Origin of the sequence: Streptomyces sp. NPDC086554, assembly GCF_040686095.1 — a bacterium.
Classification (GTDB): Bacteria; Actinomycetota; Actinomycetes; order Streptomycetales; family Streptomycetaceae; genus Streptomyces.
The window spans coordinates 169,549-222,117 of record NZ_JBFBJK010000018.1 but is presented as its reverse complement, the minus strand read 5'-3'; the positions used below and the strand labels follow the sequence as shown (position 1 = coordinate 222,117).

The following is a 52,569-nucleotide window of genomic DNA, read 5'->3' as shown; positions in this document are numbered from 1 at the left end:
GCACCCGCTCGACCGTGCCGTCCGCGAAGTCCTGCCAGCGGACGGGGAACACGGTGGTCTCGACGCGGGCGGGGCCGTCGGCGGTGTCGACGCAGGGATCCTCGGATCGGCGTCTGCCAGATGTGCGCCGTTGCCGACCGCGGATCGTGGTCCGTCCTCGCGCAGTTCCCCGCGCCCCTTCGGGGCGCTCTTCGGGCGCTCTTGGGGTTCTTACCGCCCCACGGCGTACCCCTGCATCCCCCGCGCGTTGGCCGCCGCCGAGAGTATCCCGGTCCTCGGATCCCGTGCCACCGCGCACAGCCGCCCTTCCGACCAGGGCTCGCCGACCGTCACGTCGTGCCCGCGCCGCCGCAGCTCCTCGATGACCGCGTCGTCCATGCGGGACTCGACCGTGACGCTTCCCGGGCGCATGCCGCGCGGGTAGAAGGAGCCGGGGAAGCTGTCGTTGTGCCAGTTGGGGGCGTCGATGGCGCCCTGCAGGTCGAGGCCGCCGCGTACGGCGTCGCGCAGCGCCACCGCCAGGAAGAAGTGCACCTGCCACTGGTCCTGCTGGTCGCCGCCCGGCGTGCCGAAGGCCATCACCGGTACGCCGTCCTTGAGTGCGAGGGACGGGGTGAGAGTGGTGCGCGGACGGCGGCCCGGCGTGAGGGAGTTGGGGAGGTCCTCCTCCAGCCACGCCATCTGGAGGCGGGTGCCGAGCGGGAAGCCCAGTTCGGGGACGACCGGGTTGGACTGCAGCCAGCCGCCGCTCGGCGTGGCCGCGACCATGTTGCCCCAGCGGTCGACGATGTCCAGGTGGCAGGTGTCGCCGCGGGTGGCGCCGTCCGCCGAGACGTCCGGTTCACCTTGCAGGGGCGAGGCGACGGTCGGCTCACCGGCGCCCGCTCCGGAAAGGCCGAGCGCGTCGAATCCCGGCTCCCCCGCGGCCACGGCGCGCGCGTGGGCGGAGATCTTCGCGGTGCGCCCGCCGGGGCTTCCGGGGCGCAGTTCGTGCGATGCCTTGTCGCCGATGAGCGTCCGCCGCTCCTCGTTGTACGCGGCGGACAGCAGATCGGCGACCGGGACCGTGTCGGGGCCGTCCGCGTCGCCGTACCAGGCCTCGCGGTCGGCCATGGCGAGCTTGCAGCCTTCGATCAGCAGATGCACGTAATCGGCCGAGCCGTACGCGGGCAGGTCCGCCGGCTCGGAGGGGAGCAGGGCCAACTGCTGGAGGAAGGCCGGGCCTTGGCTCCAGCCGCCCGCCTTGCACAGCGTCCAGCCGTTCCAGTCGTACGTCGCCGGGGCCTCGTACGTCGCTTCCCAGCCGGCGAGGTCGGCGGCCGTCAGCGTTCCGGTGTGCCGGGATCCGCTGGTGTCCATCGTGGGGCGGGCCGCCTGGCGGATCAGCGCCCGGCCGATGAACCCTTCGCTCCAGATCTTCCGCGCGGCCTCGATCTGCTCGGTGCGCGAGCCGTCGCCCGCCTCCTCGATCAGGCGGCGCCACGTCGCGGCGAGCGCGGGGTTGCGCAGGAGTTCGCCGGGGCGGGGGGCCTGGCCGCCGGGCAGGTAGACCTCGGCGGACGAGGTCCACTCGGTCTCGAAGAGTTCGCGCACCGTCTCGACGGTCTCGCCGACGCGCTCCACGGGTGCGTGCCCGTCATCGGCGTACCCGATCGCGTACTTGAGGACATCGGCGAGGGACTTGGTGCCGTGGTCGCGCAGGAGCACCATCCACGCGTCGAAGGCACCCGGCACTGCGGCCGCGAGCGGACCGGTGCCCGGCACGAGTTCGAGGCCGAGGGATCGGTAGTGGGCGACGGTCGCTCCTGCGGGTGCGACGCCCTGCCCGCACAGCACCCGCACCTCTCCCCCGGCGGGCGCCAGGATGATCGGCACCTCGCCCGCCGGGCCGTTGAGGTGCGGTTCGACGACGTGCAGGACGAAGCCCGCGGCGACCGCGGCGTCGTAGGCGTTGCCGCCGTCCTCCAGGACGGCCATCGCGGACTGGGAGGCGAGCCAGTGGGTGGAGGACACCATGCCGAAGGTGCCTTGGAGGGTCGGCCGGGTGGTGAACAAGGGGGCTGCTCCTAGCGTGCGGTGCGGGTACTGGGGATCGTACGGAGGGTCTGGGCGGCGGCCGCGTCCGGAGCCGTGCCGTCGTCGGCGACGAGATGGCAGGAAACCTGGCGCGGGCCACCGCCGGGGAGTTCGCGCAGTTCGGGCGCCTCGACACGGCAGCGGTCGACGGCGAGCGGGCAGCGCGTGTGGAAGCGGCAGCCCGGTGGTGGGGTGAGCGGGCTCGGCAGTTCACCGCTGAGGACGATGCGCTCGCGGGTTCGCTGCACGGCCGGGTCGGGGACGGGCGCGGCGGAGAGCAGCGCCTGCGTGTAGGGGTGCTTGGGGTCGGCGAACAGTTCGACGGTCGGCGCCTGTTCGACGATCTGGCCGAGATACATGACCGCGATGCGGTCGGCGAGGAACTCCACGGCGGCCAGGTCGTGCGTGATGAACAGGCACCCGAAGCCGCGGTCCCGCTGGAGATCGGCGAGGAGGTTGAGGACGGAGGCCTGGACGGAGACGTCGAGGGCGGAGGTGGGTTCGTCGGCCACCAGGAGGTCGGGGCCGACGGAGAGCGCGCGGGCGATGGAGATGCGTTGCCGCTGCCCGCCGGAGAGTTCGTGCGGATGCCGGTCCGCGTGCTCGGGGCGCAGGCCGACCTGGCCGAGGAGTTCGGCGACCCGCGCGCGTGCCGCGTCTCCCTTGGCGATGCCGTGCAGGCGCAGGGGTTCGGCGATGATCTGGCCGACGGTCATGCGGGGGTCGAGCGAGGAGGAGGGGTCCTGGAAGACGAGGTGGAAGTCCTTGCGCAGGGGCCGCAGGGCGCGGCGCGAGAGGCGGGTCACGTCGGTGCCGTTGATGCGGACGGTTCCGCCGGTGGGTTCGTCGAGGCGTACGGCACACCGGCCCACCGTCGACTTTCCACTGCCCGACTCCCCTACGAGTCCTACGACTTCGCCCTTGCCGACGGTGAGCGTGACGCCGTCGGCGGCGCGCACGACTCCGCCCGGTCCCGCGAAGTGCCGCTCCAGGCCAAGCAGTTCGAGCACCGGCGCCGCGTCACTCTCGCGCTTCTGGGTGGGGATCACTGGCCGGCCTCCTGGGTGGTGGGCGTGAGCGCGGGGGCGTCCTGCGGGTGCCAGCACGCCGCCCGGTGCGCGGCATCGGCTCCGGCGTGCAGGGAGACCGCCTTGAAGGCGGGCCTGCCCGTCGTGCACTGGTCGTCGGCGTGCGCACAGCGCGGGGCGAAGGTGCAGGCGTCGGGCTGTGCGTCGAGGCTCGGCACCAGGCCGGGTATCTCGGGCAGGCGCCGCTTGCCCTCACCGCCCGGGCGAAGGACCGCGCCAAGGAGGCCGCGCGTGTACGGGTGGCGCGGTTCGGCGAACAGCTCGTCCACCGGGGCCTGTTCGACGGGGCGGCCCGCGTACATGACCAGGACCCGGTCGGCGGTGTCGGCCACCACGCCCAGGTCGTGGGTGATGAGCACGATCGCGGTGCCGAGCCGTTCCCGCAGGGACCGCAGGACTTCGAGGATGCCCGCCTGGACAGTGACGTCGAGGGCGGTGGTCGGCTCGTCGGCGATCAGGACGGACGGATCGCAGGCGACCGCGATGGCGATCATGACGCGTTGCCGCATGCCGCCGCTGAGCTGGTGCGGGTATTCGTCGACGCGCTGGGCGGGGGCCGGGATGCCCACCAGGTCGAGGAGTTCGACGACGCGCGGGCGTGCCTCCTTCTTCGACAGGCCCTGGTGGCGCCGGAGCACCTCGCCGATCTGCCGGCCGATGGTCAGGACCGGGTTCAGGGAGGTCATCGGTTCCTGGAAGATCATCGCGATGTCCTTGCCGCGGACCCGCCCGAGCTCCTTCTCGCTCGCTCCCGCGATCTCTGCGCCGCCGAGCCGGATCGAGCCTTCGATGTACGCGGTGGGCGGCAGGAGTCCCATCACGGCCATCGCGGTGACGGACTTGCCACACCCCGACTCGCCGACCACCGCGAGTACTTCGCCCGGTGCGACGTCGTACGAGAGATGGTCGACGGCATGCACGGTGCGCGTGTCGGAGCGGAAGGAGACCGACAGGTCGCGCACGCTCAGTACAGGCTTGCTCATCGGGTGGCTCCTCGGGGGTCGAGGACGTCCCGCAGGCCGTCGCCGAGCAGGTTGAACGCCAACGTGGCCGCGACGACGGCGAGTCCGGGAAAGACCGCCATCCACGGCGCGGGCGCGAGGAAGGACTGGGCGCCGGAGAGCATCACACCGAGCGAGGCGTCCGGTGGCTGCACGCCGAGGCCCAGGAAGCTGAGCAGCGCCTCGCCGGTGATCGCGGCGGGGATGCCGACGGTCGCCTGGACGGTCAGCGCGGAGGTGGCGCCCGGCAGGATGTGCCGGAGGAGCACGGTGGCGTCGCCGCCTCCGTTGGCCACGGCGGCCGCCACGTAGTCGACGTGGCGCAGCCGCAGCGTCTCGGCGCGGGTGATGCGGATGACGGCCGGGATCTGCGAGATGCCGATCGCGATGGTCGCGTTGGTGAGCGAGGGGCCGAGCACCGCGGCGAGCCCGACGGCGAGCACCAGGAAGGGGAAGGCCAGCATCGTGTCGGTGAGCCGCGAGACCACGCTGTCGGTGAACGTGCCGTAGTAGCCCGCGAGCAGCCCCAGCGGCACGCCGACGACGAACGCGAGCGCCACCGCCAACACGCCCACCTGCATCGACGCCCGCGCCCCGTACACGACGCGGGAGAGCTGGTCGCGGCCGAGGTCGTCGGTGCCGAGCCAGTGCGACCAGCCGGGCGCTGCAAGGGCGCCCGCGAAGTCGGGGCGCGCGGGATCGTACGGCGCGACCAGCGGCGCGAAGAGCGCCGCGAGAACGAACACGGCGGCGATGACGCCACCGGTCATGGCGAGCCGGTTCTTGCGCAGGGCGCGCAGTTTGCCGCTGCGCGCGCTCGCGGAACGTATCCGCCCGAGCGTGGTGAGTACCGCTGTCGTCACCGGGCACCTCCGAGCCGGATGCGCGGGTCGATGACCGAATACGCCACGTCGACCAGCAGGTTGATGAGGATGTACGCGGCGGATGTGCAGAGCACCACGCCTTGCAGGGTCGCGTAGTCGCGGGTGAAGACAGCGTCGATGGTGAGCTTGCCGAAGCCGGGCAGGACGAAGATCTGCTCGGTGACGACGGCGCCCGAGATGAGATGGCCGAGCTGGAGACCGAGCACGGTCACCACGGTGACCAGGGAGTTCCGCAACGCGTGCCCGCCGATGACCTCGCGCCGGGACAGGCCCTTGGCCCGTGCGGTGCGTACGTAGTCGGCGGAGAGCGAGTCGAGCATCGCCGCCCGCGTCTGGCGCATCACGACCGCCGCAAGGCCGGAGCCGAGGACGATCGCGGGCAGCACCATGCGGCGCAGGTTGTCGAGCGGATCGGTGCCGAACGGCACGTATCCGGAGGCGGAGAAGACCGGCAGGGCGATGGCGAATCCGAGGACGAGGACGATGCCGAGCCAGAAGGTGGGGACGGAGAGCCCAAGCAGGGCAAGGGCGTTGGCGAGCCACTCCTCGGGCCTGCCGCGCCGCACGGCGGCGACGATGCCCGCCCCGATGCCGAGCGTGACCGCCAACAGCAGGGAGAGCGCGGCCAGTTCGAGGGTGATGGGCAGCGCCGCGGTGATCGCGTCGGCGACGGGCAGGCCGGTGCGCGATGAGGTCCCGAGGTCGCCGGTGACGGCGTGTCCGATGAACCGCCCGTACTGGACGACGATGTTGTCGTCGAGGCCGTAGCTCTCCCGGATCGCGGCGAGCGCCTTGGGGCTGCGCTCCTCACCGGCGAGCGCGAGCGCGGGGTCGCCGGGCAGCGCTCGGATGCCGGCGAAGACGACCATGCTGACCAGGACGAGTGTGATGAGGGACTGGCGGATCCGGGTGACCAGATAGGCCGTCATGGGGCTCAGGCGCACCGGCCTCGGGCGGGCGGTTCCCGGGCGCAGGGGGATCAGGCTCATCGGGTGTACCCCGCAGTCGTGACGCGGACCAGGCCGTCTCCGTAGACGCGGACGCCCGCGACGTCCTTGCGGGTGACGACGTAGTTCTTCTGCCGGTAGAGGTAGATGAGCCCGCGCCGCTCATTGGCGAGCTCGGTCAACTCCGCGTATATCCGGGCGCGTTCGACCGGGTCGGGTTCGGCGCGGCCGCGTTCGACCAGCCGGTCGATGGCCGGGTCGGAGAGCCCGTAGGCGTTCATCGCGCCGCGTGTCTGCAGGAAGCCGGCGATGTTGCCGTCCGGGTCGAGCCGTCCCGACCAGCCGCTGGTGAAGGCGTCGTAGTCCCCGGAGTCGGTCTCTTCCAGCATCGTGGCGTACTCGGTGGGGCGCAGCGTGACCGCGAAACCCGCTTCCTTGGTCATGGCCTGCAAGACCTGTCCGAGGCGGCTGTGCTCGGGCGTCGTGGACACCTTCAACTCGATGCGGACCGGGGTCTTCACCCCGGCCTCGTCCAGAAGCCGCTTGGCCTTGGCGACGTCACGCTCGGGGCAGGCGGACGCCTTGACGCCGGGCGCGATGGCGGACTCGGGCGAGACGGGGCCGCAGGCGGGTTCGTACATGCCCTGGAAGACGACCTTGTTGAGCAGCTCGCGGTCGATGGCGAGCTCGAACGCCTCACGGACAGAGGCCGATGCCCTGGTAGCCGAGCGAGGGCGAGTTGAAGAGCTGGAGGCCGGGCTCGGTCAGCGCGCTGCGTACGTCGACGGGTGTCATCTGGTCGCCGACCTGGATGTCGCCGGACCGCAGATTGGCCAGGCGGACATTGCCGTCGGGTATCGGCTTGTAGATCACCTTGTCGAGGTGGACCCGGTCGGCCGCGTAGTAGTTCGGGTCCTTGGCGAGCACGATGCGGTCACCGCCGACGCGCTCGACGTACTTGAACGGGCCGACGCAGGAAGGGTGGTTGGTGAAGTTCTTGCCGTACTTCTTGACTGCGGTGGGCGACATCACCATGCCGGAACGGTCCGCGAGGACGGCCGCGAGGGGGACGTAGGCCTGCTTGAGCGTGAGCTTCACCGCGTACGTCCCGGTCGCCTCCGCCTGTGCCAGCGGGGCGAGTTCGGTGGCGCGCGCCGAGCCCGCGAGGTCGCGGTGCCGCAACAGTGAGGTGACGGCGGCGGCCGCGTCGAGGCGCGTGCCGTCGCTGAACTTCAGGCCCTTGCGCAGGGCGAAGGTGACGGTGCGGCCGTCCTTCGACGTCTTGGGCAGGGCGGTTGCGAGCTGGGGGATCACGGTCCCGTGCTCGTCGATGTCGTAGAGCTTCTCGCACATTCCGGCGAAGACGGTGCGGCCCACGAGGGTCTGCGCGAGGGTCGGATCGAGCTTGTCCGGGTCGGCGTTGAGGGCGACGGTGAGGGTGCCGCCGTCCCGCACAGGACGGTCGTCGGTCATGCGCTCGCCGCCGACCTCGGTGGCCGAGGACTGCAAGGAGCCGCAGCCCGCCGTCAGGGACATCACCAGGGCAACTGCCGCAAGGGCAACCGCTTTTCGGCGCACGGTGGGTACCTCCGCCAGGGTGGTTCCGGGCTGATCGCGGACGATCAAGGAATACCGCAGAACGTATTTCGCATACAGTCCGCACACAAGAGGCCCGGTTGAATGACGGACCAGATTTGTCCCGACGGGCCGTTGTCAGTGCGCCGCGCTACTCTCCGCGCAACTGACCGTTCACCCGTTCTGGGAGGTTTTCATGGTCTCGCGCCTCAACCCGTACATCAGCTTCGACGGCGATGCCCGGCAGGCGATGGAGTTCTACAAGGAGGTCTTCGGCGGCGAGCTCGCCCTCAACACCTTCGGCGAGTCAGGCCAGCAGGGCACCCCGCACGCCGACAAGATCATGCACGCGCTGCTCGAGGCACCCAATGGCTTCACTCTGATGGCCTCCGACACCCCGCCCGGCATGCAGCACTCCACGGGCACCAACTTCTCGGTGAGCCTCAGCGGCGACGACGAAGCCGAGCTGCGCGGCTACTGGGAGAAGCTGTCCGCCGGCGGCACGGTGGCCGTGCCGATGGAGAAGCAGATGTGGGGCGACGTGTTCGGCATGTGTACGGACCGGTTCGGCATCCCCTGGATGGTCAACATCAGCGAGCCGAAGAGCTGAGAGAAACAGCCGAAGAGCTGAGGGGAACAGCGGCTGCGGCGGCCGGGCAGGCCCGGCCACCACAGCCGTCCGCCCAGGTCGCGGGCCCGCACCAGCACGCCTACCGTGTGACGCACGCCTACCGTGTGACGGAGGTGTCTTGTGTGACGGGGGCGTCTGGAGGCCACCGATGGACCGCTCGCCCATGCCGGAACCCTTCGACGGATACGGCGCGCACGTCCTTCCGCCGCTGCTCGTCGCCGGTCTCGGCCTCGGCCTCGGCCTGGTCTTCGCCCCTGCGATGAGCATGGCCACCGCCGGCGTCGCGGCACACGACGCGGGTGTCGCATCGGCGATGGTCAACACCAGCCAGCAGGTGGGCGGTTCGACCCAACGCCTCAAGTGCAGGCCCAGTCGGCGATGGAGAGCTACTCGACCGCGTACTGGTGGTCGGCTCTCTTCTTCGCCGTCGGCCTCGTCGTTACGGTCGTGCTCTGCCGCCGCGGAGCTCCCGTCCACGCGGAGACGAGCAGCGGCGCGGTGCACATGTAGGAGGAGGGCGAGGCGATGGCGTCCACATCGGAGGCTTCGGCGACAGATAGTGCCGACGGCGGTGTCGCACTGGCGTCGCCGCGGGGCCGCTGGGTGCTCGCCTGCGCCGTACTCGCATCGGGCATGGCGATGCTCGACGGCACGGTGGTCAATGTCGCCCTGCCCACCCTCGGCCGCGACCTCGACACCTCGATCGCCTCGCTGCAGTGGGTCGTCAACGCCTACATGCTCACTCTCTCCTCGCTGCTGCTCCTGGGCGGCGCGCTCGGCGACCGCATCGGCCGGCGGCGCACCCTGGTCATCGGCATCGTGTGGTTCGCCCTCGCATCCGCGCTGTGCGGGCTGGCGCAGAACGCCGGGATGCTCATCGCCGCCCGCGCGCTCCAGGGCATCGGCGGAGCACTGCTCACTCCGGGCTCGCTGGCACTGGTGCGTACGTCGTTCCGCCCGCAGGACCAGGCACGCGCGGTGGGCGCGTGGTCGGGGCTCGGCGGCGTCGCGGGGGCCATCGGGCCGTTCCTGGGCGGCTGGCTGATCGACGGTCCTGGCTGGCGCTGGATCTTCCTGATCAATGTGCCGCTGGCCGCGCTCGTGCTCATCGCGGCACGCCATGTCCCCGAGAGCCGCGCCGAGGGCGCCGCGGACAAGCCGTTCGACGTGACGGGGGCGTGCCTGGCCGCGCTGTTCCTCGCGGGCATCAGCTTCTCGCTGATCGGGGCGTCGGGAGACTCCTCGGCGGCGGCCGTCCTGCCGGGCCTGCTCGGCCTGGTGGCGGGTGTCGTCTTCGTCCTGGTCGAGCACCGCCGCAAGGACCCCATGCTGCCGCTCTCGCTGTTCCGCTCCCGCCTGTTCAGCGCGGCGAACGTCATGACGCTCTGTCTGTACGCGGCCATCGGCGGGCTCCTGTTCATGCTGCCGGTGCAGTTGCAGACGACGCTCGGCTACGACGCCCTGGAGGCGGGCACGGCGACACTGCCCATCACCGTCCTGATGCTGCTGCTCTCGGCGGCCGCCGGTGATCTCTCGCGACGGGTCGGCCCCACGCTGCCGCTGGTCGCGGGCCCGCTCATCGCGGCCGCCGGGGCGCTGCTGATGCTGAGGATCGAGCCGGGCGCCTCGTACGTCACCTCCGTCCTGCCCGCCGTCGTCGTCCTCGGCCTGGGAATGAGCGTCTTCGTCGCCCCGCTCACCGCGACCGTCCTCGCCTCGGTGGACGCCGGGCGCGCGGGCCTGGCCAGCGGCGTGAACAACACCGCGGCACGGGTCGCGCAGATGCTCGTCGTGGCCGCGCTGCCGCTCGCGGTCGGCCTGTCCGGCACGGCGTACGCGGATCCCGACGCGCTCGACACCGCGTTCGGCAAGTCGGCCGTGGGCTGCGCGGGCCTGTTCGTCCTCGCGGCGGCGGCAGCGGCGGTCTTCATCCGCCCGAGCCCCGCCGCCTGGCACGAGGAACCGGGGAACACACCGCGGTGCAAGTCCCATCTCGGGGTCGGCGCACCGCCGTTGGAGCCGGGGAAGGACTGCGCGGGGTGAGGGTCGGCGACCAAGCGGGCGCGGATCAGATCGGAGCTTCCACCTCGCGCACGAAGAGGGTGACCGTCACGCTCTCCTTGAAGCCGTTGCGCCGCATGAGGGCGGCGGACGCGGTGTTGCGTACAGCGACATCGGTCACGACAGCGGTGGCACCGGCGGCAGTCAGCGTCGCGCAACAGGCCTGCACGAGATGGCTGGCGACGCCCTGCCCCTGATAGTCCGGCGCGCTGGCGATCCACTCCAGGTTCCCCCAGTCCGCGCGCTGGTCGAAGCCCATCGAGCCGAGGACGAACCCGGCGAGACGCTCACCGTCGAGCGCCACCCAGCAGGCGGAGGCGTCGGCGTCCATGTGCCCGGCGATGGCCGAGAGCGACCAGGACGTGTACGGCTTCACCGTGGTGTCGTACAACTCCCGGCCGAGGGCGAGGACGTCGACCAAATGGGTGGGCGCCATCGGTTCCAGGACGACGGGGGACCGCTGGTGACCGGCGGGGGCGGACATGGGACCTCCCAGGTGACTGACGCCGCGGACGGCACGACGGCCTGGCGCCGGGCGCAGGCTGCTTCTCACGCTATGAGGCCCAGGGGCGCGGCGCATGCCGAGCTCGGCGGGAGTTCCGCCGCCGTCGGCCCCGCCCTCGAACCGGCAGCGAGGTGACCGGCCCTTGTCCCGGCGGCTGTTGGGAGGGCCTATCGTGGTGCGCATGTCCGCTCCTGAGCTGATCCGCATCGTCTCCCGTTCCTCGCCCATGGCGCTCGCCCAGGTGGAGCGCGTCCGCGCCGAACTGGCCGCGCTGCACCCCGGGATCCGCACCGAAGTCGTGCCGGTCACGACGTCCGGTGACCGCTGGATGGGGGACCTCGCGAAGCTCGGCGGCAAGGGCGCGTTCACGAAGGAGGTCGACGCATCGCTGCTCGCCGGTGAGGCGGACCTCGCGGTGCACTGCGTCAAGGACGTCCCCGCGGACCGGCCGCTGCCCGCGGGCACCACCTTCGCGGCGTTCCTCAAGCGGGACGACATCCGTGACGCCCTCATCCACCCCGGTGGGCTCACCCTGGACGAGCTGCCCGCGGGAACCCGCATCGGCACGTCCTCCGTACGGCGCATCGCCCAACTCGCCGCCTCCCACCCGGAGTTGGAGTGCGTGCCGATGCGCGGGAACGCCGGCCGCCGGATGGAGAAGCTGGCCGCGGGCGACGCGGACGCGCTGCTCCTTGCCGTGTCCGGCCTCGAACGCATCGACCGGATGGACGTGGCGACCGAGATCCTCTCGGTGGAGACGATGTGCCCGCCGATCGGCGCCGGGATCCTGGCACTCCAGTGCCGCGAGGAGGACACGGAGACGATCGACGTCGTGTCCGGCCTCGGTGACCCCGACGCCTGGCGGGAGGCGACCGCCGAGCGGATGTTCCTGCACGTCCTGCAGGGGCACTGCAACTCCCCCATCGCCGGGTACGCCCGCTGCGAGCCGAGCGGCGACCTGTCGCTGCGGGCCAGCGTGTTCACCCCTGACGGCAAGACGGTCCTGAACGCCCACGAGTGGGCCGGACGGCTCGACCCGGCGACGCTCGGCACGTCCGTGGCGGTGACGCTGCTGCGCCAGGGCGCGCGCGAGCTCATCGACTCGATCGCGCACTGACGGACGCCTACTGACCGGGGCGGCGGGCCACCCAGAGCTGACGCGTGGAGCGCACCACGAGATCGTCGCGGTGCCGTACGTCCTGGGGGCCACCGTCGAGAAGCGCGTCGAACGCGGCCAGGTCCCCGGGGTCGATCCGGCCTTCGAGCGCGCCGCGGATACCGCCGAGGGCCAGGTACGCGTAACGGCCTGCGCCGTCCGGCAAGGGCGCGCGCAGCTCCAACTGCTCGGTGCGCTCCTGCTCGACGGCGAGGCCGGCCGCCGTGAGCAACGCACCCCAGTCGGCACCCAGGTGCGGCACTCGCTCGGCGTGGAGTGCGTCCAGGGCCTCGCGGCAGCGGGCCTCCAGGCCGGGACGGTCCGGTACGGCGTCGGCGGGCAAGAAGCGCGGCATGCCGTCCAGTTCTGCGACGGCCAGCAGGCCGCCGGGGCGCAGCGCGGTGCGGATCCCGGCGAGGGCCGCTGCGGGATCGTCCAGGTGGTGCAGCGAGGCCGAGGCCCAGACGAGGTCCGCGTCCGTGATGCCGGGCAGGCCCGCACCGGCGTCCGCCCGCAGGGTGTCCACGCGGTCGCCAAGGCCCCGCGCGCGGGCGGCCTCGCTGAGCCGGGCCAGCATCTCGGCCGAGCTGTCGACGGCGGTCACCCGGGCCGTGGGGAACTGCTCCAGGAGCGCGAACGTACCGGTTCCGGTGCCCGCGCCGAGGTCGACGATGTGCGTGACGTCGCTCCCGGCAAGGCATGCGACCCGGCCGGTGACGGCGGTGAGGTGGGAGGCGAAAAGGGCGGCGTCGAGGTCGAGTATCTCGGCGAGGCTGTGCTGCGCTCCGGCGCCGTGCGCGGCGTCGCCTTCTCCGCGGGCGTGGGCGTGGGCGTGAGGGTGGTGGCCGGTGCCGTGCGGGGCCGGGGCGTGGGGGTGGGAGTGGGGCTGAGATGCGGGGTGTGCCATGCGCCCGACCGTACGACACCTTGCGGCCGACGCATACACTCTTGCCCATGACGCAAGAAGGTACTGATCTGGACAGCCTCGTGCGCAAGCGGATCCGGGCCTTGCGGGCCGCGCACGGCTGGTCGCTCGACGACCTGGCCGGCCGCAGCCATCTCAGCCCTTCGACCCTCAGCCGGATCGAGACCGGGCACCGCAGGATCGCCCTCGACCAGCTCACCGCGATCGCCCGCGCCCTGAGCACGTCGCTCGACCAGCTCGTCGAGACCGACGCCGAAGACGTCGTCTCGAACCCCACCTACCACCGGTCCCGCTCCCAGACCCACTGGACGCTGCGCGGCGAACCCGGCGTCACGGTCGCCCGGATGCGCCTGACCGACCCGCCCCCGCGGGGCCCCACCGCGCTGAAGGCCCACCCCGGCCGGGAGTGGTTCACGGTGCTGTCCGGAACGGTCGAACTCCTGCTGGGCGAGCGCCGGTTGAGGGTCGAGGAGCGGCAGGCGGCGGAGTTCCCGACCATGCTTCCGCACGCCGTGGGCGCCATCGGCGGCCCCGCGGAGATCCTCGGCATCTTCGACCGCGAGGCCCGGCGCAACCACCTCGCCGAAGGCGGCCGAACGTAACGAGGACGGAGCTGCGGTTCATGGCTCCTGCACGCCTCACGGCTCCTGCATGTCCGGCGCCGGTGAGGCCGTCGCACCTGCGGCCATCAACCTCTCCGCCAGCACGCGGCAGCGCCTCCCGAGCTCCGGAGGGTCAAGCACCTCGAAGTCGTGCCCCAGCAGGAGTACATGCATGAGTACGGCGTCGAGACCGGCGGCGCCACTGAGCACCTCGCAGCGCTCCCTCCCTCTCTGCCGCACGACGGCCGCCGACGCCGGAATCTGCGCGCGCACCGTGTCGGCCGACGCGTGCACGAGGAAGCGCGCCCGCCGCGGGTAGACCCGGCTCGCCACGCCTTCCTGCACGTACGCCGCCGCGTCGGGCGCCGCGCGCGGGCTGAAGCGCCAGGTCCGGGCGACCGCCTCGGTCATCCGGTCGACGCGGAAAGTGCGCCAGTCGTCGCGATCGAGGTCGTAGGCGAGGAGGTACCAGCGCCGATCGGAGGCGACCAGGCGGTAGGGCTCGGTACGCCGCCGCCGGACCTCACCCCCGGACGGATAGTCGAAACCGGCCTCGACCTCGTCGCGACAGGCCCTGGCCAACGTCATGAGGACCTCGGGGTCGACCGGCGTGCGGCCTCCGTCGAAGGACTCCACCGAGCCGGACAGCGCGCGCACCTCGTGCCGCAGCCGGCCGGGCAGCACCTGATCGAGCTTGGTCAGCGCCCGGAGTGCGGCGTCCCCGGCACCGGCGACCGCGCCACCCGCACCGGCGAGCAGCGAGACCGCGGTGGCGATCGCCTCCTGGTCGTCGAGAAGGAGCGGCGGCAGGTCCTGCCCCGGGCCGAGTCGGTAGCCGCCGCCGACGCCCTGACCCGCATGCACCGGATAGCCGAGGGTCCGCAGCCGCTCGACATCGCGCCGTACCGTGCGCGTCGTGACCCCGAGCCGCTCGGCGAGCTCGGGGCCGCTCCAAGTCTGCCGCTGCTGGAGCAGCCCGAGCAGAGTGAGTACCCGCTCCGTCGTATCGCGCCCGTCACCGCTTGCCACGTTCATGGCGCACCACGTTGCCAGAGATGGCGGACCGATCCTGTCCGCCTCTGGTGTCACGGTGGCTCCATGGACGCAAACGAACTCGATGTGAACCGGTCGCCGCGCGCAACACGGCACGCTTCGGCGCGCCGGCAGCCTCGTACGAAACCTGGGAGTACGCCGGCAGCGCGAAGACGGCGCTCGACCAGCTCGAAACCCAACTCGACGAGCTGATCCACCACCTGTCCGAGGTCTGCCTGCTGCGCGACCTCTACCTGCACACGAATCCAGGCACCCGTCAGGAGAAGCTCATGACCGCGAAGACGACACACATCGACCCTGAAGAGCTCCACCACAACCCTGCCTTCACCCAGGGCGTGATCACACCCGCTGCCCGGATGCTCCATGTCGGCGGCCAGCTCGGCACCGAAAGCACCGGAAGCCTGCTCGACGGCATTGAGGCGCAGACCGCTCAGGCAATGCGCAACGTACTGACCGTACTTGCTGCCGCAGGCACCGGCCCCGAGCACGTCGCCAAGCTCAACATCTATCTCGTCAACGGGGTCGACGCACAGGTCGGATACGCGGCGTCGCGATCAGTGTGGGGCGATCACCGCACGGCCATCACGGTTGTCTCCACCGCGGGACACGCTCGCCCGGGCGCGCTCGTGGAGATCGACGCGGTAGCTGTCATTCCTGACTAGGCCTGACTAGGTCGACGAACTGGGCCCGGGCTCACGCCAGTTACTACGCGATGACCGCGACGGACGCGATCACGCCGACCGCGACGATCACTCCGCGCAGGACGTTCGGCGACAGGCGGCGGCCGACTCGGGCGCCCAGTAGTCCGCCCACAGTGGAGCCCAGGGCGATCACGCCGGCCGCCGTCCAGTCGACGTCCGTCACCGCGATGAAGACGATCGCCGCGACGCCGTTGACGATGGCGGCCAGCACGTTCTTGGCGGCGTTGAGCCGCTGCAGGTCGTCCCGGACGAAGGTGCCGAACAGGCCCATGAGCAGGACGCCCTGGGCGGCGCCGAAGTAGCCGCCGTAGACCCCCGTTCCCAACACCCCGAGCAGCACGGGTGCCTGGCGGTCCGCTCCGTCGTGGCCGGGGCGCTGCCGCAGCCACCGGTTCAGGCGCGGCTGGAACAGGACGAGGACGCAGGCCAGCAGGATCAGCACCGGCACCACGGACTGGAACGTCCCATCGGGCAGGAGCAGCAAGAGTGCCGCTCCGATCAGCCCTCCGACGAGAGCGGCGGCGCCCCACCGCAGCAGCCTGGGCAACTGCCCCTTCAGCTCGCGGCGGTAGCCGTACGCGGCGGTGATCACACCTGGCACCAGGCCGATGGTGTTGGAGACGTTGGCAAGGACGGGCGGAAGGCCGCAGGCGAGAAGGGTGGGGAAGGTGATCAGGGTGCCTGAGCCGACGACGGCGTTGATGCCGCCCGCCGCGACGGCCGCGGCCGCCAGGGCCACTGTTTCGAGTGCGTGCACTGCTCGCCTTTCCGGGCACCGTCCGGCACCGGGGCGCGCAGGCTCCGGGGAAGGGATGGCCAGGTACTGGGTGTTGGAAGTGATCAGTTACGTGATGGAGGGTCGGCACCCGGGAGGGACCGAGCGCTGTCCGGAACTACGCCCGGGCCCACCCGGGTTGCCGCCCTGGGCCCGCCAAAGATCATCCCGCCGGGGCAACAGCCAAGTCAATCCTCGGGTTTCCTTGCACATCCCCAAGCTGTAGCTTCACCCTCCATGACCCTCGACGACCTCCGCGTCTTCGCCGCCGTATGCCGCACGGGCAGCCTCAGTGCCGTGGCCCGCGACCTGTCCTGCACACAGTCGGCGGTGAGCCAGCACATCAAGCGACTGGAGCGGGAGACCGGCATCACCCTGCTGGAGCGCCGCCCCCGCGGTGTCACACCCACCGCGGCCGGACACCTCCTGCACACCGCGGTGGCCGGCGGTCTCGGCGACATCGACCACGCCCTGCTACGGCTGCGCGAGCTGGTGCGCGGCGAATCGGGCTCGGTCCGTGTCACCACCGGCGCCACCACCGTGCGCCACTTCATGTCGTCCGCCGTGGTCGCCTTCCGCCACCACTACCCGGACGTCAGCCTGGAGTTCCAGACGGCGCACTCCAGCCGCAGCTGCTTCGAAGCCCTGCTCGCGGGCGGCCTCGACCTGGCCTGGATCACGCTCGGGGAACCCGTGCGCGGCATCGAGCAGCGCCCCGTCGTCGAACTGCCCTGGGTCCTGGCCGTCACCGCCGACGACCCGCTGGCCGCCAAGTCCCGTATCGAGATGGCCGACCTCGCGGACATCCGGCTGATCGGCCTGCCGGAGAACGCCACTTCACGCTCCCGCCTCGACGCCTGGCTGGCCCAGTGCGGCGTCCGGACGACGTCCGACACGAGCGTCGCCGACTGGGACACGGCCATCCTGCTGGCCGAACTCGGCCTCGGCCACGCGGTCGTCCCCGACCTCCCCGGCTGGCACGGCCCCGCCCACCCCGGCCTGCGCCTGATCCCGATCCCCGAACTCCCCACACTGTGGACCGGCTGGGCGGTACGCCGCTGGGACGCGCTGTCCCCACTGGCCAGGGCCTTCGCGGAGACGGTGGAGGAGAACTGCGACGAGACATTCGGGGCCGAGCCCGGCGGTCGCGGGTAGGCCGAGAATTCGGGCGACCCGCCGTTGTTACGATCCGCCGCATGCACAGCGCAGACACGTCAGCTACGTCAGCCACTTCAGACTCCGCCATCGACGCGGACGACGTACGTCAGGTCGTCACTCTGGCCGTCAAGACCCTGAGGAACGCGGATCCCCAGGCCTGGGAGGCCAAGGCGGGCACACTCGACTGGACGTGCTGGGAGACGCTGGAGCATCTCGCCGATGACCTGTTCACCTACGCCGCGCGGTTCGGGCTCGCGGAGCCGCCGACGTCCACGGTGCTGCCGTTCCGGACGAACAGCGACCGGAGCGGTGGGCCCGCGAATGTCTTCTTCGTGCAGCGGGCCTCGGGGCCCGAGGGCCTGTTGAGCGTCGTGGAGGCGTGCGGTGGCCTGTTGACGTCCGTCCTGCGCACCGCGCCCTCCAGCACCGTCGCCTTCCACGTCTTCGGGCCCACAGGCCCAGAAGGCTTTGCCGCCATGGGAGTTGTCGAGACCCTCGTGCATACGCATGACATCGCTCAAGGGCTGAGCCTGGAGTGGTCGCCGCCGAGGGAGTTGTGCACCCGGGTCCTGAAGCGGCTCTTCCCCCACGTCGCCATCGGCGCCGACGCCTGGGAAACCCTGTTGTGGGCGACCGGCCGTGTCGACCTGCCGGATCGGCCACGGCTCACCGAGTGGCGTTGGTACAACACCCGGGGCGCCTGAGCCACCCGTAAGTCCAAGTGCCGGTACGCACCCGTCCATGGGCGGCGCGACTCAGCACCGGCACTCTCCTTGTCGCCACCCCTCCTCCGGAAGGAGCTCTGACGATGGCGACAACCACCCCTGCCCGTAGACAACGGGCACGCGCTCGTACACGAATTACTACTTCCCCTCCGGCACAGGGGGGCTGAACAGCGTCACCTTCCGCACGACCGTCACCAAGGACGCGGGGCCCGCCTCCAACATCTTCTGGAGCCACCAGTTCGGCTTCACCGCCGGCAGCGGCGCCTACACCGGGATGCAGTCCAACGGTCCTGGCCAGACCCGCACTTTCCTCTTCTCGCTGTGGGACGCGACGGAGGCGAAGCCCGGCACCGGCGACAGCTACTGCATCGACTTCGGCGGCGAAGGCGTGGGCAAGAGCTGCCGGTTGAAGACCGACTGGAAGGAGGGGCACACCCTCCTTACGCGGGTGGCGCACGAGGGAGACCGCTGGTTCGGCGTGACGGTCACCAACGAGACCACCGGCGCCTCCTTCAAGCTGGGCAGCATCCGTGCCGGGTCGACGCAGATCTCACCGAACGGCATGGTCGACTGGACCGAGTACTTCGAGTGGAACAACCCGAAGGCCTCCTGCGACGACCAGCCGTACTCCCAGGCGAAGTTCGGCCTGCCGGTGGGCGACGACGGGGCGGTGACCGCGAGCGTCTCCTCGATGCGTACGAGCGCGACCTGCGCCGACTACACCCGGGTCGAGCAGGTGTCCGGCGGCACCCTGCAGACCAATGCCGTCGGCAATTCGGTGCGCGGCCCGATCACCGGCCTCGGCGGCAAGGTCGTCGACGGCTCGCGGAACGTCAGCGGCGACCCGGCCATCGTCTACGGCCCCACCGGCGGCACCAACCAGGCCTGGGTGCTCGGCAAGGACGGCGCCCTGCACCTGATGGGTCAGGGCCTGTGCCTGGACGTCAAGGACGGGGCGCACGCCAACGGCACCCCGGCGATCATGTGGACCTGCAACGGCGGCGCCAACCAGCAGTGGCGCCACGAGAACGGCGCCCTGCGCAATCCCGCCGCCAACCGCTGCCTCGACATCCCCGGCGGCGACACCTCGGACGGCACCCGGCTCGTCATCTGGGACTGCAACGGCGGCTCCCATCAGAAGTGGACGGTGCCGGTCAGGCCGTGAGCGGCTCGGCCCACGAGCTCACCCGGCCCGCAGAGTCGTCGTAGCGTCAAGAGGCTCTGCGGGCGGTCACTTGAGGCCAGATCAGCAGAAGGCGTCCGACGGGGGAATCCCTCCCGTCGGGCGCCTTTCGTGTGCCGCGGCCACCACCTCGCCGCGAGCGGCCGCCGCCCGACTCCAGGCCATGTGACCGGCATCACAGTTCTAGTTTCCCTGTCCGCAGGTCATCATATGACCCGATCGCCGCACGGATTTGAGAGCCGGGCCCGCACCCCGGCACAGCGAGACGAGGATGGGCATGAACGACCAGGACAGGCCGGCACGACCGCGCGTCGGCGTGGTGGGCCTCGGGGCCATGGGGCTCGGCATGGCACGCAGCCTGCGCAACGCGGGCTTCGACGTGGGTGTCCACGATCTGCGACCCGAGGTGGCGGAGGCCTTCGCCGAGGACGGCGGGACCGCCCATGCCTCCGCCGGTGAACTGGCGGCCGCGGTCGACGTCCTGGTCGGTGTCGTGGTCAACGCGGCGCAGGTCGAGTCGGTCCTCTTCGACGCCGATGGCGCGGCCGAGCGGCTGCGTCCGGGCTCCGTCTACGTCATGTGCTCCACGGCCGACCCCAACTGGTCCGCCGCGCTGGAGAAGCGCCTCGCCGAGCGCGGCGTGCTCTACCTGGACGCCCCCATATCGGGTGGCGCCGCACGGGCCGCGAACGGCGAGCTGACCATGATGACGTCGGGCGCCCCCACCGCGTACGCGATCGCCGACCCGGTGCTCGATGCCATGAGCAGCACGGTCTACCGCCTGGGCGACGAGGCCGGAACCGGCTCCAAGGTCAAGATCGTCAACCAGCTTCTCGCGGGCGTGCACATCGCCGCCGCTGCCGAGGCGATGGCCCTGGGCATCAAGGCGGGCGTGCCCGCCGATGCGCTCTACAAGGTCATCACGCACAGCGCGGGCAACTCGTGGATGTTCGAGAACCGCATGGCGCACGTGCTCGCCGGGGACTACACGCCGCTGTCCGCGGTCGACATCTTCGTCAAGGACCTGGGGCTCGTGCTCGACGCAGCCCGGCCGGAGAAGTTCCCGCTGCCGCTGGCCGCCACCGCCCACCAGATGTTCCTCCAGGCGTCCGCCTCCGGTCTCGGCGGCGAGGACGACAGCGCGGTGATCAAGATCTTCCCGGGGATCGAGCTGCCCGAGCAGACCGAGCATGAGCAGGAAGAGGTCTGACCCATGGGAATCCGACTCGGCTGCATCGCCGACGACTTCACCGGCGCCACCGACCTCGCCAACAACCTCGTACGCGCGGGCATGCGCGTGGTCCAGCTGATCGACGTGCCGCAGGACGACACCGAGGGCCCGGTCGACGCGGACGCCGTCGTCATCGCGCTCAAGTCGCGGACCACCCCGGCGCCCGACGCCGTCGAGGCCTCGCTGCGGGCCCTGGACTGGCTGCGGTCCGCGGGCGCGGAGCAGATCTACTTCAAGTACTGCTCGACCTTCGACTCGACGCGGGCCGGCAATATCGGGCCCGTCACCGAGGCCCTCATGGACGCCCTGGACACCGACTTCACGATCGCGACGCCGGCTTTCCCCGACAACGGGCGCACCGTCTTCAAGGGGCATCTCTTCGTCGGCGACGTACTGCTCAGCGAGAGCGGTATGCGGCATCACCCGCTGACGCCGATGACCGACTCCAACCTGGTGTCCGTGCTCGGCGCGCAGACCGCGCGGCCCGTCGGCCTCATCGACCACACCGTGGTCGCCGCCGGTGCCGAGGCGATCCGGGAGCGCGTCGACGAGCTGCGCGAGGAGGGTGTCGGCGCGGCGATCGTCGATGCCGTCTCCCATGACGATCTCGTACGCCTCGGTGCGGCGGTCAAGGAGCTGCCGCTGGTGACCGCCGGTTCGGGGCTTGCGATCGGCCTGCCCGCGAACTGGGGGTTCGAGCCCTCCCCCGCCGCCGCCCAGCTGCCCCCGCCCGGCGGCCACCGGGCCATCGTCTCCGGGTCGGTGTCCGCCGCCACCAACGGTCAGGTCCTGGAGTTCCTGCGCGGCGGCCGCCCCGCGTTCAACGTCGACCCGCTGCGGATCGCGGCGGGCGAGGACGTGGCAGGCCAGGCCCTGGCCTTCGCCGCCTCGCACCTGGCCGACGGGCCGGTCCTCGTGTACTCCACCGAAGCTCCCGACGCGGTCAAGAACGTCCAGGGACGACTCGGCGTCGCCGAGGCCGGTGAGCTCGTCGAGCAGACCCTGGCCCGCGTCGCCCGGGGCCTCGTGGATCTCGGTGTCCGTCAGCTCGTCGTCGCCGGCGGCGAGACCTCGGGCGCCGTCGTCCAGGCGCTGGGGCTCACGGGCCTGCGCATCGGGCCGCAGATCGACCCCGGCGTGCCGTGGTGCGCGGCGGACCTGCCGGACAGGGAGACGCTCCACATCACGCTGAAGTCCGGCAACTTCGGCGGCCCCGGCTTCTTCACCGCGTCCTTCGCCCACCTGGACCAGGACGCCCGCCTCGACGGGGAGACCGCATGAGCCGGCTCCCCTGCCCCGCTGTGGACGAGGCCCGCGCCGAGATCGTCCGGGTGGGCACCAGCCTGTTCGCCCGTGGGTACGTCCATGCCAGCGCCGGCAACATCAGCGCGAAGGCCGGCGACTCCCACCTGATCACGCCCACCGACGCCGCCCTCGGCTTCCTCGACCCCGAGCGTCTCGCCCTGGTCGACGCCGCGGGCGAGCAGAGCGCGGGCGACCGCGCCAGCAAGACCCTCGCCCTGCACCGGCGCATCTGTGCCGCCGACCCCACGGCACGGTTCGTCATCCACACCCACTCCACGCATCTCGTCGCGCTCACCCTGGCCGGCGTGTGGAGTCAGGACGACGTGCTTCCGCCCCTCACGCCGTACTACGTCATGAAGGTCGGGCACGTCCCGCTCATCCCCTACCACCGGCCCGGCGATCCCCGCGTGGCCGACCTGGTGGCCGGCCACATCGCTGATCGCGCCGCGCGGCGCACACCGATCAGGGCCGTACTGCTCGACCGTCTGGGCCCCGTGGTCTGGGGCCCCGACGCCGCATCCGCTCTCGCCGTGCTCGAAGAACTCGAGGAAACGGCACGCCTCTGGCTCCTGACCGACCGTCGCCCCGAGCCGCTCCCCGTCCCCGCTCTCGACGAACTCAAGGCCGCGTTCAGCGCCCCTTGGTGATCGCCTTCTTGGTGATCGCCCTATTGGTGATCGCGCACCGCCCGTCGGAGAATCCCCTGAGCCGCAGTAAGGATTCCGCATGTCCACGTCCACCGCGACGGCCGAGGCCCCCGACCTCGCCCGCGAGAACACCGTATTCCGCAAGGTCGTTCTCCGTATCGTCCCCTTCTTGATCCTCTGCTACGTCTTCTCCTACCTCGACCGCGTCAACGTCGGCTTCGCGAAGCTGCAGATGTCCGACGACCTGGGCCTGAGCGAGGCGGCGTACGGCCTCGGCGCCGGTCTGTTCTTCATCGGCTACTTCCTCTTCGAGGTCCCCTCGAACCTGATGCTGCAGCGCGTCGGAGCCCGCACGTGGATCGCCCGGATCATGATCACCTGGGGTCTGGTCTCGGCCGCGTTCTCGCTCGTCACCAACGAGACGATGTTCTACGTGCTCCGATTCCTGCTCGGAGCCGCCGAGGCCGGGTTCTACCCGGGTGTGATCCTCTACTGCACCTACTGGTTCCCGTCCCACCGCAGGGCCCGTGTGATCGCGATGTTCATGTCGGCGATCCCCGTGGCCGGCATCTTCGGCAACCCGCTCTCCGGCTGGATCATGGACCGCTTCCACGGGGTCAACGGCTGGCAGGGATGGCAGTGGATGTTCCTGCTCGAGGCAATACCCGCGCTCCTCATCGGTGTCGCCACGATGTTCTGCCTCGACAACAACGTGCGCAGCGCCAAGTGGCTCTCCGACGAGGAGAAGGACATCGTCGAGGCGGCGATCGCCAAGGACACCGCGCACCAGAAGCACAGCCGGGTCTGGGACGGATTCCGTGACCCCAAGGTGTGGCTGATGTGCCTCATCTACTTCTGCTTCGTGATGGGCCAGTACGCGCTGACCTTCTGGATGCCCACCTTCGTCAAGTCGACCGGCATCGACGACAACTTCACCATCGGCGTGCTCAGCGCCGTGCCGTTCCTGGCCGCGCTGATCGCAATGAACCTCTTCGGGCGCTCCGCGGACAGGCGCCGCGAGCGCCGCTGGCACCTGGTCATACCCAGCCTCATGGGCGCCGTCGGCTTCTCCCTCGCCGCAGGGTGGAGCGGATCCACCGTGCTGTCCCTGATCGCCCTGTCCTTCGCCGCGGCCGGCGTACTGACCTGTGCCCCGCTGTTCTGGTCGCTGCCCACCGCGTTCCTCGGCGGCACCGCCGCGGCGGCCGGGCTCGCCCTGATCAACTCGGTGGGCAACCTGGCCGGCTTCGTCAGCCCGTACATGATCGGCGGGCTCAAGGACGCCACAGGCTCGACTTCCATCCCGATGTACGTCCTGGCCCTCAGCCTGGTCATCGGCGCCGCCGCAGTGCTCACCACCAAGAAGGACGTCGTCAACCGATGACCGGGACCGGCCCCGGCCGCCCTGGCCCCGGCCCGACCACAGGAGCAAACATGCCGAGGTTCGCCGCGAACCTGTCCATGATGTACACCGAGCACGACTTCCTCGACCGCTTCGCCGCGGCGTCGGCGGACGGCTTCGACGCCGTCGAGTACCTCTTCCCGTACGACCACGAGCCCGCCGAGCTGCGCCGCCGACTCGACGACCACGGCCTGCGGCAGGTGCTGTTCAACGCGCCCCCCGGCGACTGGGAGTCCGGGGAGCGGGGCATCGCCTCGCTGCCGGGACGCGAGGCCGAGTTCCGCTCCGGCATCGACCGGGCGCTCGAATACGCCGACGCGCTCGGCTGCGGCCAGGTGCACGTGATGGCCGGTCTCCGGCCGGCGGACGCGCCGCCCGCGCAGCTCGCCGAGCACCGCGCCACGTACCTGGCCGACCTGGCCTGGGCGGCGCAGCGGGCCGCCGCCGTGGATGTCGACGTACTGATCGAGCCGATCAACGGCCGTGACATGCCGGGCTACTTCCTGCACCGGCAGGCCGAGGCACACGCGATCGTGCAGGAGGTCGGCGCCCCGAACCTCAAGGTGCAGCTCGACCTGTACCACTGCCAGATCGTCGAGGGCGACCTCACCACCACGCTGCGCCGGGACCTTCCCACCGGCCGCGTCGCCCATCTGCAGATCGCGGGCGTGCCCGACCGCCACGAGCCCGACCAGGGCGAACTCGACATCCGGTATCTGTTCGACGTCGTCGACGAGCTGGGCTTCGAGGGGTGGATCGGCTGCGAATACCGCCCCCGCGCCGGTACGAGCGAGGGGCTCGGCTGGCTCAAGAACTACGGCCGGCTCAAGAACAACCGAGGAGAACGCGCATGAGGATCGTCATCACCGGTGGCTTCGGCTTCCTGGGGCAGCAGGTCGCCGAGGCGTTGCTGAAGCGGCGGACCCTGTGCGGTGCGCCCGTGGACCGCCTGGTGCTCGCCGACCGGTTCGTGCCTGCCGGGTCACCCCTGGCCGCCGACCCCCTGGTGGACGTCGTACAGGGCGACCTGCGCGAGCGCCTCGACGAGATCTTCGCGCATCCGGTGGACGCCCTGATCCACCTGGCCTCCGCGGTCTCGGCCGAGTGCGAGACCGACTTCGACCTCGGCATGAGCGCCAACCTGGACACCACCCGCGCCCTGCTCGACGCCGCCCGCGCACAGTCGGCGGCCGGCGGGCCGACGCCCCGGGTGGTGTTCTCCAGCAGCGTCGCGGTTTACGGCTCCGACCCCGCGCTGCCGCTGCCGCCCGTGGTCGGCGAATCGACGCTGCCCACACCGCAGTCGAGCTACGGAACGCAGAAGCGCGTCTGCGAGATGCTGGTCGCCGAGTACACCCGCAGGGGCTTCCTCGACGGACGTGTGGCGCGCCTGATGACGGTCTCGGTGCGGCCGGGCAAGCCGAACGCGGCCGCCTCCGGCTTCCTCTCGGGCATCATCCGCGAACCCCTCTCCGGCCTCCCCGCGACCTGCCCGGTCGGCCCCGAACTGCGGGTCGCCCTGGCCTCACCGCGGCGCACCGTCGACGGCATCCTCCGCATCGCCGAGGCCGAGCGGGGCAGCGGCCCCGGGCAGCTCGACGGCGGGCTTCCGGTCAACCTGCCCGCGCTCACGGTCACGGTCGCCGAGATGCTCGCCACGCTGCGCCGGGTGGCCGGTGACGCCGTCGCCGATCTGGTGACGGTGACACCCGACCCTGCCGTCGAGGCCATCGTCGGCTCGTGGCCCGCCGCCTTCGACAACACGCGTGCCTCGGCGCTCGGCCTCAAGCCCGACGAGAACTTCGAGTCGGTCGTACGGGCGTACGCCGAGGACCACCCCGACGCGGTGGCGGCAGGTTCGCTGCCCGCGCCAGGGGCGATCGGGGCCTGACGGATAGACTGACGAGCATGTTCTCCAAGGTGAGTGGTCCCGTACGGCTCGCGGACAGGGTCGCCGCGATCCTCGCGGAGGAGATCGAGTCCGGCCGCCTTGGCGAGGGCGACAAGCTGCCGACCGAGGTCGAGTTGGTCAAGCAGCTCGGCGTCAGCCGCACCGTGATCCGCGAGGCCGTTTCGCGGCTGCGGAACGCGGGCCTGGTCGAACCGCGCCAGGGCCGGGGCGTGTTCGTCATGCCCCGGCGCACCCGGCCGCTCGACCTCGAGGCGGAGACCGAGGCCGGTGACTCCGGCACCAAGGCCAAGGTGCTGCAGATCGTGGAGGTCCGCCGCGCCATGGAGGGCGAGGCAGCCTCGCTCGCCGCCACCCGTGCAACGCCGCAGGACGTCGAGCGGATGCGGCAGTCCCTGACCGCGATCGACGAGGCGGTCGCGGCGGGCGGCGACGGCGTGGACGAGGACCTGGCGTTCCACCAGTCGATCGCCGAGTCGACCGGCAACGCGGTGATGGTCTCGACCGTGCGGTACCTCGGAGAGGTGCTGCGCAGCGGCATCCGCGTCACACGGGCCAACGAGGCGCGGCGGGACGACTTCATCGAGGCGGTCCGGGTCGAGCACCACGCGATCCTGGCGGCCGTCGAGTCCGGCGACGCGCGGGCGGCGCGCACCGCCGTGCGCCGTCACCTGAAGCACGCCGCGTCCCGTCTCCAGGACGCGGACGACGGCTTCTGGACGGAGGCGGACGATCTCGAGGTGGATCTGGACGCGCCGTGACGGTCGCGCCCCATCCCCCTCGGCGTCGCGCCCTACTTGCTCGAACCCCGGAAGCGCCCGAACGCCTTCGTGAGGGAGCTCAGCGGTGAGCCGTCCGCCTTGGCGAGGCCCGGTGCGAGCGGCCTGGGTACTCCGTCGCCACCGGTCACCTCGGCCAGCGCGGCGTGCGCCGTCTCGGCCGCCTCCTGGTACAGGTCACGGGATTTCGTCATGGCATCGAGCTCTTCGGCGTACCTGGTGACCATGGACTGGGCGTGGACCAGCTCCTCTTCCGGGGTGAGCAGATGCCAGCCCTGGCGCAGCCGCGTCAGGGCCTGCTCGGCCTCGGCGGGCAGCGGCCGCGGCAGCACGGCGAACTCCTTGATCCTGTCGAGGAGTTCGGTCGGTTCCGAGCCGTCGAGGAAGACGCTGCGCACCGTGAAACGCTCCGCGTCGTAATCCGGTCCGTGCGGTGCCGCGGGCAGGACGACGGCGCCGCCGCGCGGCATCCGCACGCTCAGCTCCCGCTTCATCGCGAAGTCGGCGATCTGCGCCTGCTCCGGCGTGCCCCGGTGCTCGACCACCCGGTGCCGCAGGCTCGGCGGCAGGAACTCCGCGATCGGCCGCTGCCCCTTCGCGTCCGGCGTCATCGCCTCGTGCACCACGATGTGGATGTACCAGCTCTGCCGCGTGCAGTCCCGCAGCCGACGGCGCAGCTCGTCGTCGTCCTTCGGCAGGTGGTTCGTCGTCCGCAGCCGCAGGCCCGGCACCGTGTCGTGGTCCCAGGCGACCTGGTCGCTGTCGGGCCAGAACATGGTGGCGGGCGAGGGCCAGCGCGCGTCCCACGCCCGCTCCGCCTCGGCGGCGATGACCCAGGTGACGCCCTCGCCGTCCTTGCGCCGGGCCTCGGGGTCGTACGTGGTCAGCTGTGCGCGCACCGTGACGTCGTCGGCCACGCGCCAGCGGGCCTCGAAGAGGCGGCGGGCCGACGGGCCGGGGTCGGCGGACTCGTCCCGCGGGTGCAGGACCGTGGAGCGGGCCGCCTCGACGGGGTCGAGGTCCAGGAAGTCGTCGAGCACCCCGGCCGCCTTGAGGGCGATCAGGTTGCGCCGGACGTCCTGCTCGGGCTCGGGCCCGAGGTGGCGCCCGCGCCCCAGCCACGCGGTGTCGGGGGCGGTGGTCGAAGAGTTGCTGTTCTTGGCCATGGAGTCGTTCTGTGGGTGATCGGGGCCCGACCAGTATGGCCCGTGGACCTGAGGATCCAAGCGGTACCCCGTCCACGACTTCAACTCGTTCGCCAGGAAGGGGGCGCAGGCGCGCGCCTGCGCCCCTCCCGTCGTCACCGCATGAACCACTCAGAACGTGCTCGGGTGCGCCTACGCGCGGACCGTGAGCACCAGCTTCCCCGTGACGCGGCCCGTCTCGCCCTCTTCGTGGGCCTTGGCCGCATCGGCGAGCGGATACGTGCCCGAGACGTGGCCCCGCAGCTGCCCGGACTCGACGAGGGCCACGATCGCCGCCATGCCCGCCTGGTCGTGCTCCACCAGCATGTCCGTGGCCCGCACGCCGAGCTCGCCGGCGCGCTCGATCACGTCGCCGAAGTTGCCCGGCAGGATCGACACCAGGATGCCGCCCGGTCGCAGCACCTCCAGGGAGCGCAGCCGGTCCTCGCCGCCCAGCGGGTCGAGGACCACGTCGATGTCGCGGGCCTCCTTCACGAAGTCGGCGGTGCGGTAGTCGATGACCTCGTCCGCGCCCAGGCCGCGTACGAATTCGTGCTTGGCGGCGGAAGCCGTGCCGATGACGTACGCGCCGCGCGCCTTGGCGATCTGCACCGCGACATGGCCCACGCCACCGGCCGCCGCATGCACCAAGACCCGCTGCCCCGCCTCCACATGGGCGTTGTCGACGAGGGCCTGCCAGGCGGTCAGCGCGACCAGCGGCAGCGCGCCCGCCTCGACGTGGCTCAGCCCTGCGGGCTTAGGCACGAAAGCCCGGGTGGGTCCGGTCACGTACTCGGCGTGCGAACCGGCCCCGTAGGGGTACGGCAGCATGCCGAACACCTCGTCACCCGGCTTGAACAGCGAGACGCCCATGCCGACCGCCTCGACGACGCCCGACACGTCCCAGCCGAGCGTGAACGGCGGCTCGCCCAGGAAGTAGCCGAACCTGCGGTGCTTCCAGTCGGTCGGGTTCACGCCCGCCGCGTGCACGGCGACGAGGATCTGGCCGACACCGGGCTTCGGGCGCGCGATGTCGATCTCCTTCAGTACGCCGGGGTCGCCGAGGACGTCCTGACTGATGGCCTTCATGGTCGGCTCGGTGGGCTGGGTCGGCCGGGTCTGCTCTGCCTGCTGAGAAGCGGTGTTCTGAGTCATGGATCCAGCCTGCGGCAAGGGCCTGACCTGGACAATGGCAAGATAGCCATTAAGCGATAGGATCGTGCCATGGCTTCGATGGAATTCCTCGCCGCGCGCCCGCACCGCGTGGCCGTCCTCGCGCTGGACGGCGTCTACCCCTTTGAGCTGGGCATCCCGAACCGTGTCTTCCCGCTGGTCCCCGGGGCGTACGAGGTGGTGACCTGCGCGGCGACGGACGACCGCACCCTGGCCACCAACGCCGACTTCAGCATCACCGTCGAGCACGGCCCCGAGGCGCTGGAGACCGCGGACACGGTGGTCGTACCGCCCTTCGACCTGCGGCACATCACCGCCGAGCTGTCGGAGCCGGTCCGCGAGGCGCTCGCCCGGATCCGGCCGGGCACCCGGTTGGTGTCCATCTGCACGGGGGCGTTCACGCTCGCCGCGGCCGGCCTGCTCGACGGGCGGCCCGCGACGACGCACTGGTCGCTCGCGGATCTCTTCCGGCGGATGTTCCCCCAGGTCGACCTGGATCCGGACGTGCTGTTCGTCGACGACGGCGACGTGCTCACTTCGGCGGGCGCCGCGTCCGGCATCGACGTGTGCCTGCACATGGTCCGCTCCGACCACGGCAGCGCGGTCGCCAACCGGGTCGCCCGGCACTGTGTCGTACCGCCCTGGCGGGAGGGCGGCCAGGCCCAGTACATCGAGCAGCCGGTGCCGGACGAGGGAGCCAACGGCACTGCCGCGACCCGCGCCTGGGCCCTCGAACACCTCGACCGGCCGCTCGCCCTGCGGGAGTTGGCCGCGCACGCCCGGATGAGCCCGCGCACCTTCGCGCGCCGTTTCCAGGAGGAGACGGGCACGAGTCCCGGCCGGTGGCTGATCCAGCAGCGGGTGCACCGGGCCCGCCACCTCCTGGAGTCCAGCGATCTCGCCGTCGACCGGATCGCGGCAGAGGTCGGCTTCGCCACCGGAACGTCGCTGCGACAGCACTTGCAGGCGGCCATCGGGGTGTCACCGCAGGCGTACCGCAAGACGTTCCAGGCGGGGGCGGCGGCCGTCGGCGGTGGCTAGACATCTCGGGGGAATCGCAGCGTGTTTTCGACGTGCTGAGCCGCGCCCGGCTTGGGACGACGGCCCTGCAGTCCCGTCCGGGGGCCTGCCATGATCATCTCGACGTGTTCCATGGTGGGAGGCAAGAGATGGCGATATCACTGCCCGGCGGACTGGCCACGCCCGCGCTCATGATCGACCCGGACGTTCTGGACAGAAACATCTCGCGGATGGCGGAGGCTTCGCGATCCCAAGGGTTCGCTCTGCGTCCGCACGCCAAGAGCCACAAGTGCGCGCAGATCGCCGACCGCCAGCTTCGGGCGGGCGCTCGCGGCCTTTCGGTGGCCACGATCAGTGAGGCCGAGGCATTCGCCCGCAGCGGCGTGGACGACCTGTTCATCGCCTACCCCGTGTGGCTCGACGCCGAAAAGGCGCAGCGGCTGCGGCGGCTGGCGGACGCCGTGCGGGGCAGCGCCCGGCCGGTCGAGGTGCTCATCGAGGTCGACAGCGGCAGCCACCGGACCGGAGTGCTGCCGCACGCCGCTGACGAGGTGGGGAAGGCGGCAGTCGACGCGGGACTGAACATTGTCGGCGTTTTCACCTTCCCGGGACACGGTTACGGCCACGACGCGCAGGCACGCGTGCGCGCCGCACGGGACGAGGAGCACGCCCTCGGCGAGGCCGCGCAGGCACTGCGCGACCTCGGGCTCGACGTCCAGGTGGTCAGCGGCGGGTCGACTCCGACGGTGGGCCAGTGGCGGCCGGGCGCGGTCAACGAGCTGCGGCCAGGTGTCTACGTCTTCAACGACGCCACCCAACTGGCCATCGGCACCTGCGGGGTGGAGGACCTGGCGTTGGCCGCCGCGGCCACGGTGAACAGCGTCCCCGCCCCCGACCGGTCGCCCTGGGTGACGGGCCACGGCTACCTGCCCCGCTTCCCGCAGGGAACGATCACCGGGCTGTGGGAGCACCACGCCGTTGTGCGCCTGCCGATGAGCTGCTGGTCGTCCGGGACGGCGAGGTGATCGACCGCTGGCGGGTGTCGGCGCGGGGTGCCCATACCTGAGCACCACCCCTGTCCGGTCGCCGGGCAGGCTCAGTCCGACACGACGTACAGGATTGCCGTGCCGTCTTCCCCGATCGCCGCCTGGATCACGACGGCGCCGGGCTGAGCACTCGGCCGGGCGTCGCCCAGTCCCCCGCACGAGTTGCTGCTGCCGCTGCTCCGAAGAACAGTGATGCAGCCCTGCCCCGGACCGCTCGCACCGCCTTTGGACCGACCACTGTCGGACTTCACCGAGTACGCGACCTTGTTCGGACCGACTTCGGTCACGGAGAGCGTCGTCCGACCGGCCGGGCCCTTGAAACGGACCACCACGGGGTCGGACACCGCAACCTCACAGTTGCCGTCCGCGCAGGCTTCGATGTCACGGCCGTCCGCCGCTGATGGCGAGGGTGTCGCCGAAGCCGTGGGTTCGGCGGACGAGTTCCCCGAAGACTCCGCGGGACGGGATGTCGCCGAGGAGTCACGGCGCGCGGACGGCCGATCGTCCTGGCCGGAACCGCCGCAGCCGATCACGGTCAGTGCAGCCAAGGCCGCCACCGCCATGCCCGCTCCCGGCCGACGCGTACGCACCCGTCGCGCCCTGCGCGCTGCCCGCGTCGATGCAGTCGCGGCCATGGTGCTCCCCCGTGTCCTGCCCCGCGTCGGTTCGGCTTACGTCGCTTCTGCTTGCGTCGGGCCGCTTTCGCCGACCAGCCTTCCCCTCCACCTGTGTTCCCAGTCCCCGCTTTGTCGGGAACTCAGCCGATGGGGAAACCTCCAGTGTCCTGCCGGTCAACGGCCGTTCTGCCAGGCCGCGTTCGCAGGTGGAGTGCACCCGCCGGGCTCTCGTCCGGCAGCACGGGCAGCTGACCGAGGAGGCGTTCGTCGGCGCGCTGATGCTCGCCCGGCAGCGGGGAGAGATCGCCGATCTGGTGCGGCCCTCGGTCAGGGTCCGTGTCGCCCTCGTGGACAGGGACGGGGACGGACAGCTGACGGTCGAGGAGTGGCAGCGGGCCGTCGAGGATTTCTACACCTCCGCGGAAACGGCCGGGCCGGGATCTCTGATCACGGGCATGAAGGGCTGACCTCAGGGAGCCCTGCGTGCTTCCGTGCGCGCCTGCATGCGCCGCTGCGGTGCTCCGGATCCTGCCGAGGATGGTGGCAAGTCTCGAGACCAGGAGGCGCCATGGCAGACACATCGGGGGCATTCGCTCCGGAGATCAGGCACGGTCTGTACGAACTGGCGGGCGGGCGCGAGGGTTTCTACCGGCTGGTCGCGGCGATGCACGAGCGCATCATCCGTGACGACATCCTCGGGCCTCTCTTCGCTGACGCCGATCATCTGGTGCCGGTGACCGAGTTCTTCGTCGGCGCCTTCGGAGGCGAGGGCGATCCCGCGGGTCTGGGGGCGCTGTGCGCCGCGCACCACGGACGGGAACTGACCGAAGTCCAGCGCCGACGGTACGTACAGCAGATGATGGCCAGCGCCGATGACAGCGGGTTTCCCGACGCCCCCGAGGTACGGGCCGTCTTCGCCGCATGGCTGGAGTGGGGCACCCGGACCGCGCTCCTGGCCGCCCGGGGCGAGCCGGCGCCGCAGCCACCCGGCTGGCTCCTTGCGGCGCTCGACAAACCGTCGCGCCCCTGACCGAGCGCTCGGCATGGCGCATGCAAGTTCTCAAGCAGTCACTCAGTCGCGGGTGAAGACCGCGCTGACGGTGTAAGGGCGGTTCATCGTCACGGTCACGTGGTCGTCTGTGATGTCGTGGCGCACGCCGTTGGCAATCCACGCGGCCACGCGGTAGCCCTCTGCGGGCTTGGCGGTGATGGCGACGGTGGTGCCCGGAGCGTAGGGGCCGTACACGGCGGGGCGGATCGTGCCGTGCGCACTCGGCTCAAGGGTGAGGGCGTGGCGGGGACGGCGCATCGTCAGGGTGCGGTAGTCGGCGACGACGGGGGTGGTCAGGCGGGCCAGGGCCGCATTGTTGTTGGAGGCATCGCCCAAGGGCTGGCCGTCGACGGTGTTCTCGGTGTTGGAGTACTGGTTGACCGGCCTGCACGGCCCGCCGCACGAAACCGCATAGGCCATCAGCGTGTGGTAGTCACGGCGCGGGGTGATCCAGCCGGTGCCGTAGGGGCGGTTGAGCATCTGCTCGTATCTGCCGGGGGCCTGTTGGTCGAGGGTGGCGCGGTCGTGGAACAGGCCCAGGTTGTGGCCGATTTCGTGACCGAGGTTGTACCAATCGACCAACGACTGGACGTCGACGACGGAATAGGCCAGCTCACTGTGCAATACGCCGCCTGTGGGCAGGCTGCCCTGCCCGGAGGAGCCGACGAGGACGTTGTTGACGACAGTGACCAGATCGACGCCCAGCTGCTCGCGAAAGCCATGTGCCTTCGCGCCCAGCTGCGGGTCCTCGGAGTCGGAGAGCTTGTCGAGCATGACGGCGGCCGTCTGCTCACCCTGGTAGCCGGTGTTGTAGCTTGCGACGATGTCGATGCTGGCCGCGACGTTGCTGTCGGCCAAGGCTTGGTTCATGTACGACTCCGCGAGCCGCAGACGTGCCAGCATCGCCTGCTGACCACCGACGCGCCGCACGGCGGGCGGGGTGTATCCGGCCAGAACGTCGATCACCGCCGGATTGGCCGGGGACACCGGGGCACGCCCACGAAGCGAGTCGTGCAACTTGCGGACAGTGGAGGCGTCCAGATGGGCGTTGTCGGGTTCCGGACGGCGCCGGGTGTTCGGATCCTCCTCGGTGATCCGCAACCGCGGCGGCTGCCCCGGCAGGGTCGTGATGTGGTAGGCCCGCGTCTGCAGATCGATCAGGGCATCGACGGTCGGCGGCCGTCCCGTGGTGGGAGGGCATACGTGACTCGCGGAGATCACCGCGCCCGCCTCTGGTTCGTCCTTCACATGTCCGGTCCAGGTCACCGTGTTCTCTTCCCGCTCACGGCCGTCCTGCACGATGGTGATCTTCACCCCGGGGAAGAACTCAAGCGTGTGCTCCTTCGCCTTGCCGAATCCGTCGGCTGCGCACAGCCACGCATAGTCACCGACGTTCACATCGACGATCCGCTCGCGCAACACTCCCCGCTCTCCCGTCGACGGGGCCGGGTTGAAAGGACCGGCATCGGCAGCGGCTACCGAAGCGGCCAAGGACAGCGCCGCACCACAGATCGCGGCGAGCCGCAGGCCGCCGTGGCACCACACGGTTCTGGTGAGAGTCATGCCGCTACCCGTTCCACCACACACCTCCGCGCCACGCCACCGCATGCCTCGCATCACCCATGTGCCACTGCGCTGTAGACGAGGTGGATCATGAGTTCGGTGCGGTGTGGGTGGGCTTCGTGGTCGGCGGGCGAGTCTGCGGTGGTGCATGAGCCATCAGCGGGACACGCCGAGGCCCGGTACCGGCGTGCCCGCGTCGCTCCTGTCCCCTACCGACGAGGTGCTGCTCCGGCTACGGTGCCGCAGGTGGCCAATTCGTACGCTGGGCTCGCAGACCACTACGACCTCATCATGACCTCGGGGTACTACGACTACGACGCTTACGCAGAGGATCTACTGAGCCGCATCGGCGAGCACACGGACCTCCTGGAACTCGGCGTCGGCACGGGGCTGGTGTGCGAACGGTTGCTGGAGCGCGAGCCGCCCGGACTGCAGATCACGGGCATCGACCACACCGAGAGCATGCTGGCCCGGGCGCGGATCAGGCTCGGCGGCCGAGTGCGGCTCATCGAGCAGGACATCGTGGACGCAGCGCCGCCGCACGGTTTCGACGTCGCCTACTCCGTCGGCGGCATTTGGTATTGCGTTCACGATCAGGGCCGCACCTGGCTGGGCAGCCACCTCGTCGACGAGGCCGAGAACGTCAAGGGCCTGGAGAACCTCGCCGCCGCCCTCCGCCCCGGAGGCGTCCTACTCCTGGCCGTCCAGGAAGCTCACCGGTCTTACCGGCGACCACTGCCCGACGGGCTGGTGTACGCCCAGGATGTCCATCCCGACGGAGACGGCCGCTTCACCAAGGACTACCTCGTCATGCGGGAGAACACCGTGGTGGCGCGCCAACGCCTTGGCTATCGCCTCTACCCCGAGAAACAGGCCGACCAGCTCCTGGAAGCGTGCGGGTTCAGGCTCAAACCCGACGGCGCCAGCGGGCTGTTCCGCCCGTACCTGCGTGTGTAGCGAGAAAAACTGCTCACGTGCACTCCGTTGCTGAGGGAACGCTGTCCGGCGATGCGGCCGCTGCCATCGTCCTGGCCTGCGCATTCGCCGCAGTTACCAGTGCACGCCAGGGGCTACCGACAGCAGCGCGGTGCATCAGGTAGGCGTGTTCCAGGTCCTACTTAGAGGGGGTCTCACGTGGCAAGTTTCGCGGGCTTCTTGTAGCAGGTCAGGGCGGCGGCCAGGCCGAGGAGCCGAGGAAGGCGAGGAAGCGCGAGCCCTTTCGTTCGTATCGGACGGTGAGGCGGCGGTAGCCGAAGAGTCAAGCGATCGACCGTTCGATCTTCCAGCGGTGCCGACCGAGGTGTTCGCCGGACTCGATGCCGGGCCGCGCGATGCGCGCGACGATCCCGCGCTCGCGCAGCCAGGCCAGGTGTTCGGCAGAGAAGTACGCCTTGTCCGCGCGGAGTTTGACGGGTCGGCGCCGCCGTGGTCCCCGGCGGGGCCGGACGGCGGGTATGCCGCGGCTGAGCGGCTTAGCGGCTTGAGGGCGAGGCTGTCGTGCATGTTCGCGCCGGACACGGCGACGGCGAGCGGGATGCCCTGGCATCGGAGAGCACGTGCAGCCTGCTGCCCTGCGTTGCCGCGATCGACCGGGTTCGGCCCGGTCAGCGATACCCCCCTTTGGCGCGAACGGAGGCCGCGTCGACGATCGCCGAGGTCCAGTCCACCTCGCCCCGGGCCCCGAGTTCGTCAAGCACCGCCCGGTGCAGCCGACGTCACAGGCCGGCCTCGGTCCATACCGTGAAGCGGCGCTGCGCGGTGGCGGGCGACGTGCCGGACGTCGGCGGCAGATGCCGCCAGGCACAGCCGCTGGTCAGCGCGTACACCACTGCCGTGAACACGGCCCGCTCATCACACGGAGCGGTCCCACCACCTTGCGGACGACCGTCATCGTGCCGCACGGACATCACGTCACGTGAGACAACCTCTAAGCCTTGATGGGTGCGGCCGACCTGGCGGCTTGCTCGATCTTCGCGCAGTGGGCTGCACGGGCTTCCTCGTCGATCTGCTGCTCGTATTCGGGGCGCACCCCGGTCCGGCCGTCGAGGCCCTCGCGCAGGATATCGGCGTGCCCGGCATGCCGGTTGGACTCGCCGAGGACATGGACCATGATGGCGAACAGGTTCGTGTTGGGATAAGGCTCCTGCCACCACGGCACGTGGCCGGGGGCGTCGAGGGGAAGCTCGTTGATCGTCGCGTCCGAGTGTTCCCACGTGCGCCGGTAGAACGCGATGATCTGATCGCGGGTCTCGTCCTCGGTCGCCCACTGATCGCTGCCGTTGTAGTCCTGCCACCGGCAAAGCGGTTCCGGGGACGGGCGGTCGAAGACCTCGCCGAAGTACCTGGCCTCGACGGTGGCCACGTGTTTGACCAGGCCGAGGAGGTTGGTCCCGGTCGCTGTCAAAGGTCGGCGGGCGTCGTATTCGGACAAGCCGTCGAGTTTCCAGAGCAGCGCCTTGCGGTCCCGCCGCAGTCTCCCGTGCAGGTTGTCCTTCGCGAATTCATCGATCATGCGGCATGAGCCTGCCATGGGCTGCTCGTGGTCTCAAGATCCGTACGTGGCTCTACGAAAGGACGACAGCCCCAGGATTCGACGAGGCCGAGCAGGTGGTGACAGACGCCCGCCAAGCCTTCATTGGACGGCGGCCTCTACGCATACAGCCTGCCCGTGACCTCGGACTTCACCGAGCTCCTCCTCGTCCCCCGCAACGACGACACCGTGACTGCGATCGACGGCTACCTGTGCCTCTTTCACGACGCCCGCGCCTTACTGGCGGACCTCCCGCCGAGGGTCGTCGGCGGCTACGCAGTGCACGACTTGGGACCCGACCCCAACGAACAGGCGCTGTCGTTGGTGACCGCTTTGCTGGACCGGTCCGGCCTCGCCACCACGTTCGGCATCATGATCGATGCGAGTGCGGACGACTGGTTCGGCGCAGGCAAGTACCGTCTCCCGGTCAGCGAACGCCGCTTCGGCCGGGCCAGACTCATCGACTACTGGCTCGGCCTGCTCGCCCAGTTCGACGTGGTCATGCTGGAGGATCCTCTCGCCGAGACTGACATCGACAGTTGGAGCGTCCTCCACGACACACGTCCGCCGCGGTGCCGCCTGCTGGGTGACAACTTCACGTCCACCTGGCCCGCACAATTGGCGGCCAAGTCGTGCCATCTGGACGGAGTCCTGCTCAAACCGAACCAGAATGGCAGCATGAGCGGAACGTACCGATTCGCTTCCCTGACCCGTGAACTGGGCCTTTCGCTGATCGCCTCCGCCCGCTCGGTGGAGACGGACACTCCTCTGGCTAGCCACGCTGTCGATCACCACCGTGCGGCACTCACATACAGCCCACAACATCGCCGGCATCATCACCGGCCGCCTCGATGAGCCGCTGTCCGACGAAGGGCGGGACGCCGCAAGCCGGTTCGCGAGGGCACGAGGCGTACTGCAAGCCGACATCGTGCTGTCCTCGACGCGTCCTGCCTTGAGCGGGATTACGGATCCCTGCAGGGGCTGGACCAAGAGCAAGTGGCCGCCGGCAAGGCCCAAATAGAACCGCTCCACCACGTGATCCATCAAGGGCTGAAGGCGGGCCATGTCTGGTCAGCATCCGTTCACCAGTCACCGCCGCGGCGACAGCGACGGCAACGGGAGAACGGGAAAGGAGCGGGCACCCCGGGAATTCCCGCGCCGACGTGGAGCTCGCGGAAACTCGCGGGAACAGGAGGGAAGTCCAGCGGTGCTCGGAGCGCCCGACAGGGCGTTTGGCCTCGCCGGCGTGGGCTTGGCGAAGTCCCCGGCTCTGGGGGAAAACCCCCAGTACAGACGGAGGAAAGCCACGTTCCGGCGGGTCCTGTCGCAGACCTAACGTGAAGTTGTCCGACCCCACCGGGTCTGCGTGTCTGCGTGTCTGCGGCAGGAGATGAGATGATCGAGGCTCAAGGTCTCACCAAACGGTACGGCCCCACCCTCGCCGTCGACGCGTTGAGTTTCGACGTGCGGCCCGGCGCCGTCACCGGGTTCCTCGGCCCCAATGGGTCGGGCAAGTCGACGACAATGCGCATGATCATGGGCCTGGACCGGCCCGACGCCGGGCAGGCGCGGATCGGTGGGCGTGCGTACGACGAGTTGCGCTGGCCGATGCGTGAGGTCGGGGCGCTGCTTGAGGCTCGGACGTTCCATCCCGGGCGCAGTGCGGCGTCTCACCTGTCGGCGCTCGCGGCCGCGGGTGGCATCGCACGGTCTCGGGTCGGCGAGGTGCTCGACCAGGTCGGACTCACCGCCGTCGCGGGCCGCCGGGCGGGGACGTTCTCGCTGGGGATGGCGCAGCGGCTAGGTATCGCGGGGGCCTTGCTCGGGGATCCGGATGTACTCCTCTTCGACGAGCCCGTCAACGGCCTCGATCCAGAAGGGGTGCGCTGGATCAGGGAGTTGATGAAGTCGCTGGCCGGCGAGGGGCGCACGGTGCTGCTCTCAAGTCACCTCATCAGCGAAATGGCGCTCACCGCCGATCACTTGGTGGTGATAGGCCAGGGCCGGCTGCTCGCCGACACCTCTGTGCGCGAGCTGACCGTGCAGGGCCGCTCCCTGGAGGAGGCCTTCTTCGCCCTAACCGGGGACAGCGCCGACTATCGAGGAGTTTCGTCATGAGCAACCCTGTATCGCCAGCGCATGTCCTGAAGCGTGGCACTCGTTCGCCCCATGCGGGATATGGGTTCCGCAATGCCGCCCGCATGGAGTGGATCAAGCTCCGCAGTCTCCGTTCGACGTTCTGGGCGCTGCTTCTCGTGGTCGTCTCCATGGTGGCCATCGGCGTCGTGACGATGGCCGACACGAAGGCGCCGAGTACCGACAAGGCGGCCACCTTCGACCCTACGAACAACGTGCTGGCCGGTGTGGCGGTCGGGCAGCTCTTGATCGGTGTGCTGGGCGTTCTTGTCGTCACCGGTGAGTATTCGTCGGGGACGATCCGTTCCACCCTGGCGGCCATACCGAACCGGCGTCTGGTCCTCGCCGCGAAGGCGGCGGTCTACGGCGGGATCTCCCTCGCGGTGGGTGAAGCCGTCACGTTCGTGACCTTGTTCGCAGGGCGGGCCGCGCTGGGTGAGGGGCTGCCCGAGCCCGCGCTCAGCGATCCGGGGGTGCTGCGGGCGGTGCTGCTTTCGGGGGCGTATCTGGGGCTCATCGCGCTGATGGGCATCGGGATCGGCGCCATCACGCGGCACACGGCGAGCGCGATAGCCGTGCTCGTGTCGGTCACGTTCGTGCTGCCGGCGATCATCGGCGGGGCCTCGGGGACCACGGTGGCGAAGTTCTTCCCGACCATCATCGCCGGGAACTCCTTGGCCGTTTCCAAGCCGGTAGCCGACGTACTCTCCCCCTGGGTGGGCTTCGCGGTGCTCTGCCTCTACACACTCCTCGTGCTCGGCGCGGGCCTGCGCTTGCTGGCACGCCGTGATGCCTGACGGGACACTGGACACCATGCACGTCACACCCCCCATGATCACGCCGGAGCGCCCCGCGCCAGCAAGTGGCGCGAGTAAGGCTCGCGCCCTCGTGCGCGCCGCCCTGCGCGCCCCCTTCACCCGGCGGGCGTGGGCCGAGGCGGCGTACTGCCTGATCGGGTTCCCGCTCGGCCTCGTGGGTGGCGCGGTCCTCCTGGTGCTGCTCGCCCTGGGGGCGGGGTTCACGGTGTCGGTGGTGTTCTTCGTGCTGGGCGCGCTGCTGGTGATCGCGGGGCTTCAGCTGGGCCGCGGGCTGGGGCAGGTTCACCGTCGGCTGGCCGCGGGGTTGCTGGGCGAGGAGACCGAGTCGCCGCCGCCGCTGCGGCCGGAGGGCAGGTTCGTCAGCCGCATCGATGCCCGGCTGTGGGACGGGAACGGATGGCGGGCCGCGGCCTATGTGCTGGCGAAGCTGCCGGTCAGCTGCTTGGGGGCGTACGCCGTCCTGTGGTGGGTGACGGGACTGGTGAGCCTGACCGCGCCGCTGCGGTGGGCGGTGTTCGGGCAGAGGCCCGAGGCGGGTGATCCGGAGGGCATGCCGGTGCTGTCCCCCATTCCCGCCGGCGGGCTGCATGTGGACACCTTCGCGGGCACTTTCTTCGCGGCCGCGGTAGGGGTGGCCGTCCTGCTGTGCGCGCCCTGGGTGACCCGGCTTGTGGCGGAGACCGATCGCTGGCTGATCCGTTCGCTCCTCGGGCCCGGTCAACTCGCCGATCGGGTACGTGACTTGGAGGAGACCCGGGCGCTGGCCGTGGACGACTCGGTGGCGTTGCTGCGGCGCGTCGAGCGCGATCTGCACGACGGAGCGCAGGTGCGGCTCGTCGCGGTGGCGATGAGTCTGGACATGGTCAGACAGCGGCTGAGTGCGTATGACGGTGCCGATGAGGGCGCGCCGCTGGATGTCGGCCGTATTCGTCAACTCGTCGACGGCGCGCATCAGAACGCCACCGACGCGCTCACCGAACTGCGCGATCTGGCCCGCGGGATCCATCCGCCCGTGCTCGACGACGGGCTGCCCGATGCGCTCGCGACCCTGACCGCGCGCAGTGCCATTCCCGTCGACCTGGTGACGGAGGTGCCCGAGCGGCCGACCCCGGCGATCGAGACCATCGCGTACTTCTGTGCCGCCGAGCTGCTCACCAATGTCATCAAGCACAGCGGTGCGGGGCGGGCCGCGATCACGGTGGCGCAGTTGGACGGCCGGCTCTACCTCCAGGTCAGGGACGACGGGAAGGGTGGCGCCGAGATCGGGGCCGGGAGCGGACTGGCAGGGCTCGTCCAGCGGGTGCGTACGGTCGACGGCGGGATAGAAGTCAAGAGCCCCGCGGGCGGGCCGACGGCGGTCACAGTCGATCTTCCCCTGCGTGCGTGAGAGCATGCGGGCATGCGCGTCGTGATCGCTGAGGATGCCGCGGTACTGCGGGAGTTGCTGGGCCAGATGCTCGCCGAGCGTGGGCATGAGATCTGCGCGGCCGTGGGGGACGGCGACGCCTTGCGCGCCGCGGTCGCCGAGCACCGCCCGGACGTCACCGTGACCGACATCCGGATGCCGCCGACCCACACGGACGAGGGGTTGCGCGCGGCCATCGACATCCGCCGGGATCACCCCGGAACGGGCGTGCTGCTCTTCTCGCAGTACGTCGAGACGAAGTACGCTACGCGGCTGCTCGCGGAGGGGTCGGCGGGGGTCGGCTATCTGCTCAAGGACCGGGTCGCCAATGTCGCGGAGTTCGCCGATGCCCTGGAGCGGGTGGGCGCGGGCGGCACGGCCCTGGATCCCGAGGTCGTCACGCAGTTGGCCGGTGCGGGACACCGTGCGGCCGAGCTCGCGCCGCTGACCGAGCGCGAGCGCGAGGTGCTCTCACTGATGGCCGAGGGGCGGTCCAACGCGGCGATCGCGCAGAGCCTCGTCGTCTCCGCGGGCACGGTCGAGAAGCATGTGGCCTCCGTCTTCGACAAGCTCGGCCTGCCCGCGTCACATGACCACAACCGCCGCGTGCTGGCCGTCATCCGCTACTTGCGCGGCTGACACCAGGGGCATGCGGAGCGCCACCCACCCGATGGACATAGGCATATGCCATATGCAACAACGCCTCGGGTGTTGCCAAATCCCTTACGAGCCACCCCGCGCTGTGCGAAAGTCAGTAGCGGTCCATCCCGCCCGTCTGGTCGCACCGCATCGTCAACGGAGCACCTCATGCCGTCCCATGTCTTCGCGGACCGCCCAGCCGCCCAGCCGCCCGAGCGCGGTTCGGTCGAAGCGCTGATCACGCAGACGCGTCGGCTCCGCGGCGAGGTCGACGCCGTGCGTCGCGATGCCATGACCGAACACGGCGACCCCCAGGGGCGCTGGCAGCGCGCCCTGTGCGACCTCGCGGTCCATCACCTCGACGACCTGGACGACCACCTGGCGCAGTTGAGGGACGGGCCCGTCCAGCCGACGACGGAGCCGTCGGCGCCTGCCATCCCCCCGCCGCTCGAGCCACAGCACAGTTCGCTGCTCAGCCGGGTGGGCAGCGCGGAGTGGAACCTCCTGAACGACGAGGCGAGTTGGTCCGGCGAGCTCTATCAGATCCTGGGCCGGGACCCGGACGCTCCCCCGCTCTCCCTGGACGAACTGCCCTCCCTGGTGCACGTCGACGACCAGCCGATGCTGACGACCATGGTCACGGACTGCCTGATCGACGGTAAGCCGATCGACGGCGAGTTCCGGATCACGCGCCCCGACGGCGGCGTACGACAGGTGCACATGATGGGCGAGCCCGTGCTCGCCGCTGACGGCAGCACCGCCTCCATGTGGGCGGTCCTGCGGGACGTCAGCGAGCTGCGCCGCAGCCAGCGAGTGGTGCGCGAGACCCGTGACTCGCTGCAGCGCCAGCGGCAGATCGCGCAGACAGAGCACCGGCTCGCGGTCGAACTGCAGGAGGCTGTGCTGCCGCCGTGGCGTGGCTCCCTGCGGTTCCCGCACGGCGGACCCGCGGCACTCGACCTCGCCGCGCACTACCTCCCCTCGTCGACGAGCGCCCTGATCGGCGGCGACTGGTACGACGCCATGGAACTGCCGGACGGTCAGTACTTGTTGAGCGTCGGCGACCTGACCGGGCACGGCGTCAGTGTCACCTCCGGCATGGCGATGCTGCTCGGTGCCGTGCGCGGCATGGCGGTCGCCGGGGTGTGCCCCGGTCAACTGATGGGCTGGCTCAACCAGTTACTGGACACCACCGTCCAACCGGCCCTGGGCAGCGCGGTCTGCTGCCAGTACTCCCCCGCGACGGGCACGCTGTCCTGGGCGCAGGCCGGACACCCCGCCCCGCTGCTGTTCCGCGACGGGACGGGGCGCGCGCTGACACCACCGGACGGCGTGATCCTCGGGGCGACCTCCGGCGCCACCTACGAGCAGGCCGAAGAGCAACTCCAGCCAGGCGACGTGCTGTTGCTGCACACCGACGGCCTTGTTCCCCGGCGCGCCAGGGACGCGGCGACCAACCGGCTGCTGGCCCTCGCACCCCGCTTCTCCGACACGCGCGGCGCACAGGACTGCGTACGAACGGTCGTCGAAGAGTTCGGCGTGGCCCCGCGCGAGGACGACGCCTGCCTGCTGATCGCACAGGTCAACTAGAACCACGGGTCAACTAGCACCCGGGCACCGGCACCGACCCCTCACACCTGGACCCGCTTGCCACCCCCGCCCTTGCCCGCCGCCTTGGGCAGCGCCAGCTTGATCTCCTCGCGCAGGTCCTGGATCTTCGGATAGCCCGAGTACTGAGCGGTCAGCCGGTACATCTCCCGCAGCCGGTCCCAGGTGCGGTGCGAGGAGTTGGACCCCATCGACACCAGCGCCAACCGCGCGTACCGGTCGGCCTGTTCGGGATCGTCGGCGATGAAGCACGCCGAGGCCAGCGAGATGAAGTCGAAGATCTGCGACCGGTCGCGGCCCTTGGACCGCAGGTCGATCGCCTCCTTCGCATGCCGCTGGGCGGCGGCCGCCGCGGACGCGTCGTGATCGGCGAGGGTGCGGTAGGCCAGCGCCTGCATGCCGTGCATGTCCGCCTCGTCGAACATCTGCATCCAACTGGGCGGGGGCACATCCCCCTTGTCGGACACGAAGAGGTCCTCCGCGATGCCGAGCGTGCGGCGCATCGCCTGGCCCTTGCCCATCGACGCCTGTGCCCAGGCCTCGATGGTGTAGAGCATGGCCTGCGTGCGCGGCAGGACCTGCTCGCCCGAGCCCGACTTGGCGAGCTTCATCAGGTCGAGGGCGTCGTCCGGCCGGCCCAGATGCACCATCTGGCGCGCCGCCCGGGACAGGGCCTCACCGGCGCGCGGCCTGTCACCGCCCTCGCGGGCCGCGTGCGCGGCGATCACGAAGTACTTCTGCGCCGTGGGCTCCAGGCCGACGTCGTGCGACATCCAGCCCGCGAGGACGGCGAGGTTGGCAGCTACGCCCCACAGGCGCCGCTGGAGATGTTCAGGATGTCGGTAGGCGAGCATGCCGCCCACTTCGTTGAGCTGTCCCACCACAGCCTTGCGTTGCAGCCCGCCGCCGCGGGCCGCGTCCCAGGCCCGGAACACCTCGACGGAGCGCTCCAGTTCCTCGATCTCCTGCGACCCGATGGGGGCGGCCTCATAGCGGTCGAACCCAGCGGGGTCGGCGTGCAGGGGATGGTCGGTGCGTGGAGCGTCGGCAACGAGGGCCGGATCGGTGTGCAGCCAGTCGTGCATGGCGCTGCTGAGTGCGGAGCCTGCGGCAAGCGCAGCGCCCGCGCCCACCAAGCCGCGTCGGTTGAGCATGAGGTCCATTCCCGTGAATTCGGTGAGGACCGCGGCTGTCCGTTCGGGCGCCCACGGCACGCCGTCGGGGTGCTCCACACTCCCGTCGCCACGCCGTTTCCCCACGCGCCCGTGCCGGACCAGACCGAGATCCTCAATGGTCACGACACGGCCGAGACGCTCGGTGAACAGAGCCGCCAACACCCTGGGCACGGGATCGCGCGGGATTTCCCCCATGTCGATCCAACGCCGCACCCGCGAGGTGTCGGTGGCCAGCTGCGGATGACCCATGGCCGCCGCCTGCCGGTTCACCAGTCTCGCGAGTTCCCCCTTCGACCAGCCTGCCAGGCCGAATAGGTCCGACAGTCGGGTGTTGGGTTGTCCGTTCACGTCAAGCCCCCAGGTTCTCGGCTGAGTTGACAGTAACCCTCTGTCAGTTGCTGGGCGACTATTCGCCAGGGTTCGCCAGGGTGCGCCACATGGTGTGCCAGGGGACGCCGGGTGTCAGGTAGGAGTGCGCCACCCCGACCCGGACCACCTAGGGGCATTCCCCAGGGTGTACCGAGGGGGCCGGGCGGGAGGCGCCGCAACTCACAGGCACACGAAGGGATCTGTATCGCCCATGTACGCAGCATCGTCCTCCGTGTCCGCCCCGCCCCGGCCGCTGCACACCCGACAGCCCGGCAGCGGCCCATACTTGGAGCCCGCGCGCCCCGCGGCCGGGTCGCTCGGCGCCGGCCGGACGCGGCGCGTCCCGGGGCCCGGCACCCAACCGCTCAGCGGGAGACTCGACTTGTCCGGCCCCCAGGGGGCGCAACTGCGCACCGCGATCGCCTCGGTGCACCGCATCTGTCCGGAGTTCAACCCGGTGCAGGTGCTCCGCCGCAGCGGACGCACCGTGCTCCTGGTGGGAACGACAGGGCGCAGCACGGCGATCGCCAAGTGTTTACTCGACCACTCGCCGGTGTGGGCCGAGCGGATCCGGCACGAGATAGCGGCATACCGCTCGTTCGTCCGGCACCGTCCGCCCGTCCGGGCCCCGCGGCTCATCGCCGCGGACCCGGAGGACTGCACGCTGGTGATCGAGCGGATGCAGGGCCGCGTCGCCGCGCTGTCCCGGCACCCCGTGGAGCCGCCGCCGCGCGCGGACGTACGGCTCGCGCTCGGTGCGATCGACCGCCTCAACCGATGGCGGCCGCCGCAGGAGATGTTCGGCAGGCCCTTGGACTACGGCAAGCGGATCTCCCGCTTCCATGAGTTGGGTCTGCTCACCGACCGGGACATGGGTGACCTGCAGAAGCTGCTGCACGGCATCGCGCACTCGGCGGGGCAGCAGGACACCTGGCAGTTCTGTCACGGTGACGCGTTGCTCTCGAACATCCTGCTTTCGCCGGCGGGTCCGGTGTTCGTGGACTGGGAGCATGCGGGCTGGTATCTGCCCGGCTATGACCTGGCGACGCTCTGGGCGGTGCTCGGTGACGCTCCGGTGGCGCGTCGCGAGATCAGTCAGCTGGCGCAGCACGCGGGTCCCGCGGCGCGGGACGCGTTCCTGGTCAACCTGATGCTGATCCTGACCCGAGAGATCCGTACGTACGAAATGGCCGTGCAGCGCTCGATGCACGACGCGGCCCCGGCGGCATCGGGCCCGGCCCATCCCGGTGCTGCGCCGTCCGGCGAGGAACAGCGACTGCTGCTGAGGCGGTTGCACGACGACTGCCAGCTGGCCCGGCGGGCCGTGCGTGCGGCGGTCGGTACTCGCTGACGGGGATGACGGTCCGCAGTGCGCCTTGGACAGCGGCGCACTGCGGACCTTCGTATGCCTCTGGCGACTACCGAGCGACTATGACGTGGTGAACTGCACCGTGTCCACGTCGAAGGAATTGTCCTGCGTCGACTTGAAGACCGCATACAGCTTGTGGGTGCCGGTCAGCGCCTCGACAGGGACGTCCGGAGTGGCCCGATGAGGACAGCTTGTAGCTGACCTTGCTGACGCCTTCGACGCTCATCGGGCTGTACGCGATCCAGTCGCCGTTGCTGATGTCGCCGATGCGCTTGCCGTTCTCGGCACCCTCCTGGGAGACGATGCGGGTTCCTGACTGGTCGTCGTGGTACTCGGCCTGCTTGTGCTTGGGGTGCATGACGGAGCGGCCGTAGCCGGTCAGCGCGCTGACGCCGTCGCCGCCCTTGTCGGTGTACTTGGCATTGAGTACGTAGGTGAGGTCGGCGCCCTCGGGGTGGCCGCCCAGGTCACCCGTGTCCACGGTGCCTTCGCAGCCGGGGATGTCGGTGGTGGGGTGCTCGTGGTCGTCGTGGCCGAGGGCCGGGTTGACGGTGACATTGGTGCAGTCGATCGTGCCGTCCTCGGGGTCGGTGACGGTGAGCTCGTAGGGGATCTTGTCGCCGAACTGGATGAGCTTGCCGTCGACCGGGGTCTCGATCGTCACCTTGGGTGCGGTGTTGCCCGCCGTCACGGGGACGTTGGCGTAACCGGACTTGCCGGTGGAGTCGGTGACCTTCAGCTGGGCGTTGAAGTCTCCTTTGGCGTCGTAGGTGTGGGAGGGGTTGGCCTCGGTGGAGTCATAGGTTCCGTCGCCGTTGAAGACCCAGGCGAAGGTGAGCGGGTCGCCGTCCGGGTCCTTGCTGCCCTCGCTGGAGAAGTCGACCTTTGGCGCAGTCGAACTTGGCGCCGACCTTCTGGGTGTCGGGGTCATAGGGCGCGTACGCCTGGTTGTTGCCGTGGCAGAACGGCCAGCCGTAGTTGCCCGCCTTCTTGATGACGTTGTACTCGACCAAGCCCTCCGGGCCGCGGTCGGTCGTCGGGGCGCCGCGGTCGGGGCCGTAGTCGGAGGCGTGCACATGGCCCGTCTTGGGGTCGACGGTGAAGCGGAAGGGGTTGCGGAAGCCCATCGCGTAGATCTCCGGGCGGGTCTTGTCCGTGCCCTTCTCGAAGAGGTTGCCCTGGGGGATGGTGTAGCCGCCGGAGCCGCCCGCCAGGACGGTGCCGCCGAGCACGACGGCGGCGATCGACTCCAGGTCGTAGCGGGCCTCGGTGCCCGCCCAGGGGGCGCCGGCGCCGAGTCGTGAGGCGAGGAAGAGGGCGGCGGCGCCCACGCAGAGCGAGCACAGGACGTGGGCGGCGATGATCGTGCGCCGGGTGCGGACGCCGGACAGGCGCGCCGCGTGTTCGTCGCCGCCCGTCGCGTACAGATGATGGCCAAAACGGGTGCGGCGGGTGATCAGCCACATCGCGGCGGCGACGGCGGCGAGCAGGAAGAGCGAAACGGGGATCGGGCCCATCCGGTCGTAGCCCAGATGCTGGAAGGAAGCGGGGACCTTGCCCGCCGGGCCCGTGTAGTTGTCCTCGATCCAGCCGCGCAGGATGAACGCGGTGCCGAGCGTCGCGATGAACGCGTTGACCTTCAGGCCAGTGACGATGAGGCCGTTGGCGAGTCCAACGGCCGCCGACAGGGCGAGGACGGCGAGGACCGCCGTGACGACGCTGCCGTCCTCCATGGTGGTGGCGGCCACGAGCGTGCCCAGGCTGATCAGATACGCCACCGACAGGTCGAGCGACCCGGTGAGGATGACGGCGGCCTGGCCGACGGCGCCCAGGCCGAGGGCGACGCAGTTCTGCAGGATGCCGACGACGTTCGACAGACCCGCGCCGACATCGCCCGCCTCACGGGGGCTCGCGCGCTCGACGGTCTCGCAGCGGGTGGACGCGCTCATCGCGCACGACTTCGTCATCGAGGAGGCCGACGGCGGGTCGACGGGCGGCAGACCGCCCCGGCGGCTGCGCCTGCGCACGCACGAACACGCCGTCGCAGGCGTCGACTTGGGGGCATCGCACTGCCGGGTCGCCCTGCTCGACATCGGCGGCGAGATGCTCGCCCTGCGCGAGGATCCGCTCTCCATCGCGGACGGCCGGCTGCACCGGGGCGCGCAGGGCAGCGCGGGCGACATCGGGCACATCCGGGTCGGTGACACCGAGGAGCCCTGCCGGTGCGGCAACTCCGGCTGCCTGGAGGCCGTCGCGGGTGGCGCGGCGATCGCCCGCAGGCTGTCCGCGCTCGGCCTGGAGGCCGCGTCGGGCAGCGATGTCGTACGCCTGGTGAAGTCCGGCAACCGCGACGCCGTCCGCATGGTGCGCGAGGCGGGACGCGCGGTGGGCGAGGTCCTGGCGGGTCTGGTGAACTTCTTCAATCCCGACACGGTGGTGGTGGGCGGCGCGCTCGCGGCCGTCCACGACCAACTCCTGGCGGGCGTACGGGAGGCGGTGTACCGGCGCTCGCACCCGCTGGCCACCCATGTGCTGCGCATCGAGCCGAGCCGCACGGGCCAGAACGCCGCGGCGGTGGGCGCGGGCATTCTCGCGGTCGAACACGCCCTGTCGCCGCGCCAGGTGGACCGCGTCCTGGCGGGCGCCGCACGCTGACCGGACCGCGGGGCGTGTCCAGGCGGGCGGCAGTTTCCGCGTAGACCGGACAAGCACCATGCAACACCGGCCAACCCGCCAACTGCCCTATATCGCCGGGGGACTTGCGACCGTAACTTCGGGCTATGCCCCCCAACGACGCACAGCAGATCGACCGGGCCAACGCAGCCACCGACCGCGTGCCGGTCGTGTTCGTGCACGGCCTGTGGATGCTGCCCAGCAGCTGGGACCTGTGGACCGCGCACTTCGAGGCGGCCGGGTATGTGCCCGTCGCGCTGTCCTGGCCCGACGACCCTGACACGGTGGCCGAGGCCAGGGAGCGCCCCGAGGCCTTCGCCGGAAAGACCGTCGGACGCATCGCCGACCATCTCGCCGGGCTCATCGACGGCCTGGAGCGCAAACCCGCGATCGTCGGGCACTCGGTCGGCGGGCTGCTCACCCAGATCCTCGCCGGGCGAGGGCTGAGCGCCGCTTCGGTGGCGATCGACCCGGCGCCGTTCCGCGGCATCATGGCGCTCCCGCTGTCGACGCTGCGCTCCCTGCGCCCCATGATCGCCAACCCGGCCAACCGCAAGCGCGCACTGCCGCTGACCTTCGAGCAGTTCCGCTACGCCTACGCCAACGCGGTCAGCGAGCGGGAGGCCAGGGAGCTGTACGAGAAGTTCGCCGTCCCCGCCCCGTGCGCACCGCCGTTCCAGGCGGCGGCCGCGAACCTCAATCCGCGGACCGAGGTGAAGGTCGACTGCCGCAACCCCCGGCGCGGCCCGCTCCTGATCATCTCCGGTGAGAAGGACCACGCCGTGCCCTGGGCGCTCGCCAACGGCGCGTACAAGAAGCAGCAGCAGAACTCGGGCGTCACGGAGATCACCGAGATGGCGGGCCGCGACCACGCGCTGATCATCGACAGCCGCTGGGAGGAGGTCGCCGACACGGCGCTGGCGTTCGTGCGCCGCTTCGTCTGACCGCCCTCAGTCCCCCGAGAGGACATCCGCATGGGCACGTTCACCACCGTCGACGGGACCACGATCCACTACAAGGACTGGGGCGAGGGCCGTCCGGTCGTCTTCAGCCACGGCTGGCCGCTCAACGCGGACGCCTGGGACAACCAGCTGCGTCTGGTCGCCGAGAGCGGCTACCGCGCCATCGCGCACGACCGCCGCGGCCACGGCCGTTCCGGCCAGCCGTGGCAGGGCAACGACATGGACACCTACGCCGACGACCTGGCGCAGCTCGTCTGGAACCTGGATCTGCGGGAAGCCGTCCTTGTGGGGCACTCAACGGGTGGCGGGGAGGTCGTCCGCAGCATCGGCCGGCACGGCACCGACCGCATCGCCAAGGTGGTGCTGCTCGGCGCCGTGCCACCGCTCATGCTGAAAACCCCGGCCAACCCGGAGGGCCTGCCGCGCGAGGTGTTCGACGCGATCCGGGACGGCGTGCGCACCGATCGCTCGCAGTTCTACCGGGAGTTGAGCGAGAGCTTCTACGGCGCGAACCGGCCGGGGTCGACCGTGTCGCAGGGCACTCGGGACGCCTTCTGGCTGCAGAGCATGCAGGTCGGCGCGAAGGCGGCGTACGACTGCGTACGCCAGTTCTCCGAGACGGACTTCACCGAGGACCTGCGCCGTGTCGACGTGCCCACCTTGATCGCGCACGGCGACGACGACCAGATCGTGCCCATCGTGGCCTCCGCCCACAAGTCGGCCCACCTGGTCAAGGACGCGGCCCTGAAGGTCTATCCCGGCGCACCGCACGGTCTGACGGGCGCGTTCGAGGAGGCCTTCAACACGGACCTCCTTGAGTTCCTCGGCTCTTGAACCCGTCCTCAGCTCCTCAACCCGTCCTCGCAGAGCCGCTCGCACAGTGACCAGACTGCGTCGCGGGTACGGGGATCGGTGGCGAAGTCCGGCCACGGGACGCGGCGGCAGCGGGTGTCGAAGTAGGCGCCGGTGACGCCTACGAGCTCCGGGCTGGTGGCGAGGTGGATGCGGGGGAACGCGCGCATCGGCGTTGCCTGGTTGCCCGGTGTGTAGGCGTGTCCGGGGTAGGCCACGTTGACGGTGACGCCCCGGCGCTCGGCCGGGTTCATGCCGAAGTTGTTGACGAGTGCGTCGAGTCGGAGGTGCCCGGCGTTCACCGCGTCGGCCACCCGCAGCAGCCCCGCACGCAGCGTCAGATCGGCGGCCACCACATCCACCTGCCCGCCACCGTCCTCACGTTCGAGCTCGCGCACGGCGTCGGCGGCCCGCCCGGGATCGCGGCCCACCAGGATCACGTGCGCGCCGCGCCTGACGAGTCCGCGGGCCGTTTCCTTGCCGATGCCTCCGGTGCCGCCGGTGATCAGCGCCGTCCTGCCGTGCAGGGTCGTCTACCGGAGCAGGCACCGAGAGCCCGGAGAGCGGCGGGCTTCGGGCTCGCGCCCGACGCACCATGCGGGCCGAACTAGCCGCGCTCGCCCTGGAGTTGTTCACCGAGCGCGGCTTCGACGAGACGACCGTCGAGGACATCGCCCGCGCCGCAGGACTGTCGAAGCGGAGCTTCTTCCGGTACTTCCCGTCCAAAGAGGACGTGGTCTTCGGCGCCGTCGAGTCGATGGCGCAGGACGTCGCGGAGGAGGTGCGCGGCCGCCCCGCCGACGAGTCGCCGTGGGACTGCCTCCATCAGGTGCTGCGCGCATGGCAGCAGCGGATCCACAACTCAGGGCAGGAGTTGGCCGAGCTCACGCTCATCGATGCCACGCCGTCACTGCGGGCCCGGCTGCACCAACGGCGTGACGCGATGCGCGCCCAGGTCGCCGAGGCGCTCGCACAGCGCCCGGGCGCGAAGCTGGACGCCTTCAGCGCCGACGTCCTGACCTCGGCGGCGGCCGCGGCACTTGACGCCGCGGACCGGGAGTGGCTGCGCTCGGGCGGCACGGCGGACCGCGCCGCGCTGGTCGACCGGGCGTTCGCGGCACTGCGGCCCCGAGAGGGGTCAGGGGCCCTCAGGGCGTCTCGGCGTCGCTGAGCAGCGGGTCGGGGATGGCGGCCCATCCATCGCGCCCCAGGGCCAGTTCGGCGTCGGTGAGCAGGGCCGCGTCGAGTGCCGAGCGGATCCGCTGCTCGTCGAGGTCGATGCCGGTGAAGACGAGTTCGTTGCGGCGTTCGCCGTAGTAGTCGTGCCAGAACCAGGAGGCGAGCGTGCGCCGTTGGGGGGTGGCCGCCTCCCAGGCGCGAGGGGAGGCCTCCTCCAACCAGCGGCCGGATTCGCGCAGTTCAAGGTGCGCGCCCGCCGAGCGCCAGGTCACCACGGCATCGGGGCGACTGGTCAGCCACAGGTGCCCACGACTGCGTACGACGCCGAACATCACGGCGGGCAGCGCATCGGCGAGGCGTTCGGGGTGCAGGGGGCGGCGGGCGCGCCAGAGGACCGATGCGACGCCTTCGTGGTGGCCGCGCCGCAGCGAAGGGACGGTAACGGGCTCAAGGCGCGACCGCCAGCGGTCGCCGCACCCGGGCGGTGCGGGCCGGAGGAGGGGCGAGGGCAGTTCCGCTCCGGCGGGCGGCAACAACAGGGCCTGCCCGTTGAGGTGACCGGCGAGTGCGGCGGCGCCGGACGCGGGCGGCCCGATGTCGGGCTCAGGGATCAACAGGGCGTCGGCCGCCTCGACTTGGCGGGCGGCGATCTCGGCGGGCGTCAGCGGATCGCCGCGGTCGTCACCGTCCCACAGGCGTACGGCCCGATGGACGCAGCCGATGTCGGCCATGAAGGATTTCGGGTCCACGCCCACCAGGAGCGGCGCCGCGTCGTAGTGGTCCCCCAGCGAGCCGCTGCCGACCCGTGGCCGCCACAGCTCCACCAGGAAGGGCAGCACGTCGAGGTCCTCCGGGAGGGCGAGGACGACATGCGGGCGGCC

49 protein-coding genes and 5 pseudogenes (1 of these 54 only partly in view) are annotated in these 52,569 nt (G+C 70.7%); 33 read left to right on the top strand and 21 right to left on the bottom strand.

What is annotated here, in order from left to right:
• Positions 1 to 210: 210 nt before the first annotated feature.
• From AB0O76_RS28430 to AB0O76_RS28405, 6 genes and pseudogenes are all read right to left on the bottom strand, one after another.
• Positions 211 to 2,055: a gamma-glutamyltransferase gene (locus AB0O76_RS28430; RefSeq protein WP_365496725.1), complete on the bottom strand. Its 1,845-nt coding sequence runs from the start codon at positions 2,053 to 2,055 to the stop codon at positions 211 to 213.
• Positions 2,056 to 2,066: 11 nt separating this feature from the next.
• Positions 2,067 to 3,125 carry an oligopeptide/dipeptide ABC transporter ATP-binding protein gene (locus AB0O76_RS28425; protein ID WP_365496723.1) on the bottom strand — a complete coding sequence of 353 codons (1,059 nt, stop codon included), beginning with the start codon at positions 3,123 to 3,125 and terminating at the stop codon, positions 2,067 to 2,069.
• Positions 3,122 to 4,147, bottom strand: a complete 1,026-nt coding sequence (locus AB0O76_RS28420; protein WP_365496721.1) for an ABC transporter ATP-binding protein — start codon at positions 4,145 to 4,147, stop codon at positions 3,122 to 3,124. The genes AB0O76_RS28425 and AB0O76_RS28420 overlap by 4 nt, the downstream gene beginning before the upstream one ends.
• Entirely contained in the window at positions 4,144 to 5,028 is an 885-nt protein-coding gene (locus AB0O76_RS28415; RefSeq protein WP_365496719.1) for an ABC transporter permease, read from the bottom strand. Before AB0O76_RS28415 ends, AB0O76_RS28420 begins: the two co-directional genes overlap by 4 nt.
• Complete coding sequence (locus AB0O76_RS28410) at positions 5,025 to 5,978, bottom strand: ABC transporter permease (RefSeq protein ID WP_365496743.1); 954 nt, start codon at positions 5,976 to 5,978, stop codon at positions 5,025 to 5,027. The genes AB0O76_RS28415 and AB0O76_RS28410 overlap by 4 nt, the downstream gene beginning before the upstream one ends.
• 56 nt (positions 5,979 to 6,034) lie before the next feature.
• Positions 6,035 to 7,349: pseudogene (locus tag AB0O76_RS28405) on the bottom strand (ABC transporter substrate-binding protein).
• Positions 7,350 to 7,767: 418 nt separating this feature from the next.
• On the opposite strand from AB0O76_RS28405, the gene AB0O76_RS28400 reads away from it, so the two are divergent.
• The 3 genes and pseudogenes from AB0O76_RS28400 to AB0O76_RS28390 all read left to right on the top strand — a co-directional run bounded on the left by AB0O76_RS28400 (position 7,768) and on the right by AB0O76_RS28390 (position 10,245).
• A complete protein-coding gene (locus AB0O76_RS28400; RefSeq protein WP_365496717.1) occupies positions 7,768 to 8,181 on the top strand; it encodes a VOC family protein in 414 nt (137 codons plus the stop codon).
• A gap of 205 nt (positions 8,182 to 8,386) precedes the next feature.
• Positions 8,387 to 8,712: pseudogene (locus tag AB0O76_RS28395) on the top strand (MFS transporter); the annotation flags it as partial.
• 15 nt (positions 8,713 to 8,727) lie between these two features.
• Positions 8,728 to 10,245 carry an MFS transporter gene (locus AB0O76_RS28390; protein ID WP_365496715.1) on the top strand — a complete coding sequence of 506 codons (1,518 nt, stop codon included), beginning with the start codon at positions 8,728 to 8,730 and terminating at the stop codon, positions 10,243 to 10,245.
• A gap of 25 nt (positions 10,246 to 10,270) precedes the next feature.
• On the opposite strand, the gene AB0O76_RS28385 is transcribed toward AB0O76_RS28390, so the two are convergent.
• The gene (locus AB0O76_RS28385; protein ID WP_365496713.1) at positions 10,271 to 10,747 is read right to left on the bottom strand and encodes a GNAT family N-acetyltransferase; all 477 of its coding nucleotides are present in this window, start codon (positions 10,745 to 10,747) and stop codon (positions 10,271 to 10,273) included.
• Positions 10,748 to 10,949: 202 nt separating this feature from the next.
• Here AB0O76_RS28385 and hemC point away from each other — a divergent pair, with 202 nt between their 5' ends.
• On the top strand, positions 10,950 to 11,885 hold the full coding sequence (gene hemC / locus AB0O76_RS28380; protein ID WP_365496711.1) for a hydroxymethylbilane synthase: 936 nt from the start codon (positions 10,950 to 10,952) through the stop codon (positions 11,883 to 11,885).
• Between the two features lie 7 nt (positions 11,886 to 11,892).
• On the opposite strand, the gene AB0O76_RS28375 is transcribed toward hemC, so the two are convergent.
• On the bottom strand, positions 11,893 to 12,831 hold the full coding sequence (locus AB0O76_RS28375; RefSeq protein ID WP_365496707.1) for a class I SAM-dependent methyltransferase: 939 nt from the start codon (positions 12,829 to 12,831) through the stop codon (positions 11,893 to 11,895).
• Between the two features lie 47 nt (positions 12,832 to 12,878).
• On the opposite strand from AB0O76_RS28375, the gene AB0O76_RS28370 reads away from it, so the two are divergent.
• A complete protein-coding gene (locus AB0O76_RS28370; RefSeq protein ID WP_365496705.1) occupies positions 12,879 to 13,451 on the top strand; it encodes a helix-turn-helix transcriptional regulator in 573 nt (190 codons plus the stop codon).
• A gap of 36 nt (positions 13,452 to 13,487) precedes the next feature.
• On the opposite strand, the gene AB0O76_RS28365 is transcribed toward AB0O76_RS28370, so the two are convergent.
• Positions 13,488 to 14,486 (bottom strand): YafY family protein, encoded by a 999-nt coding sequence (locus AB0O76_RS28365; RefSeq protein WP_365496703.1) that lies wholly within the window; start codon positions 14,484 to 14,486, stop codon positions 13,488 to 13,490.
• 20 nt (positions 14,487 to 14,506) lie between these two features.
• Here AB0O76_RS28365 and AB0O76_RS28360 point away from each other — a divergent pair, with 20 nt between their 5' ends.
• Positions 14,507 to 15,166: a RidA family protein gene (locus tag AB0O76_RS28360; protein WP_365496701.1), complete on the top strand. Its 660-nt coding sequence runs from the start codon at positions 14,507 to 14,509 to the stop codon at positions 15,164 to 15,166.
• Between the two features lie 43 nt (positions 15,167 to 15,209).
• Here the strand turns inward: AB0O76_RS28360 and AB0O76_RS28355 are convergent, their stop codons facing one another.
• Positions 15,210 to 15,962 carry a sulfite exporter TauE/SafE family protein gene (locus tag AB0O76_RS28355; protein WP_365496699.1) on the bottom strand — a complete coding sequence of 251 codons (753 nt, stop codon included), beginning with the start codon at positions 15,960 to 15,962 and terminating at the stop codon, positions 15,210 to 15,212.
• Positions 15,963 to 16,217: 255 nt separating this feature from the next.
• Between AB0O76_RS28355 and AB0O76_RS28350 the strand changes: the two genes are divergently transcribed.
• The 10 genes from AB0O76_RS28350 (at position 16,218) to AB0O76_RS28305 (ending at position 26,301) form a co-directional block, all read left to right on the top strand.
• Positions 16,218 to 17,135: a LysR family transcriptional regulator gene (locus AB0O76_RS28350; RefSeq protein ID WP_365496697.1), complete on the top strand. Its 918-nt coding sequence runs from the start codon at positions 16,218 to 16,220 to the stop codon at positions 17,133 to 17,135.
• A 41-nt stretch (positions 17,136 to 17,176) separates the two neighbouring features.
• On the top strand, positions 17,177 to 17,842 hold the full coding sequence (locus tag AB0O76_RS28345; protein WP_365496695.1) for a maleylpyruvate isomerase N-terminal domain-containing protein: 666 nt from the start codon (positions 17,177 to 17,179) through the stop codon (positions 17,840 to 17,842).
• A gap of 295 nt (positions 17,843 to 18,137) precedes the next feature.
• Positions 18,138 to 19,028 (top strand): RICIN domain-containing protein, encoded by an 891-nt coding sequence (locus AB0O76_RS28340; RefSeq protein ID WP_365496693.1) that lies wholly within the window; start codon positions 18,138 to 18,140, stop codon positions 19,026 to 19,028.
• A gap of 295 nt (positions 19,029 to 19,323) precedes the next feature.
• Positions 19,324 to 20,256 carry an L-threonate dehydrogenase gene (ltnD, locus tag AB0O76_RS28335; protein WP_365496691.1) on the top strand — a complete coding sequence of 311 codons (933 nt, stop codon included), beginning with the start codon at positions 19,324 to 19,326 and terminating at the stop codon, positions 20,254 to 20,256.
• 3 nt (positions 20,257 to 20,259) lie between these two features.
• Positions 20,260 to 21,558, top strand: coding sequence for a 3-oxo-tetronate kinase (gene otnK, locus AB0O76_RS28330; RefSeq protein ID WP_365496689.1), 1,299 nt, complete (start codon positions 20,260 to 20,262; stop codon positions 21,556 to 21,558).
• A complete protein-coding gene (locus AB0O76_RS28325) occupies positions 21,555 to 22,229 on the top strand; it encodes an aldolase (protein WP_365496687.1) in 675 nt (224 codons plus the stop codon). Before otnK ends, AB0O76_RS28325 begins: the two co-directional genes overlap by 4 nt.
• Before the next feature lie 79 nt (positions 22,230 to 22,308).
• A complete protein-coding gene (locus AB0O76_RS28320) occupies positions 22,309 to 23,613 on the top strand; it encodes an MFS transporter (protein ID WP_365496685.1) in 1,305 nt (434 codons plus the stop codon).
• A 50-nt stretch (positions 23,614 to 23,663) separates the two neighbouring features.
• A complete protein-coding gene (gene otnI, locus AB0O76_RS28315) occupies positions 23,664 to 24,485 on the top strand; it encodes a 2-oxo-tetronate isomerase (protein ID WP_365496683.1) in 822 nt (273 codons plus the stop codon).
• A complete protein-coding gene (gene denD, locus AB0O76_RS28310; protein WP_365496681.1) occupies positions 24,482 to 25,522 on the top strand; it encodes a D-erythronate dehydrogenase in 1,041 nt (346 codons plus the stop codon). The genes otnI and denD overlap by 4 nt, the downstream gene beginning before the upstream one ends.
• A gap of 17 nt (positions 25,523 to 25,539) precedes the next feature.
• A complete protein-coding gene (locus AB0O76_RS28305) occupies positions 25,540 to 26,301 on the top strand; it encodes a FadR/GntR family transcriptional regulator (protein ID WP_365496679.1) in 762 nt (253 codons plus the stop codon).
• Between the two features lie 32 nt (positions 26,302 to 26,333).
• On the opposite strand, the gene AB0O76_RS28300 is transcribed toward AB0O76_RS28305, so the two are convergent.
• Both AB0O76_RS28300 and AB0O76_RS28295 read right to left on the bottom strand, forming a co-directional pair.
• A complete protein-coding gene (locus AB0O76_RS28300) occupies positions 26,334 to 27,485 on the bottom strand; it encodes a hypothetical protein (RefSeq protein ID WP_365496677.1) in 1,152 nt (383 codons plus the stop codon).
• A gap of 171 nt (positions 27,486 to 27,656) precedes the next feature.
• Positions 27,657 to 28,658, bottom strand: a complete 1,002-nt coding sequence (locus AB0O76_RS28295; protein WP_365496675.1) for an NADP-dependent oxidoreductase — start codon at positions 28,656 to 28,658, stop codon at positions 27,657 to 27,659.
• Between the two features lie 69 nt (positions 28,659 to 28,727).
• Here AB0O76_RS28295 and AB0O76_RS28290 point away from each other — a divergent pair, with 69 nt between their 5' ends.
• Both AB0O76_RS28290 and AB0O76_RS28285 read left to right on the top strand, forming a co-directional pair.
• A complete protein-coding gene (locus tag AB0O76_RS28290) occupies positions 28,728 to 29,717 on the top strand; it encodes a helix-turn-helix domain-containing protein (protein ID WP_365496673.1) in 990 nt (329 codons plus the stop codon).
• Positions 29,718 to 29,845: 128 nt separating this feature from the next.
• A complete protein-coding gene (locus AB0O76_RS28285) occupies positions 29,846 to 30,721 on the top strand; it encodes an alanine racemase (RefSeq protein WP_365496672.1) in 876 nt (291 codons plus the stop codon).
• 71 nt (positions 30,722 to 30,792) lie between these two features.
• Here AB0O76_RS28285 and AB0O76_RS28280 read toward each other — a convergent pair whose 3' ends face one another.
• Positions 30,793 to 31,299, bottom strand: a complete 507-nt coding sequence (locus AB0O76_RS28280) for a hypothetical protein (protein WP_365496741.1) — start codon at positions 31,297 to 31,299, stop codon at positions 30,793 to 30,795.
• Positions 31,300 to 31,565: 266 nt separating this feature from the next.
• On the opposite strand from AB0O76_RS28280, the gene AB0O76_RS28275 reads away from it, so the two are divergent.
• Entirely contained in the window at positions 31,566 to 31,826 is a 261-nt protein-coding gene (locus AB0O76_RS28275; RefSeq protein ID WP_365496670.1) for an EF-hand domain-containing protein, read from the top strand.
• Between the two features lie 101 nt (positions 31,827 to 31,927).
• Positions 31,928 to 32,389, top strand: coding sequence for an oxidoreductase (locus AB0O76_RS28270; protein ID WP_365496668.1), 462 nt, complete (start codon positions 31,928 to 31,930; stop codon positions 32,387 to 32,389).
• A 42-nt stretch (positions 32,390 to 32,431) separates the two neighbouring features.
• On the opposite strand, the gene AB0O76_RS28265 is transcribed toward AB0O76_RS28270, so the two are convergent.
• Positions 32,432 to 33,973 (bottom strand): M12 family metallo-peptidase, encoded by a 1,542-nt coding sequence (locus tag AB0O76_RS28265; RefSeq protein WP_365496666.1) that lies wholly within the window; start codon positions 33,971 to 33,973, stop codon positions 32,432 to 32,434.
• A 246-nt stretch (positions 33,974 to 34,219) separates the two neighbouring features.
• Here AB0O76_RS28265 and AB0O76_RS28260 point away from each other — a divergent pair, with 246 nt between their 5' ends.
• On the top strand, positions 34,220 to 34,930 hold the full coding sequence (locus tag AB0O76_RS28260) for a class I SAM-dependent methyltransferase (protein ID WP_365496664.1): 711 nt from the start codon (positions 34,220 to 34,222) through the stop codon (positions 34,928 to 34,930).
• A 758-nt stretch (positions 34,931 to 35,688) separates the two neighbouring features.
• Here the strand turns inward: AB0O76_RS28260 and AB0O76_RS28255 are convergent.
• Positions 35,689 to 35,814 carry a transposase gene (locus tag AB0O76_RS28255; protein WP_365496662.1) on the bottom strand — a complete coding sequence of 42 codons (126 nt, stop codon included), beginning with the start codon at positions 35,812 to 35,814 and terminating at the stop codon, positions 35,689 to 35,691.
• An 86-nt stretch (positions 35,815 to 35,900) separates the two neighbouring features.
• Complete coding sequence (locus tag AB0O76_RS28250; RefSeq protein WP_365496660.1) at positions 35,901 to 36,485, bottom strand: DinB family protein; 585 nt, start codon at positions 36,483 to 36,485, stop codon at positions 35,901 to 35,903.
• 156 nt (positions 36,486 to 36,641) lie between these two features.
• Here AB0O76_RS28250 and AB0O76_RS28245 point away from each other — a divergent pair, with 156 nt between their 5' ends.
• From AB0O76_RS28245 to AB0O76_RS28215, 7 genes are all read left to right on the top strand, one after another.
• A complete protein-coding gene (locus AB0O76_RS28245; RefSeq protein ID WP_365496658.1) occupies positions 36,642 to 37,358 on the top strand; it encodes a hypothetical protein in 717 nt (238 codons plus the stop codon).
• Entirely contained in the window at positions 37,300 to 37,524 is a 225-nt protein-coding gene (locus tag AB0O76_RS28240) for a histidine phosphatase family protein (protein WP_365496656.1), read from the top strand. Before AB0O76_RS28245 ends, AB0O76_RS28240 begins: the two co-directional genes overlap by 59 nt.
• A gap of 374 nt (positions 37,525 to 37,898) precedes the next feature.
• A complete protein-coding gene (locus AB0O76_RS28235; protein WP_365496654.1) occupies positions 37,899 to 38,621 on the top strand; it encodes an ATP-binding cassette domain-containing protein in 723 nt (240 codons plus the stop codon).
• On the top strand, positions 38,618 to 39,436 hold the full coding sequence (locus AB0O76_RS28230; RefSeq protein WP_365496652.1) for an ABC transporter permease: 819 nt from the start codon (positions 38,618 to 38,620) through the stop codon (positions 39,434 to 39,436). Before AB0O76_RS28235 ends, AB0O76_RS28230 begins: the two co-directional genes overlap by 4 nt.
• Positions 39,437 to 39,452: 16 nt before the next feature.
• Positions 39,453 to 40,844: a sensor domain-containing protein gene (locus AB0O76_RS28225; RefSeq protein WP_365496650.1), complete on the top strand. Its 1,392-nt coding sequence runs from the start codon at positions 39,453 to 39,455 to the stop codon at positions 40,842 to 40,844.
• A gap of 12 nt (positions 40,845 to 40,856) precedes the next feature.
• On the top strand, positions 40,857 to 41,501 hold the full coding sequence (locus AB0O76_RS28220; RefSeq protein ID WP_365496648.1) for a response regulator transcription factor: 645 nt from the start codon (positions 40,857 to 40,859) through the stop codon (positions 41,499 to 41,501).
• A gap of 168 nt (positions 41,502 to 41,669) precedes the next feature.
• A complete protein-coding gene (locus tag AB0O76_RS28215; RefSeq protein WP_365496646.1) occupies positions 41,670 to 43,091 on the top strand; it encodes a SpoIIE family protein phosphatase in 1,422 nt (473 codons plus the stop codon).
• A gap of 41 nt (positions 43,092 to 43,132) precedes the next feature.
• Here the strand turns inward: AB0O76_RS28215 and AB0O76_RS28210 are convergent, their stop codons facing one another.
• Positions 43,133 to 44,632, bottom strand: a complete 1,500-nt coding sequence (locus tag AB0O76_RS28210; protein ID WP_365496644.1) for a hypothetical protein — start codon at positions 44,630 to 44,632, stop codon at positions 43,133 to 43,135.
• A gap of 232 nt (positions 44,633 to 44,864) precedes the next feature.
• Here AB0O76_RS28210 and AB0O76_RS28205 point away from each other — a divergent pair, with 232 nt between their 5' ends.
• Positions 44,865 to 46,004 carry an aminoglycoside phosphotransferase family protein gene (locus tag AB0O76_RS28205; protein WP_365496643.1) on the top strand — a complete coding sequence of 380 codons (1,140 nt, stop codon included), beginning with the start codon at positions 44,865 to 44,867 and terminating at the stop codon, positions 46,002 to 46,004.
• Positions 46,005 to 46,082: 78 nt separating this feature from the next.
• Here the strand turns inward: AB0O76_RS28205 and AB0O76_RS28200 are convergent.
• Both AB0O76_RS28200 and AB0O76_RS28195 read right to left on the bottom strand, forming a co-directional pair.
• Positions 46,083 to 47,221: pseudogene (locus AB0O76_RS28200) on the bottom strand (PKD domain-containing protein); the annotation flags it as partial.
• A pseudogene (locus AB0O76_RS28195) lies at positions 47,216 to 47,899 on the bottom strand (ABC transporter permease); the annotation flags it as partial. The pseudogenes AB0O76_RS28200 and AB0O76_RS28195, both read right to left, overlap by 6 nt.
• Between AB0O76_RS28195 and AB0O76_RS28190 the strand changes: the two are divergent.
• From AB0O76_RS28190 to AB0O76_RS28180, 3 genes and pseudogenes are all read left to right on the top strand, one after another.
• Positions 47,873 to 48,677, top strand: a pseudogene (locus tag AB0O76_RS28190) (ROK family protein). The pseudogenes AB0O76_RS28195 and AB0O76_RS28190 sit on opposite strands and share 27 nt — an antisense overlap.
• Positions 48,678 to 48,802: 125 nt before the next feature.
• Positions 48,803 to 49,639, top strand: a complete 837-nt coding sequence (locus AB0O76_RS28185) for an alpha/beta hydrolase (RefSeq protein ID WP_365496641.1) — start codon at positions 48,803 to 48,805, stop codon at positions 49,637 to 49,639.
• A gap of 30 nt (positions 49,640 to 49,669) precedes the next feature.
• Positions 49,670 to 50,491, top strand: a complete 822-nt coding sequence (locus AB0O76_RS28180; protein ID WP_365496639.1) for an alpha/beta hydrolase — start codon at positions 49,670 to 49,672, stop codon at positions 50,489 to 50,491.
• An 8-nt stretch (positions 50,492 to 50,499) separates the two neighbouring features.
• Here AB0O76_RS28180 and AB0O76_RS28175 read toward each other — a convergent pair whose 3' ends face one another.
• Entirely contained in the window at positions 50,500 to 51,015 is a 516-nt protein-coding gene (locus AB0O76_RS28175) for an SDR family NAD(P)-dependent oxidoreductase (RefSeq protein WP_365496739.1), read from the bottom strand.
• Between the two features lie 89 nt (positions 51,016 to 51,104).
• Between AB0O76_RS28175 and AB0O76_RS28170 the strand changes: the two genes are divergently transcribed.
• On the top strand, positions 51,105 to 51,680 hold the full coding sequence (locus AB0O76_RS28170) for a TetR family transcriptional regulator (RefSeq protein WP_365496637.1): 576 nt from the start codon (positions 51,105 to 51,107) through the stop codon (positions 51,678 to 51,680).
• On the opposite strand, the gene AB0O76_RS28165 is transcribed toward AB0O76_RS28170, so the two are convergent.
• Positions 51,658 to 52,569: the 3' portion of a GTP-binding protein gene (locus tag AB0O76_RS28165; RefSeq protein WP_365496635.1), read on the bottom strand. 258 nt of this gene lie beyond the right edge of the window; the window shows 912 of its 1,170 coding nt (coding positions 259–1,170); its start codon lies beyond the right edge, outside the window; the stop codon is at positions 51,658 to 51,660. The two genes, AB0O76_RS28170 and AB0O76_RS28165, sit on opposite strands and share 23 nt — an antisense overlap.

Bases quoted from the DNA above. Each gene is read 5' to 3' on its own strand.
- AB0O76_RS28420 (WP_365496721.1), bottom strand. From the start codon at position 4,147: ATGAGCAAGCCTGTACTGAGCGTGCGCGACCTGTCGGTCTCCTTCCGC.
- AB0O76_RS28410 (WP_365496743.1), bottom strand. From the start codon at position 5,978: ATGACGGCCTATCTGGTCACCCGGATCCGCCAGTCCCTCATCACACTC.
- AB0O76_RS28400 (WP_365496717.1), top strand. From the start codon at position 7,768: ATGGTCTCGCGCCTCAACCCGTACATCAGCTTCGACGGCGATGCCCGG.
- AB0O76_RS28390 (WP_365496715.1), top strand. From the start codon at position 8,728: ATGGCGTCCACATCGGAGGCTTCGGCGACAGATAGTGCCGACGGCGGT.
- AB0O76_RS28385 (WP_365496713.1), bottom strand. From the start codon at position 10,747: ATGTCCGCCCCCGCCGGTCACCAGCGGTCCCCCGTCGTCCTGGAACCG.
- hemC (WP_365496711.1), top strand. From the start codon at position 10,950: ATGTCCGCTCCTGAGCTGATCCGCATCGTCTCCCGTTCCTCGCCCATG.
- AB0O76_RS28375 (WP_365496707.1), bottom strand. From the start codon at position 12,831: ATGGCACACCCCGCATCTCAGCCCCACTCCCACCCCCACGCCCCGGCC.
- AB0O76_RS28370 (WP_365496705.1), top strand. From the start codon at position 12,879: ATGACGCAAGAAGGTACTGATCTGGACAGCCTCGTGCGCAAGCGGATC.
- AB0O76_RS28365 (WP_365496703.1), bottom strand. From the start codon at position 14,486: ATGAACGTGGCAAGCGGTGACGGGCGCGATACGACGGAGCGGGTACTC.
- AB0O76_RS28360 (WP_365496701.1), top strand. From the start codon at position 14,507: ATGGCGGACCGATCCTGTCCGCCTCTGGTGTCACGGTGGCTCCATGGA.
- AB0O76_RS28350 (WP_365496697.1), top strand. From the start codon at position 16,218: ATGACCCTCGACGACCTCCGCGTCTTCGCCGCCGTATGCCGCACGGGC.
- AB0O76_RS28345 (WP_365496695.1), top strand. From the start codon at position 17,177: ATGCACAGCGCAGACACGTCAGCTACGTCAGCCACTTCAGACTCCGCC.
- AB0O76_RS28340 (WP_365496693.1), top strand. From the start codon at position 18,138: ATGCAGTCCAACGGTCCTGGCCAGACCCGCACTTTCCTCTTCTCGCTG.
- ltnD (WP_365496691.1), top strand. From the start codon at position 19,324: ATGAACGACCAGGACAGGCCGGCACGACCGCGCGTCGGCGTGGTGGGC.
- otnK (WP_365496689.1), top strand. From the start codon at position 20,260: ATGGGAATCCGACTCGGCTGCATCGCCGACGACTTCACCGGCGCCACC.
- AB0O76_RS28325 (WP_365496687.1), top strand. From the start codon at position 21,555: ATGAGCCGGCTCCCCTGCCCCGCTGTGGACGAGGCCCGCGCCGAGATC.
- AB0O76_RS28320 (WP_365496685.1), top strand. From the start codon at position 22,309: ATGTCCACGTCCACCGCGACGGCCGAGGCCCCCGACCTCGCCCGCGAG.
- otnI (WP_365496683.1), top strand. From the start codon at position 23,664: ATGCCGAGGTTCGCCGCGAACCTGTCCATGATGTACACCGAGCACGAC.
- denD (WP_365496681.1), top strand. From the start codon at position 24,482: ATGAGGATCGTCATCACCGGTGGCTTCGGCTTCCTGGGGCAGCAGGTC.
- AB0O76_RS28305 (WP_365496679.1), top strand. From the start codon at position 25,540: ATGTTCTCCAAGGTGAGTGGTCCCGTACGGCTCGCGGACAGGGTCGCC.
- AB0O76_RS28300 (WP_365496677.1), bottom strand. From the start codon at position 27,485: ATGGCCAAGAACAGCAACTCTTCGACCACCGCCCCCGACACCGCGTGG.
- AB0O76_RS28295 (WP_365496675.1), bottom strand. From the start codon at position 28,658: ATGACTCAGAACACCGCTTCTCAGCAGGCAGAGCAGACCCGGCCGACC.
- AB0O76_RS28290 (WP_365496673.1), top strand. From the start codon at position 28,728: ATGGCTTCGATGGAATTCCTCGCCGCGCGCCCGCACCGCGTGGCCGTC.
- AB0O76_RS28285 (WP_365496672.1), top strand. From the start codon at position 29,846: ATGGCGATATCACTGCCCGGCGGACTGGCCACGCCCGCGCTCATGATC.
- AB0O76_RS28270 (WP_365496668.1), top strand. From the start codon at position 31,928: ATGGCAGACACATCGGGGGCATTCGCTCCGGAGATCAGGCACGGTCTG.
- AB0O76_RS28265 (WP_365496666.1), bottom strand. From the start codon at position 33,973: ATGACTCTCACCAGAACCGTGTGGTGCCACGGCGGCCTGCGGCTCGCC.
- AB0O76_RS28250 (WP_365496660.1), bottom strand. From the start codon at position 36,485: ATGATCGATGAATTCGCGAAGGACAACCTGCACGGGAGACTGCGGCGG.
- AB0O76_RS28235 (WP_365496654.1), top strand. From the start codon at position 37,899: ATGATCGAGGCTCAAGGTCTCACCAAACGGTACGGCCCCACCCTCGCC.
- AB0O76_RS28230 (WP_365496652.1), top strand. From the start codon at position 38,618: ATGAGCAACCCTGTATCGCCAGCGCATGTCCTGAAGCGTGGCACTCGT.
- AB0O76_RS28225 (WP_365496650.1), top strand. From the start codon at position 39,453: ATGCACGTCACACCCCCCATGATCACGCCGGAGCGCCCCGCGCCAGCA.
- AB0O76_RS28220 (WP_365496648.1), top strand. From the start codon at position 40,857: ATGCGCGTCGTGATCGCTGAGGATGCCGCGGTACTGCGGGAGTTGCTG.
- AB0O76_RS28215 (WP_365496646.1), top strand. From the start codon at position 41,670: ATGCCGTCCCATGTCTTCGCGGACCGCCCAGCCGCCCAGCCGCCCGAG.
- AB0O76_RS28205 (WP_365496643.1), top strand. From the start codon at position 44,865: ATGTACGCAGCATCGTCCTCCGTGTCCGCCCCGCCCCGGCCGCTGCAC.
- AB0O76_RS28185 (WP_365496641.1), top strand. From the start codon at position 48,803: ATGCCCCCCAACGACGCACAGCAGATCGACCGGGCCAACGCAGCCACC.
- AB0O76_RS28180 (WP_365496639.1), top strand. From the start codon at position 49,670: ATGGGCACGTTCACCACCGTCGACGGGACCACGATCCACTACAAGGAC.
- AB0O76_RS28170 (WP_365496637.1), top strand. From the start codon at position 51,105: ATGCGGGCCGAACTAGCCGCGCTCGCCCTGGAGTTGTTCACCGAGCGC.